General features: G+C 67.8%; 50 protein-coding genes and 1 pseudogene (1 of these 51 running past the window's edge). 24 read left to right on the forward strand and 27 right to left on the reverse strand.

The genetic code is table 11. The features are described 5' to 3' along the window. The 4 genes and pseudogenes from SRAH_RS12880 to SRAH_RS07755 form a co-directional block, all read left to right on the forward strand. Positions 1-195, forward strand: a pseudogene (locus tag SRAH_RS12880) (hypothetical protein); the annotation flags it as partial. Positions 196-262: 67 nt separating this feature from the next. Further along, a complete protein-coding gene (gene glcF, locus SRAH_RS07745) occupies positions 263-1552 on the forward strand; it encodes a glycolate oxidase subunit GlcF (protein ID WP_029462773.1) in 1290 nt (429 codons plus the stop codon). A gap of 14 nt (positions 1553-1566) precedes the next feature. After that, positions 1567-2733 carry an alanine racemase gene (gene alr / locus SRAH_RS07750; protein ID WP_029462774.1) on the forward strand — a complete coding sequence of 389 codons (1167 nt, stop codon included), beginning with the start codon at positions 1567-1569 and terminating at the stop codon, positions 2731-2733. Between the two features lie 119 nt (positions 2734-2852). Beyond that, positions 2853-3608 carry a sulfite exporter TauE/SafE family protein gene (locus SRAH_RS07755; protein WP_029462775.1) on the forward strand — a complete coding sequence of 252 codons (756 nt, stop codon included), beginning with the start codon at positions 2853-2855 and terminating at the stop codon, positions 3606-3608. A gap of 27 nt (positions 3609-3635) precedes the next feature. On the opposite strand, the gene SRAH_RS07760 is transcribed toward SRAH_RS07755, so the two are convergent. Next, positions 3636-5165, reverse strand: a complete 1530-nt coding sequence (locus tag SRAH_RS07760) for a methyl-accepting chemotaxis protein (protein ID WP_029462776.1) — start codon at positions 5163-5165, stop codon at positions 3636-3638. Between the two features lie 118 nt (positions 5166-5283). Then, positions 5284-6915, reverse strand: a complete 1632-nt coding sequence (locus tag SRAH_RS07765; RefSeq protein WP_029462777.1) for a GMC family oxidoreductase — start codon at positions 6913-6915, stop codon at positions 5284-5286. A 142-nt stretch (positions 6916-7057) separates the two neighbouring features. Between SRAH_RS07765 and SRAH_RS07770 the strand changes: the two genes are divergently transcribed. Next, a complete protein-coding gene (locus tag SRAH_RS07770) occupies positions 7058-7345 on the forward strand; it encodes a putative signal transducing protein (protein WP_052369134.1) in 288 nt (95 codons plus the stop codon). Positions 7346-7607: 262 nt separating this feature from the next. On the opposite strand, the gene SRAH_RS07775 is transcribed toward SRAH_RS07770, so the two are convergent. After that, a complete protein-coding gene (locus SRAH_RS07775) occupies positions 7608-7916 on the reverse strand; it encodes a flagellar basal body protein (protein WP_029462779.1) in 309 nt (102 codons plus the stop codon). Positions 7917-8092: 176 nt separating this feature from the next. Here SRAH_RS07775 and SRAH_RS07780 point away from each other — a divergent pair, with 176 nt between their 5' ends. Next, the gene (locus SRAH_RS07780) at positions 8093-8959 is read left to right on the forward strand and encodes an HDOD domain-containing protein (RefSeq protein ID WP_045476721.1); all 867 of its coding nucleotides are present in this window, start codon (positions 8093-8095) and stop codon (positions 8957-8959) included. A 14-nt stretch (positions 8960-8973) separates the two neighbouring features. Here the strand turns inward: SRAH_RS07780 and SRAH_RS07785 are convergent, their stop codons facing one another. The 3 genes from SRAH_RS07785 to SRAH_RS07795 form a co-directional block, all read right to left on the reverse strand. After that, positions 8974-9477: a flavin reductase family protein gene (locus tag SRAH_RS07785; RefSeq protein ID WP_029462781.1), complete on the reverse strand. Its 504-nt coding sequence runs from the start codon at positions 9475-9477 to the stop codon at positions 8974-8976. A 62-nt stretch (positions 9478-9539) separates the two neighbouring features. After that, positions 9540-10817 carry a D-amino acid dehydrogenase gene (locus SRAH_RS07790; RefSeq protein ID WP_045476728.1) on the reverse strand — a complete coding sequence of 426 codons (1278 nt, stop codon included), beginning with the start codon at positions 10815-10817 and terminating at the stop codon, positions 9540-9542. Positions 10818-10926: 109 nt separating this feature from the next. Beyond that, positions 10927-11886, reverse strand: a complete 960-nt coding sequence (locus SRAH_RS07795; protein ID WP_045476731.1) for a metallophosphoesterase — start codon at positions 11884-11886, stop codon at positions 10927-10929. Positions 11887-12074: 188 nt separating this feature from the next. Here SRAH_RS07795 and SRAH_RS07800 point away from each other — a divergent pair, with 188 nt between their 5' ends. Together SRAH_RS07800 and SRAH_RS07805 are read left to right on the forward strand one after the other, a co-directional pair. Next, positions 12075-12518: a hypothetical protein gene (locus SRAH_RS07800; protein ID WP_149028951.1), complete on the forward strand. Its 444-nt coding sequence runs from the start codon at positions 12075-12077 to the stop codon at positions 12516-12518. A 62-nt stretch (positions 12519-12580) separates the two neighbouring features. Then, positions 12581-13729, forward strand: a complete 1149-nt coding sequence (locus SRAH_RS07805; protein ID WP_076607007.1) for an AI-2E family transporter — start codon at positions 12581-12583, stop codon at positions 13727-13729. Here SRAH_RS07805 and SRAH_RS07810 read toward each other — a convergent pair. The 4 genes from SRAH_RS07810 to hemB all read right to left on the reverse strand — a co-directional run bounded on the left by SRAH_RS07810 (position 13726) and on the right by hemB (position 19168). Beyond that, positions 13726-15591, reverse strand: a complete 1866-nt coding sequence (locus SRAH_RS07810) for a phosphoenolpyruvate carboxykinase (GTP) (RefSeq protein WP_029462786.1) — start codon at positions 15589-15591, stop codon at positions 13726-13728. The two genes, SRAH_RS07805 and SRAH_RS07810, sit on opposite strands and share 4 nt — an antisense overlap. A 235-nt stretch (positions 15592-15826) precedes the next feature. Beyond that, entirely contained in the window at positions 15827-17734 is a 1908-nt protein-coding gene (gene recQ, locus SRAH_RS07815) for a DNA helicase RecQ (protein ID WP_232841015.1), read from the reverse strand. A 9-nt stretch (positions 17735-17743) separates the two neighbouring features. Next, positions 17744-18154, reverse strand: coding sequence for a rhodanese-like domain-containing protein (locus SRAH_RS12640; RefSeq protein ID WP_029462788.1), 411 nt, complete (start codon positions 18152-18154; stop codon positions 17744-17746). Between the two features lie 6 nt (positions 18155-18160). Next, a complete protein-coding gene (hemB, locus tag SRAH_RS07825; RefSeq protein WP_029462789.1) occupies positions 18161-19168 on the reverse strand; it encodes a porphobilinogen synthase in 1008 nt (335 codons plus the stop codon). Between the two features lie 86 nt (positions 19169-19254). Between hemB and SRAH_RS07830 the strand changes: the two genes are divergently transcribed. Then, complete coding sequence (locus SRAH_RS07830) at positions 19255-20427, forward strand: response regulator (protein WP_149028952.1); 1173 nt, start codon at positions 19255-19257, stop codon at positions 20425-20427. On the opposite strand, the gene SRAH_RS07835 is transcribed toward SRAH_RS07830, so the two are convergent. Then, positions 20424-22661 (reverse strand): malate synthase G, encoded by a 2238-nt coding sequence (locus SRAH_RS07835; RefSeq protein ID WP_029462791.1) that lies wholly within the window; start codon positions 22659-22661, stop codon positions 20424-20426. The genes SRAH_RS07830 and SRAH_RS07835 overlap by 4 nt on opposite strands. 178 nt (positions 22662-22839) lie before the next feature. Between SRAH_RS07835 and SRAH_RS07840 the strand changes: the two genes are divergently transcribed. Both SRAH_RS07840 and SRAH_RS07845 read left to right on the forward strand, forming a co-directional pair. Then, positions 22840-23820: a substrate binding domain-containing protein gene (locus SRAH_RS07840; protein ID WP_029462792.1), complete on the forward strand. Its 981-nt coding sequence runs from the start codon at positions 22840-22842 to the stop codon at positions 23818-23820. A 110-nt stretch (positions 23821-23930) separates the two neighbouring features. Continuing rightward, complete coding sequence (locus SRAH_RS07845) at positions 23931-25205, forward strand: FAD-dependent oxidoreductase (protein ID WP_029462793.1); 1275 nt, start codon at positions 23931-23933, stop codon at positions 25203-25205. A 29-nt stretch (positions 25206-25234) separates the two neighbouring features. Here the strand turns inward: SRAH_RS07845 and SRAH_RS07850 are convergent, their stop codons facing one another. After that, complete coding sequence (locus SRAH_RS07850) at positions 25235-25882, reverse strand: LysE/ArgO family amino acid transporter (RefSeq protein WP_439645545.1); 648 nt, start codon at positions 25880-25882, stop codon at positions 25235-25237. Between the two features lie 297 nt (positions 25883-26179). Between SRAH_RS07850 and argP the strand changes: the two genes are divergently transcribed. From argP to SRAH_RS07890, 8 genes are all read left to right on the forward strand, one after another. Then, positions 26180-27106 carry an HTH-type transcriptional regulator ArgP gene (argP, locus tag SRAH_RS07855; protein WP_029462795.1) on the forward strand — a complete coding sequence of 309 codons (927 nt, stop codon included), beginning with the start codon at positions 26180-26182 and terminating at the stop codon, positions 27104-27106. A gap of 59 nt (positions 27107-27165) precedes the next feature. Then, complete coding sequence (gene argS / locus SRAH_RS07860; protein WP_029462796.1) at positions 27166-28869, forward strand: arginine--tRNA ligase; 1704 nt, start codon at positions 27166-27168, stop codon at positions 28867-28869. Next, the gene (locus SRAH_RS07865; protein ID WP_232841016.1) at positions 28869-29525 is read left to right on the forward strand and encodes an SPOR domain-containing protein; all 657 of its coding nucleotides are present in this window, start codon (positions 28869-28871) and stop codon (positions 29523-29525) included. Before argS ends, SRAH_RS07865 begins: the two co-directional genes overlap by 1 nt. 115 nt (positions 29526-29640) lie before the next feature. After that, positions 29641-30294 carry a thiol:disulfide interchange protein DsbA/DsbL gene (locus tag SRAH_RS07870; RefSeq protein ID WP_029462798.1) on the forward strand — a complete coding sequence of 218 codons (654 nt, stop codon included), beginning with the start codon at positions 29641-29643 and terminating at the stop codon, positions 30292-30294. Positions 30295-30397: 103 nt separating this feature from the next. After that, on the forward strand, positions 30398-31048 hold the full coding sequence (lptA, locus tag SRAH_RS07875; protein ID WP_232841017.1) for a lipopolysaccharide transport periplasmic protein LptA: 651 nt from the start codon (positions 30398-30400) through the stop codon (positions 31046-31048). Further along, complete coding sequence (gene lptB / locus SRAH_RS07880) at positions 31045-31803, forward strand: LPS export ABC transporter ATP-binding protein (RefSeq protein WP_029462800.1); 759 nt, start codon at positions 31045-31047, stop codon at positions 31801-31803. Before lptA ends, lptB begins: the two co-directional genes overlap by 4 nt. Positions 31804-31815: 12 nt before the next feature. Further along, positions 31816-33408, forward strand: a complete 1593-nt coding sequence (gene rpoN, locus SRAH_RS07885; protein WP_029462801.1) for an RNA polymerase factor sigma-54 — start codon at positions 31816-31818, stop codon at positions 33406-33408. A 5-nt stretch (positions 33409-33413) separates the two neighbouring features. Beyond that, positions 33414-34730, forward strand: a complete 1317-nt coding sequence (locus SRAH_RS07890) for a THUMP domain-containing class I SAM-dependent RNA methyltransferase (protein ID WP_029462802.1) — start codon at positions 33414-33416, stop codon at positions 34728-34730. A gap of 224 nt (positions 34731-34954) precedes the next feature. Here the strand turns inward: SRAH_RS07890 and SRAH_RS07895 are convergent, their stop codons facing one another. Continuing rightward, a complete protein-coding gene (locus SRAH_RS07895; RefSeq protein ID WP_029462803.1) occupies positions 34955-35308 on the reverse strand; it encodes a TFIIB-type zinc ribbon-containing protein in 354 nt (117 codons plus the stop codon). 103 nt (positions 35309-35411) lie between these two features. Here SRAH_RS07895 and SRAH_RS07900 point away from each other — a divergent pair, with 103 nt between their 5' ends. After that, positions 35412-36299 (forward strand): LysR family transcriptional regulator, encoded by an 888-nt coding sequence (locus SRAH_RS07900; protein WP_029462804.1) that lies wholly within the window; start codon positions 35412-35414, stop codon positions 36297-36299. Positions 36300-36321: 22 nt separating this feature from the next. On the opposite strand, the gene SRAH_RS07905 is transcribed toward SRAH_RS07900, so the two are convergent. The 8 genes from SRAH_RS07905 to SRAH_RS07940 form a co-directional block, all read right to left on the reverse strand. Beyond that, complete coding sequence (locus SRAH_RS07905; protein ID WP_029462805.1) at positions 36322-37410, reverse strand: sulfate/molybdate ABC transporter ATP-binding protein; 1089 nt, start codon at positions 37408-37410, stop codon at positions 36322-36324. A gap of 36 nt (positions 37411-37446) precedes the next feature. Beyond that, positions 37447-38379 carry a sulfate ABC transporter permease subunit CysW gene (cysW, locus tag SRAH_RS07910; protein WP_029462806.1) on the reverse strand — a complete coding sequence of 311 codons (933 nt, stop codon included), beginning with the start codon at positions 38377-38379 and terminating at the stop codon, positions 37447-37449. Continuing rightward, a complete protein-coding gene (gene cysT / locus SRAH_RS07915) occupies positions 38376-39296 on the reverse strand; it encodes a sulfate ABC transporter permease subunit CysT (protein ID WP_029462807.1) in 921 nt (306 codons plus the stop codon). Before cysT ends, cysW begins: the two co-directional genes overlap by 4 nt. Beyond that, positions 39297-40307 (reverse strand): sulfate ABC transporter substrate-binding protein, encoded by a 1011-nt coding sequence (locus SRAH_RS07920; RefSeq protein ID WP_052369136.1) that lies wholly within the window; start codon positions 40305-40307, stop codon positions 39297-39299. Positions 40308-40428: 121 nt separating this feature from the next. After that, positions 40429-41463 (reverse strand): sulfate ABC transporter substrate-binding protein, encoded by a 1035-nt coding sequence (locus tag SRAH_RS07925; RefSeq protein ID WP_029462809.1) that lies wholly within the window; start codon positions 41461-41463, stop codon positions 40429-40431. A 117-nt stretch (positions 41464-41580) separates the two neighbouring features. After that, complete coding sequence (flhC, locus tag SRAH_RS07930) at positions 41581-42123, reverse strand: flagellar transcriptional regulator FlhC (protein WP_029462810.1); 543 nt, start codon at positions 42121-42123, stop codon at positions 41581-41583. A gap of 41 nt (positions 42124-42164) precedes the next feature. Continuing rightward, complete coding sequence (flhD, locus tag SRAH_RS07935; RefSeq protein WP_082210127.1) at positions 42165-42542, reverse strand: flagellar transcriptional regulator FlhD; 378 nt, start codon at positions 42540-42542, stop codon at positions 42165-42167. Between the two features lie 220 nt (positions 42543-42762). Continuing rightward, on the reverse strand, positions 42763-43347 hold the full coding sequence (locus SRAH_RS07940) for a cob(I)yrinic acid a,c-diamide adenosyltransferase (RefSeq protein WP_029462812.1): 585 nt from the start codon (positions 43345-43347) through the stop codon (positions 42763-42765). A gap of 143 nt (positions 43348-43490) precedes the next feature. On the opposite strand from SRAH_RS07940, the gene SRAH_RS13030 reads away from it, so the two are divergent. The 4 genes from SRAH_RS13030 to SRAH_RS07955 all read left to right on the forward strand — a co-directional run bounded on the left by SRAH_RS13030 (position 43491) and on the right by SRAH_RS07955 (position 49866). Then, on the forward strand, positions 43491-44240 hold the full coding sequence (locus SRAH_RS13030; protein ID WP_232841018.1) for a methyl-accepting chemotaxis protein: 750 nt from the start codon (positions 43491-43493) through the stop codon (positions 44238-44240). A gap of 27 nt (positions 44241-44267) precedes the next feature. Continuing rightward, on the forward strand, positions 44268-45068 hold the full coding sequence (locus SRAH_RS13035) for a methyl-accepting chemotaxis protein (protein WP_232841019.1): 801 nt from the start codon (positions 44268-44270) through the stop codon (positions 45066-45068). A gap of 128 nt (positions 45069-45196) precedes the next feature. Next, positions 45197-46633 (forward strand): FAD-binding oxidoreductase, encoded by a 1437-nt coding sequence (locus SRAH_RS07950; protein ID WP_029462813.1) that lies wholly within the window; start codon positions 45197-45199, stop codon positions 46631-46633. Beyond that, positions 46630-49866: a putative bifunctional diguanylate cyclase/phosphodiesterase gene (locus tag SRAH_RS07955; RefSeq protein ID WP_052369137.1), complete on the forward strand. Its 3237-nt coding sequence runs from the start codon at positions 46630-46632 to the stop codon at positions 49864-49866. The genes SRAH_RS07950 and SRAH_RS07955 overlap by 4 nt, the downstream gene beginning before the upstream one ends. Here SRAH_RS07955 and SRAH_RS07960 read toward each other — a convergent pair. The 6 genes from SRAH_RS07960 to SRAH_RS07985 form a co-directional block, all read right to left on the reverse strand. Beyond that, on the reverse strand, positions 49791-50690 hold the full coding sequence (locus SRAH_RS07960; protein ID WP_029462815.1) for a hypothetical protein: 900 nt from the start codon (positions 50688-50690) through the stop codon (positions 49791-49793). The two genes, SRAH_RS07955 and SRAH_RS07960, sit on opposite strands and share 76 nt — an antisense overlap. A 69-nt stretch (positions 50691-50759) precedes the next feature. Then, positions 50760-51749 (reverse strand): ParB/RepB/Spo0J family partition protein, encoded by a 990-nt coding sequence (locus SRAH_RS07965; protein ID WP_029462816.1) that lies wholly within the window; start codon positions 51747-51749, stop codon positions 50760-50762. Positions 51750-51881: 132 nt separating this feature from the next. Beyond that, a complete protein-coding gene (locus SRAH_RS07970) occupies positions 51882-52655 on the reverse strand; it encodes a ParA family protein (protein ID WP_029462817.1) in 774 nt (257 codons plus the stop codon). 213 nt (positions 52656-52868) lie between these two features. Beyond that, positions 52869-53525, reverse strand: coding sequence for a 16S rRNA (guanine(527)-N(7))-methyltransferase RsmG (gene rsmG / locus SRAH_RS07975; protein ID WP_029462818.1), 657 nt, complete (start codon positions 53523-53525; stop codon positions 52869-52871). Beyond that, complete coding sequence (mnmG, locus tag SRAH_RS07980) at positions 53522-55525, reverse strand: tRNA uridine-5-carboxymethylaminomethyl(34) synthesis enzyme MnmG (protein ID WP_029462819.1); 2004 nt, start codon at positions 55523-55525, stop codon at positions 53522-53524. Before mnmG ends, rsmG begins: the two co-directional genes overlap by 4 nt. 72 nt (positions 55526-55597) lie before the next feature. Further along, positions 55598-55763: the 3' portion of a type II toxin-antitoxin system HicB family antitoxin gene (locus SRAH_RS07985; RefSeq protein ID WP_029462820.1), read on the reverse strand. 47 nt of this gene lie beyond the right edge of the window; only the last 166 of its 213 coding nucleotides appear in the window; its start codon lies beyond the right edge, outside the window; the stop codon is at positions 55598-55600.

Raw genomic sequence — 55763 nt, forward strand, 5'->3', positions numbered from 1 at the left:
TCTGGCTCTGGCTCTGGCTCTGGCTCTGGCTCTGGCTCTGGCTCTGGCTCTGGCTCTGGCTCGGCTGCCGCTGCCCTGGCGGCCTTGCGCTTCACCCCCCCGGCCCCGGCGCTGCAAGCCATCCACCAGCGCCTCAAGGCCGAATTCGACCCGCACGGCCTGTTCAACCCCGGCCAGTGGGGCTGGGGCTTGTGAGCGCCTGGCGCTCCATGCCAGCCCTCCGAACCACTCCACCCCCACCTTTAACCCGCCCAGCCCCGCGATGCAAACCCAACTCGCCCCCCCCTACCTGGGCAGCCCCGATGGGCAGACGGCCCAAGACATTTTGCGCAAATGCGTGCATTGCGGTTTTTGCACCGCCACCTGCCCCACCTACCAGTTGCTGGGCGACGAGCTCGATGGCCCACGCGGACGCATCTACCTGATCAAACAGGTGCTCGAAGGGGTCACCCCGACCGAGCGCACCCAGCAGCACCTGGACCGCTGCCTGACCTGCCGCAACTGCGAAAGCACCTGCCCCAGCGGCGTGGAGTACGGCAAACTGCTCGACATCGGGCGCAAGGCCGTGGCGGCGCAGGTGCCGCGCTCCAGCCCCCAGCGCGCGCTGCGCTGGCTGCTCAAAGAGGGCTTAACGTCGCGCGCGTTTGCCCCCGCCATGCGCCTCGGGCAGGCCGTGCGCCCCTTGTTGCCGGCGGCGCTGCGCGCCAAGGTGCCGCAGCGCGTGGCGCCGGGTCCGTGGCCACAGCGCCCACATGCGCGCCGGGTGCTGCTGCCCGAAGGCTGCGTGCAACCGGCCATGCTGCCGCACATCAACCACGCCAGCGCGCGCGTGCTCGACGCCGCCGGGCTGCAGGTGCTGCGCCTGCCCCAAGGCGGCTGCTGCGGTGCGCTGCGGCTGCACCTGGACGACCACAGCGGTGCCTTGGCCCAGATGCGCGCCAACATCGACGCCTGGTGGCCGCACGTGCGCCCCGACAGCGCGCAGCCGGTGGAGGCCATCGTCAGCAACGCCTCGGGCTGCGGCGTGCTGCTCAAAGACTACGGGCACCAGTTGCGCCACGACCCGGCCTACGCCGCCAAGGCGCAGCGGGTGAGCGAACTGGCGCGCGACATCAGCGAACTGCTGCCCGATCTGCTGCCCGCCTTGCAGCGCAAACTGGCCCTGGCCGATGCAGCCCGCAGCCCCGCCGTGCCGCGCCCCAAGCTGGCCTACCACCCACCCTGCACCTTGCAACACGGGCAGCAACTGCGCGGCGGGGTGGAGCAGGGTTTGCGGGCGCTGGGTTTTGAGGTGCAGACAGCGCGCACCGAGGCGCACCTGTGCTGCGGCTCGGCCGGCACCTACTCGGTGCTGCAAGCGGGCTTGTCGAGCCAGTTGCGCGAGCGCAAGCTCGGGCACTTGGGCGAACTGGGGGCCGAGCAGATCGTTTCGGCCAACATCGGCTGCATCACGCACCTGCAAAGCGGCACCCAGACCCCGGTGCGGCACTGGATCGAGGTGCTCGACGAGGCGCTCACAGCCGCCGCCGAGGCGGAGGCCGCCGCCGTTTGAGGTAAGCTGGCGCCATGCCGCGCCCCATTCACGCCACCATCCACCTGCCTGCGCTGCAGCACAATCTGCAGCGCTGCCGCCAAGCGGGTGGTGCGGCGCGGGTGTGGGCGGTGCTCAAGGCCAATGCCTATGGGCACGGCATCGAGCGCGTCTATGCCGCGCTGCGCGGCGCCGATGGGCTGGCGCTGCTGGACCTGAGCGAGGCCGAGCGGCTGCGCGCCCTGGGCTGGCGCGGCCCCATTTTGCTGCTCGAAGGCGCTTTCGAGCCGCGCGACTTGGAACTGTGCTCGCGGCTGCAACTCTGGCACGTGCTGCACCGCAGCGAGCAGATCGACTGGCTGGCGGCGCACAAGACCGAAGCGCCGCAGCGCGTGTTCCTTAAGCTCAACTCGGGCATGAACCGGCTCGGCCTGCGCCCCGACGCCTTTCGCGCCGCTTGGACGCGCCTGAGCCGCCTGCCCCAAGTCGAAGAAGTCGGGCTGATGACGCACTTTAGCGACGCCGACGGCCTGCGCGGCGGCCAAGAAGGCGTGCGGCACCAGATCGACACCTTTGTGCGCACCACCCACGACCTGCCCGGCGAGCGCAGCCTGTGCAACAGCGCCGCCCTGCTGCGCAACGGGCTGGCGCTGCATCTGGGCAGCGGCCCCGAGGTGCAGCCGCTGGCGGCCGACTGGACCCGCCCCGGCATCGCGCTCTACGGCAGCGCGCCCGATTTTCCCCAGCACAGCGCCGCCGACTGGGGCCTGCAAGCCACCCAGACCCTAGCCAGCCAACTGATCGCGGTGCAAGACGTGCCTGCGGGCGAAACCGTGGGCTACGGCTCTACCTACAGCGCCACCCAAGCCATGCGCATTGGCATCGTGGCCTGCGGCTACGCCGACGGCTACCCGCGCCACGCCCCCGGCAACAACGCCCACGGCGGCCCGGTGTTGGTGCGCGGCGTGCGCACGCGCTTGGTCGGGCGCGTGAGCATGGACATGCTGGCCGTCGATCTGGGCCCGGTCGAAGCGCACTTGGGGCCTTGCCAGCCCGGCGACGAGGTCACGCTCTGGGGCCGCAGCCGCTGCGGCGCGCTGCTGCCCATCGACGAGGTGGCGCAGGCCGCCGGCACCTTGGGCTACGAGCTGATGTGCGCGCTGGCCGCCAGGGTGCCGGTGTCGGTCGAGCCGCTGCCCTGAGGCCCTGATGCCCTTCGCAGACCTTCGCAGCACCACAGCACCTCAACCCCCACACTCACCCCGCCAGCCCCGCACCCTCTGGTCAGCGGTGACGGCACCCACACTCTGTACTCACCTTCATGGATGCCTGGACCCTGACCCTCCTGCTGGCCAGCGCCGGCTTTGCCGCCGGGGCGCTCAACGCCATTGCCGGCGGCGGCAGCTTTCTGACCCTGCCGGCGCTGCTGGTGGCTGGCCTGCCGCCGATCGTGGCCAATGCCACCAGCGCCTTGGCCGTCAGCCCCGGCTACTTGGGCAGCACGCTGGGCTTTAGGGCCGAGCTGGCGCAACTGCCGCGCCGGCGGCTGCTGCGCGAAACGCTGCTGTCGGCGGCGGGCGGTGTGCTGGGGGCCTTGTTGCTGCTGCTCACCCCCTCCGAGGTGTTTCGTGGCCTGATTCCGTGGCTGCTGCTGTTTGCCACCGCCCTGTTCTTGCTCGGGCCCTGGCTGGCGCAGCGCCTGGTGCGGGCCGGCGCTCAGGGCGAACCCGGCTGGCGCAACCCCGGACTGCTGGCGGTGGCCACCTACGGCGGCTACTTCAACGGCGGGCTGGGCATCTTGCTCATGGCCCTCTACAGCGCCAGCGGCGAAAAGAACCTGCACACCGCCAACGCGCTCAAAAACCTCAACTCGCTGGTGCTCTCGCTGGTCTCGGTGCTGACCTTTGTGCTCGCCGGGGTGATCGCTTGGGGCCCGGCGCTGTTGATGATGGCCGCCGCCACGGCTGGCGGTTACGTCGGGGCACGCCATGCGCGGCGCCTGTCGATGCGCAGCGTGCGCGCGGTGGTGGTCTGCACCGGGCTGGTGATGAGCGCCTTGTTTTTCTGGCGCGGCTGAAGGGCCTCCGCTGTTGCCCCGTGGCCCTCAGAGCTTGAAGGTGCCCACCACCCGATCGAGCTCGGCCGCCTGCTCTTGCAGCGAACTGGCAGCAGCGGCGGCTTGCTCGACCAGCGCCGCGTTTTGCTGCGTCACGTCGCTGATGTCGGACACCGAGCGCTTGACCCCTTCGATGCTTTCTGCCTGCTGCGCCCCAGCGGCGGCCATGTCGCTGATCAGGTGCGTCACTGCTTGGATCGACTGCACCACCTCGGCCATGGTCTGGCCGGCGCGGTGCACCTGCGCGGTGCCGGCTGCGGTTTGCTGCACCGAGGCGTCGATCAGCGCCTTGATCTCGCGCGCCGCCTGCGAGGAGCGCTGCGCCAGCGCACGCACCTCGGCGGCCACCACCGCAAAGCCGCGCCCTTGCTCGCCCGCGCGCGCCGCCTCCACGGCGGCGTTGAGCGCCAGAATGTTGGTCTGAAAGGCAATGGCGTCGATCACTGCAATGATGTCGGCCACCTTGCGCGACGAGACCTCGATCGCCTCCATGGTCTGCACCACCTGCCGCACCGAATCGCCGCCCCGGCCGACCACCGCCGAAGCCGTTTGCGCCAGCGCATCGGCCGAGCGCGCGTGCGCCGCATTCTGACCCACCACTCCGGTGAGTTGCTCCAGCGCACCCACGATCTGCTCGGTCGAGTCGGCCTGCAAGGCGGTGCGCTGCGACAAATCGTTGTTGCCGCTGGCGATGTCGCCAGATGCCGCGAGGATCGACTCGGTGCCGTTGTGCACGCGCCCAACCAGCTTGCGCAGGCTCAGCGTCATGTCGCGCAAGCCCGCTTGCAGTTGGCCGATTTCGTTGCGCGAGTCCACCGCCACGTCTTGCGACAAATCGCCGCCCGCGATGTCGTGCGCTAGCCCCACCGCGCGGCGCAGCGGCCGCGTCACCATGCTGTTGATGAAGGGGTAGATCAAGAGCAGCACCGGAATGCTGGTCAGCAGCGCCAGCAGGATCGACTGCCAGCGCTGCATGGCCAGCTGCTGGTTCACCTCGGCCAGCGGCACGCGCATGCTCACGGTGCCCAGCACCGTGTTTTCGGGCACGGCGTGGCAGGTCATGCAGTTCTTGCCCAAGTAGTTGCTGGCGTTGAGCGTGGGCCGGATCACGCGCAAAAATTCGCCGCGCTCGTCTTGCAGCACCTCGGCGTATTCCTGCCCGGTCTCGATCACCCACTGCTCGGCGGCGTCGGGGCGCAGGTTGTTTTCGGTGCCGGGGCCAAAGGTTGCCGCCACCCCAGGCCCGCGCACCACCCGCACCTCTTCGATGCTGCCCAGCTGGTTGAGCTGGTCCAGAAACAACTGGCGCTGGTCGATGGTGCCGGTCATCATCATGCCGGTCAGGCCGGCCATGGTGGCGTCGTGCAGGCTGGAAGTAAACACCCGCGCCTGCTCGATCGCCGCCTGGCGCGCCGTGTGGCCCTGCCAGACGATCACCGCGGTCCAGACCAGCAGCAAGGCCACGGCGATGGTGAGCAACAGTTGGGCCCAGATGCGGGTACGGGGTGGGGCGGTCATCAAAGTCTCCGTTGATCGAGAATGGGCCGGCACACCCGATCCAAGACGCGCATGCTATGCCACATGTACGCGCACCTATTTGCGCCAAATCAAACAGATTTAATTTAGACTGCGCACTTTACGCACCTGCCTGCAGCCACGCCGCCGCGCGCTCGCCGATCATGATCGAGGGCGCATTGGTGTTGCCGCCGATGAGCGTGGGCATGATCGAGGCGTCGGCCACGCGCAGCCCCTGCAGGCCGTGTACACGCAGTTGCGCATCCACCACCGCGCCTTCATCCGCCCCCATGCGGCAGGTGCCGACCGGGTGGTAGATGGTGTCGGCGCGACTGCGGATTAGCTGCTCCCAAGCCACCTCCCCCTGCAGTTGCTCGTCATACAGCGGGGCACCGCGCCAAGGCTGCAAGGGGCTGCGCAACAAGATCTCACGCATTTGCTGTGCGCCCCGGCTCAGCAGATGCAGATCGCGCGCATCCGACAAAAAGGCCGGGTCGATCAGGGGTGCCGCCAGCGGATCGGCGCTGCGCAAGCCAACCCGACCCCGCGCATGCGGCCGCAGCACGCACACGTGGCAGCTAAAGCCGTAGCCCCAATGCAGCTTGCGTGCGTGGTCATCGACAATGCCGATGCAAAAATGCAGTTGCAGATCGGGGCGCGGCTGCTGCGCATCGGAGCGCCAAAAGGCCCCGCCTTCGGCGCTGGGTGAGCTCAGCAGCCCGCTGCCGTCGCGGCGCCACTGCCGCCAGCCCTGCCACTGCTGCCAGGCGGCACCGAAACCGATGCCAAACAGATCGGTGCGGCTGCTGCGGTACGAGAGCGTCAAGTCCAGATGGTCTTGCAGGTTCTGCCCCACCCCGGGCAGGCGGTGCACGAGCGGGATGCCGTGGCGCTGCAGTTCGTCTGGCGGCCCCACGCCCGAGAGCAACAGCAACTGCGGCGACTGCAAGGCCCCAGCGCACAACACCACTTCGCGCCGGGCGCGCAGGCTGATGTGGCGGCCGCGCTGGCGCGCCTGCACCCCCACGGCACGCCGCCCCTCGAACAGCACCCGGGTGGCGTGGGTGCGGGTGAGCAGCGTGAGGTTGGGGCGCTGCAGCACCGGGTGCACAAAGGCCGCCGCCGCCGAGCAGCGCTGGCCGCGCCGAGCCGGGTCGTGGAACTGCGTCACCTGGAACCGGTAAGCCCCCTCCTGCTCCTGCCCGTTGTAGTCGGGGTTGGGCGCGATGCCTTGCTGCGCGCAGGCCTCGATGAAAGCCTGCGTGACCGGGTGCGGGCTGACCTGATCGGCCACGTGCAGCGGCCCCCCAACCCCGCGCCATTCGTTGGGGCCGCGCTGGTTGTGCTCGCTGCGCATAAAAAAGGGCAGCACCTCGGCGTGCGACCAACCCGCCGCCCCGGCTGCGGCCCAGTCGTCGTAATCGCTGCGGTGGCCGCGCGCATAGAGCATGGCGTTGATGGCCGAGGAGCCGCCGAGCGCCTTGCCGCGCGGCTGGTAGCCGCAGCGCCCGAGCAGGCCCGGCTGCGGCACGGTCTCGAAAGCCCAGTTGTTGTACTTGAAGGGGCGCGCGGGCAGCATCGCCACCACCCCGGCGGGCAGGCGGATGGCCAGGTCGCGGCCGTCGCCGCCGGCCTCCAGCAGCGCCACCGTCACGGCCGGGTTTTCGCTCAGGCGTGCGGCCAGCACGCAGCCGGCCGAGCCGCCGCCCACAATCAGGTAGTCGAAGGTGTCGTGTTGGGGATCGGGTGTCATATTGACTGCACGGTGTACGATGATGAACCGGCTGCGGCGCAATTTAACGGCGGTCACAAGCCTTGGCGGCACCACCACCCGAGCACGCCACCGCTGCGCCATGCTACACCAATCCCATCCCCCACCACAGCCACGCCGCACCATGCCAGACAACAGCCCCTACGACCCCGAACTGGGCGACTGGCAGACCCTCACCAGCTTTGCCAACCCGACCGAGGCTTGGCTGTTGCAAGGCCGGCTGCAAGCCTGCGGCGTGCCAACCATGGTCGCCGACGACCAGATGGCACAGATCTATTCTTTGCTGGCGCAAGCCATTCCGGCGCGCGTGATGGTGCCGCAGCAGCGACTGACCGAAGCCCAAGCGATCTATCAGGCCTTTTTGCGGGGCGAATTTGCGCTGCGCGACGACGACCCCGCTCCGTTCGGGTAGCCCGTTCGGTTTGCAGGCCGCCGACGCTGCGCGGGTAAATCCCTATGCACAAAAGCGGCGCGCCTGCTTATGATCAATAGGATTGTTGGTGCAAGCGGCTTCTAGCCCTTGCATGCACAAGGTCAGAGGAGACAACCCTGAACGTCGAACAACAGCGTTAGCTCGGTCAAAGAACCGATTCCGAAACCAAGGGCCGCAAGGCCCAAACCTCGCCAGCCCCGTGCTGGCGTTTTTATTGGGCGCTTGCCTAGACGGCCTGCACTCAGGCCCGTGTATCGAGCAAAGAGCCCAGCGCTTGGTCCGTCTTGAGCGCCATGCGCACCGCCAGCAAGTTGGCCGCGAAGTCGGTGGCCGCGACGCGCTGCTGCACCACATCTTGAACCAGATCGGCGCCGGGTTGGGGCAAGCGCTCGACCTGCGCGACCACCCCGCTGGGCATTTGGGCCTGCTGGCGCACTTGGCTGCGCTGAAACCCCGGCGTTTGGGCATTGGCCACGTTGTGGGCCGCCACATCCAGGCGCAATTGCGCCGCCCGCATGCCTGATAGTCCGGTTAGCGCCAAGTTTTGCACGATGCGTAGGGGTGGGTTGGTGTGGCTGGTTTGCCGCAGTGTAAACCGCCCAAGCCAGCGCTGCAAGCCTGTTGCCCGAGTGGGGCCAAGTCTGGGCACAATACGCTTAGGCGGTGGAGCGAGTCGCCCCCTAGCCCCTCTGATCTACATTATTCACGCTTACCGTTGCTTCTGCCATGTCTCAGCCCCTACTTGACGAACTTGAGCGCGCCCGGCGCAGTGGCCCGGTGCGCGACATCCTGATTCCGCCGTGCCCCGAGCTGCTGCGACAGTTGCAGCAGGCCATGGCCGAGGCGGAGCCCGATTTGGTCGAGATCGACCGCATTGCCAGTTCCGACGTGGCCATGGCTGCGGCCTTGATGCGCCACGCCAACAGCCCCCTCTTTGCCCTAGAACACCCGGTGCAAACGGTTGGACGCGCCATGACGGTGCTGGGTTTGCAGGCCGCGGTGCAGTTGCTTAGCGGCTTTCTGGCGCGCCGGGCGCTGCCGGTGCATTCGCCCCTGTTGCGGCATTTCTGGGACACCTCGACCCGGCGCGCACTGGCCTGCGCACACATCAGCAGGCAACTCTACGACCTCGACGCCGGGCTGGCTTACAGCGCGGGCCTGTTTTGTCATGTGGGCATGCCGGTCATGCTCGGAGGCCTCAAGGGTTACGGCAGCACCATCGCCGAAGCGCTGGCGCGGCGCGACCGCAGCTTTTCCCAGACCGAAGAGGCCAACCACCGCACCGACCATGCGGTGGTGGGAGCAATCGTGGCCCGCACCTGGAAGCTGCCGACCGAGGTGGCGCTGGCGGTGCGGCTGCACCACGATTTCACCTGCCTAGGCGATACCCGCATTGGTGCCCCAGTGCGCCAACTGGTGGCGCTGTTGCTGGTGGCCGACTACCTGGTGCTGCAGCACGAGGGCGTTAATGCACCGGCCGACTGGGCCCGTTGCGGGGCCGCCTGTTTGGCCCATTTGCAAATCGATGCCGCTGAAGTGGAGCACTGGATCGACGAGTTGCACCCGGTCTTTGAGGCCGTCTCCCTGCACTGAACACCCGACCCGGCTCAGAGTGGGTGCTCGGTGTAAAAGCGCCCGCCGTGGTAGAGCAAGGGCCGGGCATCTGGCCGATGCTCGCAGCGCTCGACCGCACCGACGAAGATCAGGTGGTCGCCCTCGGCGTGCTGGCTGTGGTGTCGGCACTCGAAGCGCGCCACGCCGCCGGCCAGCAAGGGCACACCGGCGGGGCTGGGCTGGTGCTCCACCCCGGCCCAGCGGTCGATGCCGGGGGTGGCGAAACGCAGTGCCAGGTCGCGCTGCGAGGCCGCCAGCACGTGAATGGCAAAGTGCCGGGCATCCCGAAACACCGGCAGTGCGTTGGAGCGCAAAGCCAGACTCCAGAGCACCAACGCCGGCTCCAAGGACACCGAATTAAAGGAGTTCACCGTCAGCCCGACCGGGGAGCCATCGACCGCTCGGGTGGTGACGATGGTCACGCCGGTGGCAAAGCGGCCCAACGCAGCGCGCAGGTCCTGCGGGGAAGGGTGGGGTGCGTTGGTGCGTGGCGTCATAAACGGGCTAGATTGTCACCGAATCTGCCCCTGCGCCCATTTGCACTCAAGGCGCAAGGGATTTATGCCGGTCCGTACTCGGGGCTTTGCCCACTCATCTGACGGGCCAGCGCGCGCCCCGAGCCGGCCCCCAGCGTCCAGCCCAAGGTGCCGTGGCCCACATTGAGCCACAAGCCGCCGATGCGGCTGGGGCCGATCAGCGGCACGTTGCTGGGGGTGGTGGGGCGCAGGCCGCACCAAAAGTTGGGCGCACCGCCTTGTTCAGGCAAACGGGTGTCGGCCACACCCGGGAACACCGCCTCAATGCGCTGCAACAGGCGCGCGCAGCGTGCCCGTGCCAAGGGGGTATCGAGCGCGTGGTCCATGCCGGCCAGTTCGAGCGTGCCCGCGACCCGCAACTGGTCCCCCAGACGCGAGACGGCGATTTTGCATTCGTCGTCGATCAGACTGAGGGCCGGCGCGCGCTCGGGCCGCAGCAGGTTCAGGGTGGCGCTGTAGCCTTTGCACGGATAGACCGGCAAACGCAAGCCCAAGGGCCGAGCCAGCGCCACCGAGTCGCTGCCGCAAGCCAGCACAAAGGCATCGGCCTGCAGCACCCGGGTCACGCCCGTGCGCTGGTGCCGGATCACCGCCCGCTTGAGCACCCCGCCTTCGAGCGCCAACTGCTCGATCAGGTGCCCATACAGCAGGTGCGCCCCCGCGCCTTGGCAGCGCAGCGCCAGCGCCTGGGTGAAGGCGCGCGCATCGCCATGCTCGTCGGTGCGGGTGTAACAGCCGCCCAGCAGGCGCTCGGCAAAGGGCTGCAGGGCCGGCTCGAGCTGCAACAACTCGTCGCGCCCGAGCTGGCGCCGCTGGACCCCGAGCGCCTGCATCATGTCGGTGACGCGGGCCGCGCCGCGCAGGCTGGCGGCGTCGGTGCAATAAAGCGCGATGCCGCGCTGGCTGCGCTGGTACTCGATGCCGGTCTGCTGCACCATCTGCTCCAGGGTGGTCTGGCTGTAGCGCGCCAGCGCCACCAGTTGGCGCAGGTTGCGCTCGAAAGCGCTGTGCGTGCACTGGCGCAAAAAACGCAACAGCCACGACCACTGGGCCCGGTCCCACTGCGGCCGCAGCAGCAAAGGGGCTTGGCGCTGCAACATCCAGCCCAAGGCCTTCAGGGGGGTGTCGGGGTGGGCCCACGGCGCGCTGTAACCGACCGAAATTTGGGCCGCGTTGGCAAAGCTGGTTTCCAGCGCCGCATCGCTTTGGCGGTCCACCAGCGTGACCTCGTGCCCGGCTTGCAACAAATGCCACGCACTGCAGGTGCCGATGATGCCAGCCCCGAGAACGACGACGTGCATGCAAGCTCCTTTCGTGGGCCGCTTGGGGCCCGTTGTGTCGTTGATTTTGCCGCATTCCCCAGCTCCATCCCCACCACCGGCCCAAGTGCCTGTTGGCAGGGCGCTCCGATCAGGCTGCGGGCCGCGGGCATTCGATCAGTTGCTGCGCCAAAAATCCGGCTTGTTCGTTTTTGTCTGCGTAACCCAGTGGGTTGGCCACCACCCGGCAGCGCCCCACCGTGTAATCGTGGGCGCAGTGCAGGTGGCCGTGCAGCCACAGGTCGGCCAGCGGCAACAGCTCGTCGAGGGCGTTGCAAAAACCGGCGCTGCCCGGATTGAGCCCGTAGCGCGGGTCGTGGCTGCGCAGGCTGGGGGCAAAGTGCGTCACCACCACGGTCGGGCCGGGGTGCGCTTGCGCCAGCGCCTGGCGCAACCAGTGCTGGCACAGCAGGGCTTGCTCGCGCATGGCCGCGGCATCAAAAACCTGGCCGTGGCGCAGCGTTTGCATTTTGTGCAGATAGTGGTTGGCGGCCCGAAAGGCGCGCTCGCGCAGTTTGAGCCGCCGCGCCTGCGGGTCGGCTGGCAGGCCGCGCCCACTGTAGGGCCGCTCAGCCAAGGCGTCAAAGTCGCTCCACAAGGTGGTCCCGACAAAACGCACGCCTCGGTAAAGCCACTGCTCGCGCTCCAGCCAGACGATCCCCAGCCGCTCGCAGCAGGCGCGCAGGGCCTGGTGGGTGGCGTCGAAATCGAGCCCGTCGTACTCGTGGTTGCCCGGGCAAAACAGCACCGGCGTGGGCCAGCCCGCGTACTGCGGCAAGGGTGAAAACCGGCGCAAGCCCCAGTCGGGCTCGCTCATCAGGGGCGGCGCGGGGGGCGATGGCTGCGGCTGCGGCGCATGCGGCTGCACCCGGTCAGCAGCCGGGCTGGCTGTGGCAGCCGGGGTGGCGCCTGGGGCGGTTTTGGGCGCCGATGCGCGTTGGTAAGACCCTATGTCGCCCGCCAGCACCAGCACATCCGCACCCGGCGCGGGTCTGGCTTGCCAACCCGGCTGAACCTCAAGGTGCAAATCGCTCAGGAGTTGTATTTTCATGGAGCAAGGCGGGTCGTGCGACGAAGGCGAACCCAGTCAGCCTGCGCCCCTGCAAGGGGTCGAAATGGAGCTGCGAATGTAAGGGATTGAAAAAGGACTTGGCAAGCATCTAGGGTTTACCCTAAGATCGGGGCCTGATTATGCTGCATTGCAGCAAAAGGACTGTGATGACGACTTCATCCCCCTCTATGCCGGCCCGCTCAGCGCTGGGTGATGCCGCACCAACACCTGCAAGCCCGGCCAAGCCCGCGCCTGCGCGGGCCCGACCCGGCCTAGGCATTGCGCTCGCGGAGCGCCCACGCATCTGGGTGCGCCCACTGGCTGCGCTGCTGCTGTCGCTGGGCGTGGTCTTGCTGGCGCTGGCCAGCGAGCGGCTGCTGAGCGAGCGGGCCAACGATTATCTGCTGCTGGCCTGGCTGGCTCTGTGGCTGCTGCTGTTTGCTGGCTGCCTGTTGCTGGCCGGCACCACGCGCCGCATGGCCCAGCGCTGCGCCCATGCGCTGGACCACTGGGCCCGGCGACGCGCTCAGGCCCGGGCCGACGCCCGGTTTATGGCGCTGGCCAAACACGATGCCCGCTTGCAGACCGAATTGCGCGTGTCGCAGGATGGGCCATCGGTTGCGTCGGATTGAGGCCAGCGCCCACGCGCCCTGCCCCATAATGCCGTCACCCCCTTAGCCTAACCCACGCACCAATGAACGAAGCCCACCCTCCGCTCTGGCTGCGCCGCGCCCTGATTGCCGCGCTGCTGAGCGTGCTGCTGCTGGCCGGTCTGGTGGTGCTGCAGCCCTTCGTCACCGCCGTCGCCTGGGCGGCGATCTTGGTCTATGTCTCGTGGCCGCTGTACCTGCGCCTGCTGGCCCGCTTCCATGGCCGGCGCGGCTGGGCCGCGTTCGCGATGACGATGGGGCTGGCGGTGGTCCTGGTCGCAGTGCCGGCCTGGCTGCTGTTCATGCTGCAGCGCGAAGGGTATGGCGCGATGCGCGACGCGGTGGCCCTGTTGCGCGCCGGCGTCGAGCTGCCGGAACCGCTGGCGGCCATTCCATGGCTCGGCCCTTGGCTGCAGGAGCGGCTGGCGCTGCTCGGCGGCGACGGTGAGGCACTGGGCCGCCAGCTTGCCGCCATGGGCGAGCAGTGGGGGCAGTGGCTGGGCGCGCATGCGGTCGGCCTGCTTGGCGATCTGGGCCTGAATGCAATGCGCTTTGCGATCGCCTTGCTGACCGCCTTCTTCTTGTTCCGAGACGGTGCGGAGTTGATTGCGCAATCGCGTCAGGTGTTGCACAGCCTGCTCGGTGCGCGCGTGCAGGCCTACTTCAACGCGGTCGGTGACACCACCCGCGCCGTCGTCTACGGTCTGTTGTTGGCGGCCATCGTGCAGGGCTTCATGGCCGGGCTGGGCTACTGGGCGGTGGGCATCTCGGCGCCGGTTTTTTGGGGTGCGGCGACCGCAATGCTGGCGCTGATCCCGTTCGGCGCAACGCTGATCTGGGTGCCGATGGGGCTGTGGCTGCTGCTCACCGGCCACGTCGCCGCCGGCATCGGCCTGCTGCTCTGGGGCATGCTGGCGGTGAGCTGGATCGACAACTTGGTGCGCCCGCTGATCATCAGCGGCGTGTCCAAGGTGCCGTTCCTGATCGTGTTGTTTGGCGTGCTCGGCGGGCTGGGCGCGTTCGGCCTGATCGGGCTGTTCGTGGGCCCGGTCATCTTGGCGGTGCTGCTGGCCATCTGGCGGGAATGGGCCAACACGGAAGCCGCCGCCGCGCGGGCAGCGGAGGCAGCGGAGGCAGCGGAGGCAGCGGAGGCAGCTGACGCTGCGCCCACTGATTTGCGCAAAAGCCCTTAAGCGTCCGCGCCGGCCACCAGCCGCTGCTCCAGCTGCGCCTTGACCGCCAGCAACTCGGGCGGCAGGTGGTGCGCCAGTTGCTCGAAGTGTGCGCCGTGGCTGGCCAGTTCTTGCGCCCAGTCGGCGGCGTCGATGTGGCTCACGGCCTCGAACTGCTGCGCGCTAAAGGCCAGCCCGTCCCAGTTCAAATCGGCGTAGCGCGGGCTGGTGCCAAAGGCGTGATCCTGCCCCTCGGCTTGGCCTTCGAGGCGCTGCAGCATCCAGTGCAGCACGCGCATGTTGTCGCCAAAGCCGGGCCAGACGAACTTGCCGTCAGCGCCTTTGCGAAACCAGTTGACGCAAAAAATGGCTGGCAGGCGCGCCCCACTGGCCGCCAGCCGGGCCCCGAGATCGATCCAGTGCTGGAAGTAGTCGCTCATGTGGTAGCCGCAAAAGGGCAGCATGGCGAAGGGGTCGCGGCGCACCACGCCTTGCGCGCCAAAAGCGGCGGCGGTGGTCTCAGAGCCCATGGTGGCAGCCATGTACACGCCCTCGTTCCAGTTGCGCGCCTGCGTGACCAAGGGCACCGTGCTGCTGCGCCGGCCGCCGAAGATGAAGGCGTCGATCGGCACCCCGGCCGGGTCGTCCCAAGCCGGGTCGAGCGCCGGGTTGTTGGTGGCCGACACGGTAAAGCGTGCGTTTGCGTGCGCCGCCTTGGCACCGCTGTCTTGGGCCAGTTGCGGCGTCCAGTCGCGCCCCTGCCAGTCGATGGCGTGCGCCGGGGCTGGGCCCATGCCTTCCCACCAGACGTCGCCGTCGTCGGTGCGCGCCACGTTGGTGAAAATCACGTCGCGCTCGAGGCTGCGCATGCAGTTGGGGTTGGTCAGGGTGTTGGTGCCGGGGGCCACGCCAAAGTAGCCCGCTTCGGGGTTGATGGCGTACAGGCGGCCATCGGCGCCGGGCTTGATCCAGGCGATGTCGTCGCCCACGGTGCTCACGTGCCAGCCCTCGAAGGCCTTGGGCGGGATCAGCATGGCGAAGTTGGTTTTGCCGCAGGCGCTGGGGAACGCGGCCGCAACGTGGTACTTTTTGCCTTGGGGGTTGGTCACGCCCAAAATCAACATGTGCTCGGCCAGCCAGCCTTGCTCGCGCCCCATGGCCGAGGCGATGCGCAGCGCCAGGCATTTTTTGCCCAGCAGCGCGTTGCCGCCGTAGCCCGAGCCGTAGGACCAGATTTCGCGCGTCTCGGGGTAGTGCACGATGTATTTGGTTTGCGGGTTGCAAGGCCAAGCCACGTCGGCCTGCCCCGGCTGCAGCGGTGCGCCCACGGTGTGCATGCAGGGCACGAACTCGCCCTCGCGGCCCAGCACCTCATAAACCGCGCGGCCCATGCGCGTCATGTGGCGCATGTTGACCACCACGTAGGGGCTGTCGGAGAGCTCGACCCCGATGTGCGCAATCGGCGAGCCCAGCGGCCCCATGGAGAAAGCGATCACGTACAGGGTGCGCCCGCGCATGCAGCCTTCAAACAGCGGCTGCAAGGTGGCGCGCATCTGCGCCGGGGCCATCCAGTTGTTGGTCGGACCGGCGTCTTCGGCCTTTTCGGAGCAGATGTAGGTGCGGTCTTCGACCCGAGCCACGTCGGAAGGGTCGGTGCGGGCGAGGTAGGAATTGGGGCGCTTGGCTGGGTTCAGGCGCTCCAGGGTGCCGGCATCGACCATCTGCTGGCACAGGCGGTCGTATTCGGCTGGCGAGCCGTCGCACCAGACGATGCGCTCGGGTTGGCACAGGGCGGCCATGTCGGCCACCCAGGCCAGCAGGCGGGCGTGTTTGACCCAATCGGGTGCGTTCAGGGCCAGGCCCGACATCGCAGGTGCGTTCATGCAATCGACTCCAGAGACTAAAAAAACGGATGTGGAAAATCCCCGCTGAGGGACTTGCCGGATCCGTTTTGTGGCCTTGTGAGAAAGCGCCATGCGAGCCGCTTGGGTTTAACCTTGAATTTTATGAAAGGTGCGTGAAATTGGCTGGATTTTCTCATGCAAGACTTGCATAAACTGATGCCGCCTCTGCGCCTGTGTTTGACTTGGCCTCGGACCGGCCACCACTGGGTCGGTTTCAGAGCCGGCGTTCCAGCACGCGCAGCACTTCGGCGCCATAGGCCTGCAGTTTTTTCTGCCCCAAACCGGGGATGCCTTGCAGATCGGCCAAGGTGCGCGGCAGGCGCTGCGCCAGCGCCTCCAGCGTGGCGTCGTGAAAAATCACATAGGCGGGCAGGTTGTGCTCGCGCGCCACTTCGGCGCGCCAGGCTTTGAGGGCGGCCAGGGTTTCGCGCGCGGCCAGCGGCAGCGTGCTGGCGGCGCTGCTGCGCGTGCGCGCCGATGCGGCGGGCGCGGTGCGGGTGCTGGCCTGCAATTTCAGGTACACGCTCTGCTCGCCCTTGAGCACGGCGCGTGCGCCCTCGCCCAAGCGCAGGGTGTTGAAGTGCTCGCCATCGACCCACACCGCCGCACGCGCAATGAGCTGGCGCAGCAGGCTGCGCCATTCGCGCTCGCCCAGTTCGGCCCCGATGCCAAAGGTGCTCAGGCGCTGGTGCCCGTGCTGCTGCACCTTGTCGGTGGCCTTGCCGCGCAAAATATCGATCAGGTGCCCAGCCCCAAAGGCGCTGCCGCTGGCCTGCTGCACCCGAAAGATGCACGAGAGCAGCTTGCGCGCCGCCTCGCTGGCGTCCCAGGTTTGGGGCGGAGCCAGGCAGTTGTCGCAGTTGTGGCACGGGCTGGAGGCTTGCCCAAAGTAGCCCAGCAGGCGCACGCGGCGGCAATCGCTGGCCTCGGCCAGGGCCAGCAGGCCGTCGAGCTTGCCGCGCATGGCTTGCTTGAATTCGTCGGCGGCCGGGCTGGCGTCGATCAGGCTGCGTTGCTGGATCACGTCTTGCAGCCCGTAGGCCATCCAGGCATTGGCCGGCTGGCCGTCGCGGCCGGCGCGGCCGGTCTCTTGGTAGTAGCCCTCGATGTTTTTGGGCAAGTCGAGGTGCGCGACAAAACGCACGTCGGGCTTGTCTATGCCCATGCCAAAGGCGATGGTGGCGACCATGATCAGCCCCTCTTCTCGCAAGAAGCGGTCTTGGTGGCGCTGGCGCGTGGCGGCGTCGAGCCCGGCGTGGTAGGGCAGCGCCTGCAGGCCGTGCGCCGCCAGTTGCGCCGCCACGTCTTCGACCTTGCGCCGCGACTGGCAATAGACCACGCCCGCGTCGTGCTGCAACTGGCCATTGAGCTGGCTGCTGTGCTCGCGCTCGATAAAGCGCAGCAACTGCTGCAGGCTGTCTTTTTTCTCGACGATGGCGTAGCGGATATTGGGCCGGTCGAAGCTGCTCACAAAGGTGCGCGCCTGCTGCAACTGCAACTGCTCGACGATGTCGGCGCGGGTGAGGGCATCGGCGGTGGCGGTTAGGGCGATGCGCGGCACGCCGGGAAAACGCTCGTGCAGCGCCACCAGACTGCGGTAGTCGGGCCGGAAATCGTGCCCCCACTGGCTCACGCAGTGCGCCTCGTCGATGGCAAACAGGCTCAGGGTGCCGCGCTCGTACAGGGCTTGCAGTTGCGCCATGCAGCGCGCCGTGGCCAGCCGCTCGGGGGCGGCGTAGAGCAGGGTGAGCGCGCCGCTCATCATGCGCCGCTCGACCGCTGCGGCCTGCTCCGGGCTTAAGCTGGAATTGAGGTAGGCCGCCTCCACCCCGGCTTCGAGCAGGGCCCCCACCTGGTCGTGCATGAGCGCGATCAGCGGCGAGACCACCACCGTGAGCCCATGCCCGGCGCGCTGGCGCACGATGGCGGGCACCTGGTAGCAGAGCGATTTGCCACCGCCCGTGGGCATGAGCACCAGCGCGTCGCCGCCCGCGCTCAGGTGCGCCACGATCTCGGCCTGCGCGCCGCGAAAGGCGGGGTAGCCAAACACCTCTTGCAGCACCTGCAAGCAGGGGTCGGCGGTGGCCTGCGGCCCCAGAGGTGCCAGCGCCGCCTCAGTCACGGGCGGCGATCACATCTGCTCCCAAGGCAGGCCGTCAAACCGCCAGCCGTTGCGGGTGGAGCGGTGAAAGTTGGCATCCAACTCGCCCTCGAAGCCGTGCAGCACGTGCGCCACTTGGCCAAAGCCAGCCGCCTCCAGCGCCGCCCCGGCGTCGAGGGTGCGCTTGCCGCTGCGGCAAATCAGCAGCAGCGGGCGCTCTTTGCTGCCGGCTTCGCGCTCGACCTGCTGCACGAAACGCTGCGCATCGGGGCGCAGTTCGGGGTATTCGTACCACGGCACCTGCACCACACCGGGCGGTCGGCCCACGTAGAGCGACTCGACTTCCATGCGCACATCGACGAACAGCGGGCGTTGCTCAGCCGGGCGATCGTTGTGGCTTTGCAGCCAGTCCCAAGCCTGGCGGGGTAAAAAGTGTTGCATAGGGGCTTATTCTCGCCGCAGCAGCCGCGCCGCCTCGCGCGCAAAATAGGTTAGCACGCCGTCGGCCCCGGCGCGCTTGAAGGCCAGCAGGCTCTCAATCATCACGGCATCGTGCGCCAGCCAGCCGTTTTGCGCCGCCGCCTTGAGCATGGCGTATTCGCCGCTCACCTGGTAGGCAAAGGTGGGCACGCGGAACTCGTCTTTCACGCGGCGCACGATGTCGAGGTAGGGCAGACCCGGCTTGACCATCACCATATCGGCCCCTTCGGCCAAGTCGAGTGCCACCTCGCGCAGCGCCTCGTCGCTGTTGCCGGGGTCCATCTGATAGACCTTTTTGTCGGCGCGACCCAGGTTGGCGGCGCTGCCCACCGCATCGCGAAACGGCCCGTAAAAGGCGCTGGCGTACTTGGCGCTGTAGGCCATGATGCGCGTGTGCACCTGACCCTGCGCCTCCAGTGCCTGCCGGATGGCGCCGATGCGGCCATCCATCATGTCGCTCGGGGCCACGATATCGACCCCGGCCGCCGCCTGGCACAGCGCCTGCTGCACCAGCACCTGCACCGTGGCGTCGTTGACGATGTAGCCGCTGTCATCGAGCAGGCCGTCTTGGCCGTGGCTGGTGTAGGGGTCGAGCGCCACGTCGGTCATCAGCCCCAGTTCGGGAAAGCGCGCTTTCAGCGCCGCCACCGCGCGCGGCACCAGGCCCTCGGGGTTGCAGGCTTCGCGCCCGTCTGGGGTTTTGAGGGCTGGGTCGATCACCGGAAACAGCGCCAGCGCCGGAATGCCCAGCTCCACACACTCCTGCGCCACCACCAGCAGCCGGTCCAGGCTCAGGCGCTCCACGCCGGGCATGGAGGCCACCGGCTCGCAGCGCTGGCTGCCTTCGAGCAGGAACACCGGGTAGATCAGGTCGTGCGCCGTGAGCTGGTGTTCGCGCACCAGGTTGCGGCTAAAGGCATCGCGGCGCAGGCGACGCGGCCGCGACAGCGGAAAAGGGGCAGGGGGCTGGCTCATGCGCGTATTGTGGCAAACTCCGCCGCACAAATGCGCGGGCCTTGAGGGTCGCAAGCGCCTTGCATGTGTTTTTTCATTTTGAGCCCATGCCCCCTTCCAACCCGACCCCTGCCCCAAGCGCTCCTGGGACCCCTACCGCCGAGCCGCTGGCGCCCGATCAGGCTTGGCGCATGGCCGAGCATTGGCCCGAGCTCAGCGCCGCCCTCGCCACCCAGGCGCTGGAAGCCGCAGACCGGATGTTGCGCGGGCTCGAGATGCTGGTGCTGCGCGAGCGCCTGAGTGCCCCCGAAATGCAGGTGCTGGCCACTCCGGCCCTGCGCTTGCAGCGTTGCGCCAAGCAGGTGCAGCAGATCCTGCGCACGCAAAGCGGCCAGGTGCGGCTGTCGCACGAGAAAATCGATTTCGCTCTGGTGATCGAGGCGGTGCTGCACGACCGGCGCGATGAATGGATGGCCCGCGGCCTGACGCTGCGGCGCTTTCTGCAACCCATCGAGCTGCTGATCGACCCGACGCTGGGCTACAGCCTGTGTCTGGCGATGGTGGACTGGGCGCAACGCTTTGGCGAGCACCTCGAGCTGCGCCTGGAGCTCGACCCCCTCCAGCCCTGCGCGGTGTTGACGCTGCGCACGCATGAGGGCAGCCAAGCCGCAGACGCCGAGCGGCTGCTGCAAGACTCGATCGAATGGCTGCTGTTGCGCCAACTGGCCGACACCGATGGCGGCATCGAGCTGCAGAGCCGCGCGACCGAAGACGGGGTCGAACTGAGCGCGCGCTTGCGCCGCGTTTGCGTCGCACAAGAATCCAAACCAGCCGATGAACCGGCCACCCCGCTATCCAAGGCGCCAACGCCCCCCGCCCCAGCCCAGCCGGAGCCACCGGCCAAGACCGGTGCGGTGCTGGTGTGCTCCGCCGACCCGGCCGTGCGCCGCGACACGCTGGCGCTCTTGCAACCCATGGGCTTGGTGACCGATGCCGTCGCCAGCGCGGTTCAAGCCTTGGCTTTGTTGCGCGAGCGCCCGGTGTCGCTGCTGATTTTTGACGCAGAGCACCCGCCCGCCGACGCGCCGCAACTGCACCAGGTACTGGCGGGCAACTGGGCGGGTCTGCCGGTGTTGCGCCTGGTGCGGTTGCGCGCCACCGCCCACGACGAGCACGGCGGTGACACGGCGGTGATGTCAGAAAAAATGCAAGTCCCGATCGACGCGCTGCCGATCGCCCTAGCCCCCGCCGTGCGCTTTGCGCTCTCGCACCTGGTTTAGGCTTTAGCCGACTGGGCCTTGACCTTGAGCCGCCAGGCGTGCAGCAGCGGCTCGGTGTAGCCGCTGGGCTGCTCGCAGCCCTTGAACACCAAGTCGAGCGCGGCCTGGTAGGCGGCCCCGTCGGGGTGCGCCAGCAGGCTGCGGTAGGCCGGGTCGGCGGCGTTTTGGGCATCGACCTTGGCCGCCATGCGGGCGAAGGTGGCGCGCACCTGGGCCTCGCTCACCACCCCGTGCAGCAGCCAGTTGGCCACGTGCTGGCTGGAGATGCGCAGCGTGGCGCGGTCTTCCATCAGGCCGATGTCGTTGATGTCGGGCACCTTGGAGCAGCCCACGCCCTGGTCCACCCAGCGCACCACATAGCCCAAAATGCCTTGGATGTTGTTGTCGAGCTCGGCCTGCTTGTCGGCCTCGCTCCAGTTGGGCTGCGCCGCCACCGGCACCGTGAGCAAGCCCTGCAGCAGGGCGGCGCGCTCGGCGTCGGCGTCGATGCGCTCCAGCTCTTGCTGCACCTCGGCCACATTCACCTGGTGGTAGTGCAGCGCGTGCAAGGTGGCGGCGGTGGGGCTGGGCACCCAGGCGGTGTTGGCACCGGCCTTGGGATGGGCGATTTTTTGTTTCAGCATCTCGGCCATCAGGTCGGGCATGGCCCACATGCCCTTGCCGATCTGGGCCCGCCCGCGCAAGCCCATCCCCAGGCCCACCAGCACGTTGTTGCGCTCGTAAGCGGCGATCCAGGCGCTGGACTTCATCTCGCCCTTGCGCACCATGGGGCCAGCCTGCATGGCGGTGTGCATCTCGTCGCCGGTGCGGTCCAAAAAACCGGTGTTGATGAAGGCCACGCGGCTGGCGGCGGCGGCAATGCAGGCCTTGAGGTTGACGCTGGTGCGCCGTTCTTCGTCCATGATGCCCAGCTTGACTGTGCTCTCGGGCAGGCCCAGCAAGCGCTCGACGCGGCCAAACAGTTCGGCGGCAAACGCCACTTCCTGCGGCCCGTGCATCTTGGGCTTGACGATGTACACGCTGCCGCTGCGGCTGTTGCGGATCGGCTCGCCGCTGGGCAGGCGACCGTGGCCTTGCAGGTCGTGCAAGGCGATGGTGGTGGTCAGCACCGCATCTAGGATGCCCTCGGGGATTTCGCGCGCCACGCCTGCGGCATCGGTGTAGAGGATGGCCGGGTTGCACATCAGGTGCCCGACGTTGCGCACGAACAGCAGCGAGCGCCCGTGCAGGCGCAGCTCGCCGCCGTCGGGCCGGGTGTAGCAGCGGTCGGGGTTGAGGCCGCGCGTCAGGCTGATGCCGCCCTTGTCGAAGGTCTCGGTCAGGTTGCCGCGCAAAATGCCGAGCCAGTTGCGGTAGCCCAGGATTTTGTCTTCGGCATCGACGGCGGCGACCGAATCTTCCAAGTCCAGAATGGTCGAGAGCGCCGACTCCAGCACCACGTCGGAGATGCCGGCCGGGTCGGTGCGCCCGATCGTGGCCTGGCGGTCCAGCACGATTTCGATGTGGTTGCCGTGGTGCTGCAGCAGCAGCGCGCTCGGGGCCTCGGGTGCGCCCCGGTAACCCAGCAGCTGCTGCGGCTGGCGCAGGCCGGTCTGCTGGCCGTCGTCCAGTCTCACTTGCAGCGCCCCGGCGACGATGCGGTAGCCGCAAGCGTCTTGGTGCGACTCGATCGCCAGCGGGGCGGCTTGGTCTAGGAACTGGCGCGCAAAGGCGATCACGCGCGCGCCGCGCAGCGGGTTGTAGCCACGGCCGCGCTCGCAGCCCTCGGACTCGGGGATGGCGTCGGTGCCATAGAGCGCGTCGTAGAGCGAGCCCCAGCGCGCATTGGCGGCATTGAGCGCGTAGCGCGCGTTCAAAATCGGCACCACCAGCTGCGGCCCGGCCTGCAGCGCCAGTTCGGCATCCACATTGGCCGTGCTGGCGCGCACGCCGCTGGGCGCGGGCACCAGGTAGCCTATGCCTTCGAGGAACGCGCGGTAGGCCGGCATGTCGGTGATCGGGCCGGGGTGGGCGCGGTGCCAGCGGTCCAGCTCGGCCTGCAGGCGGTCGCGCTCGGCCAGCAGGGCGGCGTTTTTGGGCGCCAGATCGGTGACGATGGCCTCAAAACCGGCCCAAAAGGGGGCGCTGTCGATGCCGGTGCCGGGCAGCACCTCTTGGTTGACAAAGTCGTACAGGGCGCTGGCAACTTGCAGGCGGCCGGCGGCGGTGCGGGCGGTGGCGGGGGCGGTGGACATGCAAAGCTCCAAAGGATGCGGACAAAGGGTGTATGCGATGGGGCCTACTGTAGGGCATGGCGGGGCCCGCATTGGCGCGCTGGAGCCACCAGCAGACGTGACTTTTTTGTATGCAATAAGGCAAAATCAGCCTGCATAACCTCTGCTTAAGGGATCAATCTCACTGCCAGCCACCGCCATGGACAAATTCAAAGCCCTGCAGACTCTGGTCGCGGTCGCCACCCGTGGCAGCCTAGCGGCTGCCGCGCGCGCCGAGGGGGTGGCAGCGGCCGTGATCGGGCGCCGGCTCGACGCGCTGGAGCAACATCTGGGCGTGCGGCTGCTGCTGCGCAGCACCCGGCGTCTGGCGCTCACCACCGAAGGCGCGGCCCTGCTGGAGCAGGCACAGCGTCTGCTGGCCGAGCTGGCCGAGGCCGAAGCCAGCGTCAGCGCCGGCGGCGCGCGCGCCCAAGGCCATTTGCGCCTCACGGCCCCGGCCGGCTTTGGGCGCCGCCATGTGGCCCCCCTGTTGCCTGACTTTCGCCAACAGCACCCGCAGGTGTCGCTCTCGCTCAACCTGAGCGACCGCGTCATCGACTTGGCCGCCGAGGGCTACGACTGCGCCGTGCGCGTGGGCGATTTGCCCGACTCTGCCTTGGTGAGCGTGCGCCTGGCCGACAACCACCGCCTGTGCGTGGCCGCCCCCAGCTACGTGCAGCGCCACGGCCAGCCACAGCACCCGACCGACCTGCAGCGCTTCGACTGCCTGGCCCTCACCTCCGAAGCCTCGCAGACGCGCGGCTGGGCCTTTCGGGCCACGCATGGGCCCCCAGCGGGCTCGGGCACTGCGCCCAACCCCACACTGCTGCACGTGCGCCCGCGTGGTGCGCTCGACTGCACCGACGGCCAGGTGCTGTACGACTGGTGCCTGGCTGGCCACGGCATTGCCTGGCGCAGCGCCTGGGAGGTCCAAGCCGACGTGCAGGCCGGGCGCCTGCTGGAGCTGCTGCCCACCTATGCCGCCCCACCCAGTGGCATCTACGCCGTGTTCCCGCAGCGCAAGCACCTGCCGCTGCGCACCCGAGCGTGGATCGATTTCCTCAAGGCGCATTACGCCCAGCCGCTGTTTGGCTTGCGCGGTGGCTGGGGCGCAAGCGCTGCGACGCCGGAGCAAGGGTAAGTCCCGATGGTGAATTGAATTTGCAAAGCTAGCATTTAATACCCTTACACCTACAGGTATCAGGTGCAGGGCCTTCAATTTGTCCACCCACCACATGCCGGAGCCCCCTCATGAGCCCAACACCTTTGCCACATCCTTCACGGCGCCAGTTGCTGCACGGCGGAGCCGCCGTCGGCTTGGCCTTGCTCGCCACCGGCTGCGCCACCCCAATCGGTACGGCCAAGGCGCGCGTGGTGGTGGTCGGCGGCGGCTGGGGCGGCATAGGCGCGGCGCGCACGCTGGCCGAGAGTGGCCAAGTCGAGGTGACGATGCTGGAACCCCACCCCAGCTTCATGTCCAGCCCCATGAGCGCGCTCTACATCGCGGGCTTGAAGCCCCTGAGCTACCTCAACCACAGCTACCGCAACGTCGATCGCACCGGGGTGCGCCGGGTGCGCGAGCGCGCCACCGCAATCGACCGCAGCGCGCGCTTTGTGCAGACCGAAACCCAGCGCCTGCCCTACGACTACCTGGTGCTCTCGCCCGGGATTGAATACATGGAAGAAAGCCTGCCCGGCTATGCCGAAGGCCGCGACCGACTGCCGGTGGGCTTTCGGGCCTTCGAGCACGAAGCGGTGCGCCAGCAGGCCGACGCCTTCCTGAGCCAAGGCGGGATTTACGTCATGACAGTGCCCCGGCCACCGTACCGCTGCCCGCCTGCCGCCTACGAGCGCGCCTGCATGCTCGCCGAGCAGATGCAGCGCCGCCGCACCCGGGGCAAGATCGTCATCGTCGATGCCAACTCCGACCCAACCCCGGCCCCCACCGCGCGCTCCATCGTACACGCCATGGAGACGCTTTACCCGAACGAAATCGAGTACCGGCGCGACCTCGTGCCCTCGCGCATCGACGCCGCACGGCGCGTCCTGAGCACCCCTGAGGGCGACATCAACTACACCGTGGCCAACATCATTCCCCCCATGCGCGCCCCGGGCCTGATCCGTCAGGCCGGCTTGGGGGAGCGCTGGGCCAGCGTGCATCTGCCGAGCTTTCGCAGCACGGCCGACCCCTTGGTCTATGTCATCGGCGACGCCCAAGGCTCCATCCTGCCCAAGAGCGGACACGTGGCCCACGGGGCCGGCATGCAGGTGGCCAAGGAAATCCTGGGGCTGGTCGCCGGCCGTCCGGAGCCGGCTCCGGCACCCGGCACCACGGTGGCGCTGCCGGGCGGCATCTGCTGGGCCAAGGTGAATGAAAAGTCGGCCATCATGGTCAACGTCTCGGCCAGCATGCAAATCGGGCAGGCGGCGCGCCTGAGCTTCGAGGTCGATCCGCAGCACAACGCGCGCTCCAAACAGGGCTCGCTCGAATGGGCCCAGCTGATGTGGGGCACGATGCTCGGCTGAGGGCCAGCAGAGCCGCTGCGGCTGCACACTCAAAACAGGCTGTGCAGCAGCAGCCCCGCCATGCCCCACATCATCAACGCCACCACGCCGTCGAGGGCGCGCCACAGGCGCAGCGAATTGAGCCGCTGCCCAAGCCAAAACGCCGCCCCACCCAACAGCAAAAACCACAGCAGCGAGGCGGTGGCCGCGCCCAAGCCAAAGTCGGGGCCGGCGGCACCCCATGCCAGCGAGGCGCTGCCGATCAGCACCGCCGTGTCGAGCCAGGCATGCGGGTTCAGCCACGAAAAAGCCAGCGCGGCCAGCACGGCTTGACGGCGCGAAATCGGGGCCGACGCTGCCGAAGTTGCCCCCATACCCACCGGGCCTGCAGCAGCCGTGGGCGGCTGCCAAGCGCGCTGAAACGCAAGCCAACCGTAAATCAGCAAAAACACCACCCCGGCCCCCACCAGCGCGCCGTGCAGCTTGTCCGACAAACCGCCCAACTGCGCCAGCCCCAGCACCCCGAGGGCGATCAGCGCCAGGTCGGCCAGCACGCACACCGCCACCGTCAGCCCCACGTGCTGGCGCTGCAGGCCCATGCGCAGCACATGGGCGTTCTGCGGCCCGATCGCCATGATCAGCGACAGGCTCAGCAGCAGGCCGGCGGCAAAGGCCGGGGTGGACAGGGTCAGGGTCACGCAAACTCTCCAGCAAGGGCAGGCAAGGGCAGGGGGTTGCAGCCAATCAAGGCCTAGGCAGGCACGGCGGCCAAACACCCGAGGCGCGCAAGTGGCAGCGCCTGCGCTTGAGTGTGCCCCAAGCCACAGCCTGGTTTAGTAGATTTAAATTAAATTGATTCGATTAAATTTAACTTGATAAAATGTGCGGGTCGGGGCTGTTGGGCTGCCCTACCCATGCCCTACTGGTTCGTCTGCTCCCACTCCTGCACCCGCCGCCTCGTCCGCACGTCCCTACCCGCCACCGCCTGCCCACCCATGCTCGACCCGCGCCAACTGCAAGCCCTCAGCGCCGTGGTCGAGCAGCGCAGCTTTGCCGCCGCCGCCCACGGCCTGTCGCTCACGGTGGCGGCGGTGTCCTTGCGCATCAAGGCGCTGGAGGAGTCGCTCGGCCAGCGCCTGCTGGTGCGCGGCAAACGGGTGCGCCCCACCGCCGCCGGGCAAAGCCTGCTGGCGCACGCCAAGCGGGTGCAACTGATGGAGGCCGATTTGCTGGGGGCGCTTGCGGGATCGGCCCCGGGGCTGCAGCAGCGCGCGCACTGGCACAGCCTGTCGGTGGCGGTGAATGCCGATTCGGTGGCGAGCTGGTTCCTGCCCGGCGTCGCGCCCCTGTTGCTGCAGCAGCGCCTGCTGCTCGACGTCTGGATCGACGACCAGGACCACACCCACGACGCGCTGCACAGCGGCGAGGTGCTGGGCTGCGTCAGCACCTTGGCGCAAGCCATGCCCGGCTGCCGGGCCGAGCCGCTGGGCACCATGCGCTACCGCTGCGTGGCCACGCCCGAGGTGGCGCAGCGCAGCCACCATCCCGCCGGGGCGCTCTCGGTGCACCGCTTGCTGGAGTGGCCGGCCGTGATTTTCAACCGCAAAGACGCGCTGCAAGACCGCTTTCTGGCGCAGCACTTCGGCCTGCACCAGGCGCACTACCCGCGCCACTTCGCCCCGGCCATCGACGCCTTCGAGGCCGCGATCGAACTCGGGCTGGGCTGGGGCATGGTGCCCGAACTGCATCTGCAGCGCCGCCCAGCCAGCGCCACGCCGCTGGTGGACTTGCTGCCCGGGGCCACGGTCGAGGTGGCGCTGTACTGGCACCACTGGGCGCACGAGCCACTCAGCGCGCAGCGCCTGACCGAAGCCGTCAAAGCCGCGGCGGCGGCGGCGCTGGGACCTGTGCTGCCGGGCTGAAGTCGGCCAGACCCGGCACGCACGCTGCGGCTGGCCCCGACAAGCCCTAAAATCCCCCCATGCTCAGTGTCAAATCCGAACTGCTCGCTGCCTTGGCGCACGAGCTGGAACGCCTCGCCCCCGGTGCCGCCCACTTGGCGCGCTTCGAGTCGCCCAAGCTCGCCGCGCACGGCGACTGGGCCTGCACCGCCGCCATGCCGCTGGCCAAGCAGCTCAAAACCAACCCGCGCCAGCTGGCGCAGCAACTGGTGTCGGCACTGCAGGCGCAGCCGGCCTTTGGGCGCTGGGTGCAGGGGCTGGAGATCGCCGGCCCGGGCTTCATCAACCTGCGCCTGCAGCCCGCCGCCCAGCAGCAGGTGCTGCGCGAGGTGTTGCAGGCTGGGGCGCACTACGGTCAGCAGCCCAGCAACGGCCAGCGCGTGCTGGTCGAGTTCGTCTCGGCCAACCCGACCGGGCCGCTGCACGTCGGGCATGCGCGCCAGGCCGCCCTGGGCGATGCCATCTGCAACTTGCTGCACAGCCAAGGCTGGCAGGTGCACCGCGAGTTTTATTACAACGATGCCGGGGTGCAGATCGAAACGCTGGCGCGCAGCGTGCATTTGCGCGCCCAAGGCCGCAAACCGGGCGACCCCGACTGGCCCGAGGCCGCCTACAACGGCGAATACATCGCCGACATCGCCGCCGGCTTTCTGGCGCGCCAGACCGTGCGCGCCGACGACCGCAGCTACAGCGCCAGCGGCGACCCGACCGACCTCGACGGCATGCGCGAGTTTGCCGTGGCTTGGCTGCGCCACGAACAAGACCTGGACCTGCAGGCGCTGGCGGTGCGCTTCGACCAGTACTACCTCGAATCCAGCCTCTACAGCAGCGGCCGGGTGGCGCAGACGGTGCAGCGCTTGGTCGAATCCGGCCACACCTACGAGCAAGACGGCGCGCTGTGGCTGCGCAGCACCGCTTTTGGCGACGACAAAGACCGGGTCATGCGCAAGTCCGCCACCGTGGCGGCCGACGGCAGCCCGATCGAGGGCGGCTACACCTACTTCGTGCCCGATGTGGCCTACCACATCGCCAAATGGGAGCGCGGCTACACCAAGGTGGTCAACATCCAGGGCAGCGACCACCACGGCACCATTGCGCGCGTGCGCGCTGGGCTGCAAGCGGCTGGGGTCGGCATCCCGAGCGGCTACCCCGACTACGTGCTGCACACCATGGTGCGCGTGCTGCGCGGCGGGCAAGAGGTGAAAATCTCCAAGCGCGCCGGCAGCTACGTGACACTGCGCGACCTGATCGACTGGACCAGCCGCGACGCGGTGCGCTTTTTCCTGCTCTCGCGCAAGCCCGACACCGAATACACCTTCGACGTCGATCTGGCGGTGCAACAAAACAACGACAACCCGGTTTACTACGTGCAATACGCCCACGCCCGCATCTGCTCGGTGCTGGCGGCTTGGGGCGGTGCGCCCGAGCATTTGCAAACCGTGGACCTCAGCCCCCTGCAAGGCCCGCAAGCGCAGGCGCTGCTGCGCCTGTTGGCGCGCTACCCCGAGGTGCTGAGCCACGCCGCCGCCGATTTTGCCCCGCACGACGTGAGTTTTTACCTGCGCGAGCTGGCCGCCGCCTACCACAGCTACTACGACGCCGAGCGGATTTTGGTCGATGACCCGCTGCTCAAACACGCCCGCTTGGCACTGGTTGCAGCCACCGCCCAAGTGCTGCACAATGGACTGGCGCTGCTCGGAGTGAGCGCGCCCGAGAAGATGTGATGCCCGCCCATCCACAACCCGCAAGCCACACCCAGCCCCTGATGCACACCCATCCCCATACCCGCCATCGCGGCAGCACGCTGCTGGGTTTTGCCGCCGGCTTGCTGGTGGGCTTGGCGCTGGCGCTGGTGGTGGCGCTTTACGTCACCCGATCGGCCACACCCCTCGAAGACCGCAACGCCCAAGGGCCCGTGCCCTCGGCCGCCCAAGAGGCCGAACAGAACCGCAACTGGAACCCCAACGCCGGGCTCTCGACCCGCCCCGTCAGTCCGGCCGCTCTGCCCGAGGCTGCGGCACCAACCACGCCGGCAGGCCCAGCCCCCGGCGCCGCCACGCCCGCCGACCCGCTGGCCCAGTTGATCGAACAGCGCACCGCCGCTGCGGCCCCTCCTGCAGCCCCTGCTGCGGCTGCAGCCGCTGGCATCAGCTATTTCGTGCAAGCCGGTGCCTTTGGCAGCGCCGAGGAGGCGCAAGCCCAGCGCGCCCGGCTCGCCATGTTGGGCTTGGAGGCCAGTGTGAGCGAGCGCACGCAAGACGGCCGATCGTTGTTCCGGGTCCGGCTGGGGCCCTTTGCCACCCAAGCCGAGGCCGACGCCGTCGGTCAGCGCCTGCAGGCGCAAAATGTGGAAACCGCACTGGTGCGGGTGGCGCGCTAAGCCCGCCCGCACGCCAGTTGCAACGGCCGGTAAACACGCGGAACTTCAAGGCCCCACCTTCAGCCTCAGACTGGGCAGCCCCCAGGGCTTGCCCGATTCAGATCAAGGACGCACCATGCACAGACGCCAATTTTCTCAAGCCTTGGCCGGCCTAGGCGGCCTCGTTGCCACCGGCAGTGCGATGCCACTGGGGGCCCAAACCCCAGCCGCAGCCCAGGCTTTTCGCGAAGGCACGCACTACCGCCGCTTGCGCCAACCGGCCCCAGTCGATGCACCGGCCGGCCGCATCGAGGTGCTGGAGTTTTTTGCCTACACCTGCATCCACTGCTACAACTTTGTGCCCGTTTTCAAAGCCTGGAAGCGGACCGTGCCCGCCGACGTGGTGGTGCGCCATGTGCCGGTCGGCTTCACGCCCGAGTTCGAGCCGCTGCAGCGGCTGTTCTACACCCTGGAGGCCATGGGCCGCTTGGATAGCCACCACGAGCGCGTGTTCCAGGCCATCCACGGCACCCAGCGCCAACGCCTGCACAACGCCGAGACCATTGCCCAATGGGCCGCCAGCGCCGGGCTGGACCGGGCCCAGTTCACCCAAACCTACAACTCCTTTGCCGTGGTGGGCCGGGTGCGCCGCGCCACCCAGTTGCAAGACGCCTACCAAGTCGAGGGCACACCAGCGCTGGGCATAGCCGGGCGCTTCTACATCCCCGGCCAAGCCCAGCGCACGGTGCAGGTGGCCGACGCCCTGATCGCGCGGGTGCGGCGCGGCTGAGGCGGCACCGGACCTTGGGTGGTGTCAATTCGTGGAGGTTGCGCATGGCCTTGCGCGCCGGCTGTGGCTACAATGCCTGCATCGCTTGATTGATGCAATTTTCGTGCCCACCCACACCGCCCCCACCCCCCGCCCCAAGGCTGCCCCGCACTGGCGTGCGCTAGGGCTGGCCTTGCTTCTGGCGTGCTTGGGCGCACCCGCGCTGGCGCAGCCGAGTGATCGCGAACAACCCATGCTGATCGAGGCCGATGCCCTCCAGCACGACCAAGCTGGGCAAGTCAGCGTTTTCACTGGCAACGTGGTGATCACTCAGGGCACGCTGGTGCTGCGCGGCCAGCGCGCCGAGTTGCGCCAAGACGCCCAAGGCAATCAGTCGGGTGTGCTGCAAGGCGCACCCGGTCAGCGCGCCTTTTTCCGCCAGCAACGCCCGGGGTTGAACGAACTGCTCGAAGGCGAGGCCCTGCGCATCGAGTACGACGCTGCCACAGGCAACCTGCGCTTGGTCGACCAGGCCGTGCTGCGCCGACTGCGCGACGGCGCCTTGAGCGACCAAGCCAGCGGCAGCCTGATCGTGGTCAACCGCCTGACCGAGCGCTTCACCGTAGACGGCGGCCCGGCGGCGCGCACCCCCGAGAACCCGGCTGGCCGCGTGCGCGCGCTCATCACCCCGCGCCCGGCCGCTGCCCCGGCAGCGCCCGCCGCCCCCGCCGCCGCTCCGCTTCAAACCAGCCCGCAACTGGAGCCGCGCCGATGACTCAGGCCGCCGAGCGCAGCAGCCTGGAGGTGCGCGGGCTGCAAAAAAGCTACGGCCGCCGCCAAGTCGTCAAAGACGTGTCGCTGCGCCTGGCCAGCGCCGAGGTGGTGGGCCTGCTGGGCCCCAACGGGGCCGGCAAGACCACCTCGTTCTACCTCATCGTCGGGCTCATCCGCCCCGACGCCGGCACCATCTTGCTCGATGGGCAGCGCATCGACCGCCTGCCCATCCACCGCCGCGCCCAGATGGGGCTGGGCTACCTGCCCCAAGAAGCCTCGATCTTTCGCAAGCTCACGGTGGCCGAAAACGTGCGCGCGGTGCTGGAACTGCAGCGCGACGCCGACGGCCGGCCGCTGTCGCCGCAGCGCATCGAACAGCGCCTCGATGCCTTGCTGGACGAACTGCACGTGGGCCACTTGCGCGACTCGCCGGCGCCGGCGCTCTCGGGCGGCGAGCGGCGCCGGGTCGAGATCGCCCGCGCCCTGGCCACCGAGCCGCGCTTCATCCTGCTCGACGAGCCCTTTGCCGGCATCGACCCCATCGCCGTAATCGAGATCCAGCGCATCATCGGCTTTTTGAAGGAGCGCGGCATCGGCGTGCTCATCACCGACCACAACGTGCGCGAAACGCTGGGCATCTGCGACCACGCCTGCATCATCAACGAGGGCCGCGTGCTGGCCCAAGGCACGCCGGCCGAGATCGTGGCCAACCCGGAGGTGCGCCGCGTTTATCTGGGCGAGCACTTTCGCCTCTAAAACTGTGCGGCCATGAAACAAGGCCTATCGCTGCGCCTGAGCCAAAACCTGGCGCTTACGCCGCAGTTGCAGCAGTCGATCCGCCTGCTGCAATTGAGCACGCTGGAGCTGGAGCAAGAGATCGGGCAGATGCTCGACGACAACCCGTTTTTGGAGCCCGACCACGCCGACGAGCCGTTCGAGGCCGGCCCTGAGGCGCCGCCCTTGACCGCCTTGGACAGCCCCGAACGGGATGCGCCTGCCAGCCCCGATGCGGGTGCTGGCGCGCCCGATGAAGTGCCCGCCCTCGACACCGCTTTCGAGGCCGCCTGGACCGGCGCAGCGGCAGACTCCGGTGGCGACCCAGAGGCCGAGCGCCACGATGGGGGAGATTTCGCCGAGTCCAGCGAGCCGGGCGACTGGGGTGAGCCGGGCGCCGCCCGCGCCGGCGCCGCGCCCGAGGACGACAACGGTGCCGGGCCCGACTGGGCGCGCGCGCCCGAATCTCTGACGCAGCACCTGCACCAGCAAGCCTGCGCCCTGCGGGTCGAACCCCAGGTGGCACTGGCCTTGCACGCGCTCATCGAATCGCTCGACGACGACGGCTACCTCGCCGATGGGCTGGACGAGTTGGCCGCCGCCCTGTGCCGCATGGAGCGCGCCGGTGCCGAGCCGGCGCCCGACCCTGCGCAGCGGCAGGCCCACTGGCACAAGGCCCTGCAGCAGGCCTTGGCGCAACTGCAGCAGATGGAGCCCACCGGCGTGGGCGCGCGCGACTTGGCCGAGTGCTTGCAACTGCAGATTCTGGAGCTGCGCAACAGCCCCGAGAGCCGCACCGCGCTGGCCATCTGCCAGCAGCCGCTCGACTATCTGGCGCGGCGCGACAGCCGCCGCCTGGCCCAACTGTGCCGCTGCAACGAGGCGCTGGTGCGGGCCGCCTTTGGCCTGATCGCCCGCCTCGAACCCAAGCCCGGACGCCGCTTTGCGGTGCTGGAACCGCACCAGTTGCGCCCCGATGTGATCGTGACGGCGCAGGGGCGCGGCTTCAAGGTCGCGCTCAATCCCGAGGTGCTGCCGCGGCTGCGTGTGCACGACACCTACGCCCTGGCCTTGCGCCAAGGCCGGGGGGGCGGACAGTCCCACGTGGGGCTGCAGCAGCACCTGCAAGAGGCGCGCTGGTTCATCAAAAACATCCAGCAGCGCTTTGACACCATCTTGCGCGTCGCCAGCGCGATCGTGGAGCGCCAGCGCCCGTTTTTTCAGCACGGTGCCTTGGCCATGCGGCCGCTGGTGCTGCGCGAAATCGCCGACGAAGTGGGGCTGCACGAATCCACCATCAGCCGCGTCACCAGCTCCAAGTTCATGGCCACGCCCCAGGGCACCTTCGAATTCAAATATTTTTTTGGCTCGGCGCTGGCCACCGAGGCCGGCTCCAGCGCCTCCAGCACCGCGGTGCGGGCCCTGATCCAGCAACTGATTGCCGCCGAAAACCCCAGCCACCCCCTGAGCGACAACCAGCTCGCTGACCTGCTCAAAGCCCAAGGCATCGCCTGCGCGCGCCGCACCGTGGCCAAATACCGCGAGGCGCTGCGCATTGCCCCCACCCATTTGCGCAAAGCGCTCTGAACCCCATGCACAACCTGACCCTGTTCCTGCCCTGCCCCGCCGGGGTGGAAGACTACCTGCTGGCCGAGGTGCAACAGATTTGCCCGGCAGCCCAAAACGTGCGGCGCCAGCGCGGCGGGGTCGAGCTCACGGGCGACTGGGACGACATGCTGCGCCTGAACCTGCACAGCCGGCTGGCGCAGCGCGTGCTGGTGCGGCTGGCGCTGCAACCCTGCCCCAATGAAGACGCGCTCTACGAGGCTGCCTACGCCGTGCTATGGGAGCTGTGGTTCACGCCCGCGCAGACCTTCAAGGTCGAACTCACGGCCCAGCACAGCCCGTTCCAGAGCCTCAATTTTGCCGCCCTGCGCATCAAAGACGCGGTGTGCGACCGCATGCGCGAGCGCCTCGGGCAGCGCCCCAGCGTGGAGACGCTGCACCCCGAGGTGCGCCTGCACGCCCACCTCGGGCCAGATCAGGTCTGGCTCTACATCGACACCTCGGGCGAGCCCCTTTTCAAGCGCGGCTGGCGCACCGACACCGGCGATGCGCCGCTCAAAGAGACGCTGGCCGCGGCCATGATCGCCGCCAGCGGCTGGACCGGCTTCGATGCGCAAGGCCAGCCGCAGCCGCTCTACGACCCCTGCTGCGGCAGCGGCACGGTGGCGATCGAGGCGGCGCAGCGGGCGCTGCACATCGCACCGGGCAAATTGCGCCGCTTTGGCTTCGAGCGTCTGTTGCCACACCAGCCCGCACGCTGGCAGGCGCTGCGCCAGCAAGCCGTGGCCGCCGAACGGCCCGTGCCGGGTGGCCGGCCCTTGGTTTTTGGTTCGGATGTGGCGTTTCGGATGGTGGACTTTGCGCGCCGCAACGCCGAGCGCGCCGGCGTGGCGCAGGCCATCGAGTGGCGCGGCGGCGATGCCCTAGAGCGCCTGCCACCTTGCCCATCGCCGGGGGTGATGCTGCTCAACCCGCCCTATGGCGAGCGCATTGCGGCGGCCGGGGTGGCCGGACAGTCGGCGCAAACGCGGGCCCGACCGCAGCCGGCGCAGGGGCTCGTGCCCGGTGCCGGCCGCGAAAGCGCCCGCCACGCCGATGGCGAGGAAAACACGGCATTTTTCTCGCAACTGGCCAGCCACTGGAAAAAAAACTACGCCGGCTGGACCGCTTGGCTGCTGAGCCCAGACCCCCAACTGCCCTCACACATGCGCCTCAAAGCCACGCGCAGGGTGCCGCTGTGGAACGGCCCGATCGAATGCCGCCTGTTTCGTTTTGACCTGGTGGCCGGCAGCGCCCGCACACCCCGCGCTGGTGCCCAGCCCGCCGACCCCGCCCCCGAATAGCACACAACTATGTTGGCTATACGGGCTTTTTGACCGGCCCAGCCGATGTCTGTGCGGAACTTGGTTTATACTTTCCTCGGGTCGTTTAACACCGGCCCCCCGCTTTTCCTCCCTGAGCGGGCGCCTTTGTGTGTGACAGCAAAAAGGCTTCCAAACCTGGCTCCTCTAGAGCCAGGTTTTTTTTCGCCTGCTTTCTGCGGGCACCGGCTCGGTGCGTGGCGGCTTCAGTCAAAAATATCGCTCAGCCACGATTTTTTCTTTCTCTGCCCGGAGCCTGCGGCAAAACCGCCCAAGGGTCCGCCCGTCAGGCCACCGGCCAAGCCCCCCAGTTTGCTGCCCAGCCCGCCGCCCTGGGTGAAGCCACCGCTGCGCTTGCGAAAGTCGGAGTCTGCAAAATCCGGTTGACGCACCTGGGCGCCGCTGCGCCCGGCAGGGGCTTGGCCGAGGCTGCGCTCGATCAGCTTGTCGAGCTCGCCACGGTCCAGCCAGACGCCACGGCACTGGGGGCAGTAGTCGATCTCGACGCCTTGGCGGTCGCTCATCAGCAGCTCCACATCCACACAATTGGGGCATTTCATACGCGGCTCCTTGAGGCCAGTTGAGGGGAGTTTGCAGTCTAGGGCTTCTGGTGTCCTAGAAAAAGCAGAAAATCAGACAATCTCTTATCGCAACAAGCTGAACATGAGCCTGGCCTACAGCTACCGCCACCTGTACTACTTCTGGATCGTGGCCCAGGAAGGCGGCATGTCCAAGGCCGCCGCACGGCTCGACATGGCGGTGCAAACCGTCAGCGCCCAAGTGCGCGAGCTGGAAAAAGCGCTGGGCTGCCAGTTGCTCAAGCCGGCTGGGCGCGGCGTGGCCCTGACCGAGGCCGGTGTGCTGGCTGCGCGCCAGGCGCAGCAGATTTTTGAGCTCGGCGAGGCGCTGCCCACGCTGCTGCGCCAAGCGGCGCTGGCGCCCCGGGTGCGGCTGGCCGTGGGCCTGGCCGACGGGCTGCCCAAGCTGGAGGTGCTGCGCCTGCTGCGCCCGGTGCTGGATGTGCCCGATCTGCACCTGATCTGCCACGACGGCGAGATCGACGACCTGCTGGCCGACCTGGCCATGCACCGGCTCGATGTGGTGCTCACCGACCACCCGGTGAGCAGCCGCGCCCACCTGAAGGTGCACCACCACCGCCTGGCCAGCAGCGCCTACGGCTGGTTTGCTGCGCCGCCCTGGTTGCACGCCGCCCAGCGCGCCTTCCCGGCTGCGCTACAAGGGCTGCCGCTGCTGCTGCCCACGCGCCACGCCAGCGTGCGCGCGCAGCTCGACCAGTGGCTGGCGCGGCATGGCCTGACGCCGCGCATCGCGGGCGAGTTTGAAGACAGCGCCCTGCTCGAAACCTTTGGCGGCCAGGGCATGGGGGTATTCCCGGCGGCGCTGGCGCTGGCCGAAACCCTGCAACAGCGCCACGGCGCGGCCCTCGTCGGCGTGTGCGAGGGCGTGTCAGCCCCCTGCTACGCCCTCAGCCTAGAGCGCCGGGTGGCGCACCCGCTGCTGCGCCGCCTGCTTGAACAGGAGGGGGCTTGATCTGCTGCTTGCTGGCCCGCCCTTAGGCCGGCTGCGGCTGCAAAAACACGCGCGCCTTCTTGGGCGATAGCAGCACCCGATCGCCCTCTTTAAGACCCAGCGCGCGCAGCCGCTCGGCCGGTATCTGGGCCTCGATCAGCGGGTCGTGCCCATCGGGGGCTTCGGCGTCCAGCGGCTGCAGCTCGAGGCGCGCAATCGGCCCGACCACCACCAGACGCTGCAATTCGGCCGCAATCCCCACCGCGCCCGGGCGCCAGCGCTCCACCTCCAGGTCGTGCGGGCGCACATAAGCAAAGGCTTGCGCGTCCTGCGCCAGCGCGTGCTCGGGCGTGTCGATCGCCACCCCTTCGAGGTGCAACTGGCCCTCGTGGGCGCGGCCGTGAAACAGGTTCACATCGCCCAGAAAACCATAGACGAAGGGGCTGGCCGGGTGCTCCCACACCTGCTGCGGCGTGCCCACCTGCTCGATGCGGCCCTGGTTCATCAGCACCACGCGGTCGGCCACTTCCAGCGCTTCCTCTTGGTCGTGGGTGACGAAGATGCTGGTCACCTGCAGCTCGTCGTGCAGGCGGCGCAGCCAGCGCCGCAGCTCCTTGCGCACCTTGGCGTCGAGCGCGCCAAAGGGCTCGTCGAGCAGCAGCACGCGCGGCTGCACCGCCAGCGCGCGCGCCAGCGCAATGCGTTGGCGCTGCCCGCCCGAGAGCTGCGAAGGGTAGCGGTCCGCCAGCCAGTCGAGCTGCACCAGGCTCAGCAGCTCGTGCACGCGCTCTTTTATCTGTGCCTCGCTCGGGCGCTCGCGGCGCGGTTTCACGCGCAGCCCAAAGGCCACGTTCTCAAACACCGTCATGTGCCGAAACAGGGCGTAGTGCTGGAACACAAAGCCCACGTTGCGCTCGCGCACGTGCACGTCGGTGGTGTCTTGGCCGCTGAACAAAATGTGCCCATGCTCGGGCGTTTCCAACCCAGCGATGATGCGCAGCAGCGTGGTTTTGCCGCAGCCCGAGGGACCCAGCAGCGCCAGCAGCTCGCCCGATTCGATGTCGAGGTCGATGTTTTTCAGCGCGTGAAAGTTGCCAAAATGCTTGGAAACTTGGCGGATTTCGATGCTCATGGGGTGTCTTTCAAAATATCTTTTGCGTGCCGGGCTTCAAATCGGGCGCCCGGCCCATGACGGACTGGCGGCGCCAGCGGCTGCGCCGGGGCGCTCGGGCGCCATGGCGTCGAGGGCCTTCATTTCGCGCTCCATGCGCCACTCGGAAACCGACTTGATCACCAGCGTCACCAGCGCCAGCAGCGCCAGCAGCGAGGCCACGGCAAAGGCCGCCACCGACTGGAATTCGTTGTACAGCACCTCCACGTGCAGCGGCATGGTGTTGGTCTGGCCACGGATGTGGCCCGACACCACCGAGACCGCGCCAAACTCGCCCATGGCGCGTGCGTTGCACAAAATCACGCCGTAGATCAGGCCCCACTTGATATTGGGCAGGGTCACGCGCCAAAAGGTCTGCCAGCCGCTGGCCCCAAGCACCAGCGCCGCCTGCTCCTCGTCGGTGCCCTGCGCCTGCATGAGCGGAATCAGCTCGCGGGCGATGAAGGGGAAGGTGATGAACAGCGTGGCCAGCACAATGCCCGGCACGGCAAAGATGATCTGGATGCCGCGCTCGTCCAGCCACGGCCCAAACCAGCCCTGGGCCCCGAACACCAGCACGTAAATCAAGCCCGCCACCACCGGCGAGACCGAAAACGGCAGGTCGATCAGCGTGGTCAGGAAAGACTTGCCCCAGAACTCGAACTTGGCCACCGCCCACGCCGCCGCCACCCCAAACACCAGGCTCAGCGGCACCGTGATCGCGGCCACCAGCAGCGTGAGCCGAATGGCCGACATGGCGTAGGGGTCGCGCAGGGCCTCGATATACGCCCCCCAGCCCAGCCGCAGCGCCTCGGTGAACACCGCCAGCAGCGGCAGCACCAGGAACAGGAACATAAAGCCCAGCGCCAGCCCGATCAGCAGGCGCCGCACCCAGGGTGCCTCGCCTTGGCGCACGCCGACGCGCCCGGAGCGCCCCTCCGCGGCGCTCACAGGCCACCCCCGGAGCGGCTGCGCTGCCAGCCTTGCAAAGCGTTGATGGCCAGCAGCATGACGAAGGAAAACAGCAGCATCACCGAAGCCAGCGCCACCGCACCCTGGTAGTCAAAGGCTTCTAGGCGGCCGATGATCACCAGCGGCACGATCTCCGACACCATGGGGATGTTGCCGGCAATGAAGATCACCGAGCCAAACTCCCCCACACCGCGCGCAAAGGCCATGGCAAAGCCGGTCATGAGCGCTGGGATGATGGTCGGCAAAATCACGCGCCAAAATATCTGCCAGCGCGTCGCCCCCAGGCACTGCGCTGCTTCTTCGAGCTCGCGTTCGGCGTCTTGCAGCACCGGCTGCACCGTGCGCACCACAAAGGGCAGACCGACAAAGATGAGCGCAATCACCACCCCGGTCGGGTTGAAGGCGAGCTGGATGCCCAGCGGCTCAAAGAACTGCCCGATCCAGCCGTTGCCGGCCAAAATCGCAGCCAGCGCAATGCCCGCCACCGCTGTCGGCAAGGCAAAGGGCAGGTCCACCAGCGCATCGACAATCTTTTTGCCGGGGAAGGTGTAGCGCACCAGCACCCAGGCCAGCAGCAGCCCAAACACCAGGTTGAACAGCGCCGCCAGCAGCGCCGCCCCAAACGAGAGCCGGTAAGCCGCCAGCGCCCGCGGTGTGGTGGCCGCGTCCCAGAACTCGGCCCAGCTCATCTCAAAAGTTTTGAGTATCAGCGCCGCCAGCGGAATCAGCACGATCAGGCTGAGGTAGAACACCGTGTAACCCAGCGCCAGGTGAAAGCCGGGCAGCACGCGCTTGACCGCGCGCCGCTTGGTTTGCGTCTGCGCCTGCGGCGCGCCGGGTTTGCGCCCACCAGGCGCTGCCGCGCCCTCGAGCACCAGAGCGGATGCGGCAGCCATTTAGCGTCGCGCCTCGAAAATCTGGTCGAAGGTGCCGCCGTCGTTGAAATGCACCCGCTGCGCCTCGGCCCAGGAGCCAAAGTGTTGCTCCACGGTAAAGAGCCGGATCGGGCGCAGGGTTTGGGCGTGGCGGCGCAGCACCTCGGGGTTGCGCGGGCGGAAGTGGTGCCGCGCCGCAATCTCTTGCCCCTGCTCGCTGTAGAGGAAGTTCAGGTAGGCCGTGGCCAGCTCGCGCGAGCCGCGCTGGTTCACGGTGCGCTCCACCAGCGCCACCGGGTTTTCAGTGAGCAGGCTCACGCTCGGGTGCACCACATCCACACGCCCGACGCCAAACTCGCGCTCGACCGAAATCACTTCCGACTCAAAGGTCACCAGCACGTCGCCGATGTTGCGCTGCAAAAACACCCCGGTGGCATCGCGCCCGCCGCGCGCCAGCACCGGCACGTTGCGGTAGAGCTGGCGCACGAAGGCGGCGGCATCGGCGTCGCTGCCACCCTTGCTGCGCACATAGCCCCAAGCCGCCAGATAAGCCATGCGACCGTTGCCACCGGTCTTGGGGTTGACCACCACCACCTGCACGCCGGGGCGGATCAGGTCGCTCCAGTCGCGGATGTTTTTCGGGTTGCCTTGGCGCACCAGAAACAGCATGGTGGAGGTGGTGGGCACCGCCTGGTTGGCAAAGCGCTGGCGCCAGTCGGTGGCCACCACGCCGCGGCTGACCAAAAAGTCGATGTCGGTGACGGTGTTCATGGTTACCACATCGGCTGCCAGCCCGTCGGCCACTGCGCGTGCCTGGGCGCTGGAGCCGGCGTGCGACATGTCGATGCGCAGCTCGGGCGCGCCGCGCTGCTGCTGCTGCTGTGCGACAAAGGCGGCGTTGATCTCGCGGTAAAACTCGCGCGACACGTCGAACGACACATTGAGCAGGGTGCCCTGCGCCAGCGCCCAAGGGCTGAACAGCAGGGTAAAAAGGGCAAAAACGGCCAACAGGCCACGCTTACTGGGTTTCATGAGAGGGGCTCCAAGGGCTAGAGGCATACGGTGCGAAGCGCGAGTGTGCCCCGGCTTCTTCATATGACAAACTACTTTGTTTTTGTTTTTAAATAGCTTTTGATTGTTTGCTGCCCTGGCTTTAGCGCCGCTGCGTAAAAATCTGGTCAAACAGCGCCCCTTCGGCAAAGTGCTCGCGGGTGGCGTTGCTCCAGCCGCCAAAGGCTTCGTCGATGGTGAACAAGGTCAGCGCCGGGAACTGGCGCGCATACTTGGCCTGTGCCGCGGCCGAGCGCGGGCGGTAGAAGTGTTTGCCGACCAGGTCTTGCCCGGCTTCGCTGTAGAGGTGTTCCAAGTAGGCCTGGGCTGCGGCGCGGCTGCCTTTGCGCTCCACGTTGCGGTCCACCACCGTCACCGGGGGCTCGGCCAAGATGCTGATGCTGGGGTATACGAAATCCACCCGCTGCCCAAATTCTTTTTCCAGCAAATGGGCCTCGTTCTCCCAGGCCAGCAGCACGTCGCCCTGGTTGCGCTGCGCAAAGCTGGTGGCGGCACCGCGGGCGCCCACATCGAGCACTGGCACGTTGCGGTACAGGCGCGTGATGAAGTCGCGTGCGCCGGCCACGCTGCCGCTTTGGCGGCGCGCAAACTCCCATGCCGCCAAGTAGTTCCAGCGCGCCCCGCCCGAGCTTTTGGGGTTGGGCGTGACCACGCGCACATCCGGGCGCACCAGGTCGCCCCAGTCGCGGATGTTTTTCGGGTTGCCGCTGCGCACCACAAAGATGATGGTCGAGGTGTAGGGCGTGCTGTTGTGCGGCAGGCGGCGCTGCCAGTCGCGCGGCACCCAGTTGCCGTTGTGGTGCAAGGCGTCGATGTCAGCCGCCAGGGCCAGCGTGGCCACGTCGGCGGCCAGCCCGTCGATGATGGCGCGCGCTTGCCGCCCGGAGCCACCGTGCGCTTGCTGAAAAGACAGCGCTTGGCCAGTGCGCTCGCGCCAGTGCTGAGCAAACAAGGGGTTGAACTCGGCGTAGAGCTCGCGCGTGGGGTCGTAGGAAACGTTGAGCAGCGTCAGCGGCGCGGCGGGGGTGGCTGGTGTGGAAGCACTGGCAAGGCTCAAGGCGGCGGGGCCGATGGCGCTGGCACCCAGCAATTGCAGGAATTGGCGGCGATGCGTCATGAAAAAATCCTCGGTGATTGAAGCGTGGTGGCCTCATCATGCAAGGGTTTCCTCAAAACTCCAACGAATTATATTTCGTAACGTTATGCTTTCTGGCTATAAACACTTGGCCACGGCTCACTCCAGCCGCAGCCCGCCCGCCGCCCGGCCCTTGCCCGCCCGCGCTGGCGGCTTGCACAGCCCGCACACGAAGTAGCGCGCGTTTTCGTAGGTGTCGGTCACGAAATGCCCGCCACAGCAGGTGCAGCGGGTGCGCACCAGCATATTGGCGGCCATGAACTTGCTCAGGCGCCAAGCGCGGGTCACGCTCAGCAGCGGCTCGATGCCGCAGAGCTGCATCTGCTCGGCGTAGAGTTTGTAGGCCTTCATCACCACCTCGATCGGCTCCAGGGCCACGGTTTTATCCAGGTATTCGGCGATGTTGGCGTAGAGCGAGGCGTGGATATTGGGCTGCCAGCTCAGAAACCAATCGGTCGAAAACGGCAACTGCCCCTTGCTGGGCGATTTGCCCGCCACCTCTTTGTACAGGCGCAGCAGTTTTTCGTAAGACAGATCGGTCTCGCTCTCGAGCACCTGCAAACGCGCCCCGAGGTGGATCAGCGCCACGGCGCGTTCGATGTCTTTGCTCTCACTGACCAGGCTTTTGGTGGCGGTGCTCATGGGGTGTTCCTTGGGGGCTAGGAATGCGGGGCTTGCAGCGCTTAGGCGCTGGCCAGACGGCCGGCCATGAGGATGCTGGCGTGCAGCTGCTGCGTGGTGTCGTTGCTGCTGCGCTGCGGGCTGTGGCGGCTGGTGAGCAGGCCCCAGACCATGTTTTCGTCGGCACGCATGCGGCACAGCAGGGTGTTGCTGCTGGCGAGTTTGAACACCTGCGCCGGCGAAAGGGCGGCGATCAGCTCGGCCGATTCTTCGCTCACCCCGAGGCGATAGACCGCCTCACCCAAGTCGTGGCGGATGAGTTGCTGCGCCAGCATCAGGTAGGTGAGGTTGGCTTCGCGGATTTGCTCCAGCAAGGCGGCCGGAGCGCCGATGGGGGCCGAGACGGGGGTGGCAGCAGGGGCGATGGCGGTGGCGTTCATGTTCACTCTCCAGTTGGGGCCTCGGGACGCCTGCTGTTGCACAGCAGGAAAACGTCGAAGCGTTGAAATGGATTGTGAAAGCCGGCCTGTTTAACTTGAATCAGAAAGCGGCTGTTGCATGCGTCGGGGTTTGCGCCGGGCGCTGTAGGGCAATTTCTGACACGGCAGCAGACGCCCACCAGCCACAGCGGCGTGTGGCCCCGCTGGACAGCAGGCTGCGCTAGGCCTGCGGCTGCTCGGGCTCGGGATCGGTGCGCTGCAGCCGGGTGCTGCGCCAGTACACATCGTCGCCCCCAGCGGCGCGGTTGAGCACGCGTGCCAGCACAAACAGCAAATCGCTCAGGCGATTCAGGTACTGGCGCGGGGCCTCGTGCAGGGCTTCTTCGTTGCCCAGCGCCACCAGTTGGCGCTCGGCGCGGCGCGCCACGGTGCGGCACACGTGCGCCAGCGCGGCGGCGCGGCAGCCTGCGGGCAAGATGAACTCTTGCAGCGGCGGCAACTGCGCGTTGTAGTGCGCCAGCGCCTGGTCCAGCTCCAGCACCGCCGCGCCGGTCAGCAGCTCGTAGCCGGGGATGCTGAGCTCGCCGCCCAAGTTGAACAACTGGTGCTGGATGGCGTCGAGCAGCGCACGCACATCTTGCGGCAGCGGCTCGCACAGCAGCAGCCCAAGCTGGGAGTTGAGCTCATCGACCTCGCCCATGGCGTGGATGCGCAGGCTGCTCTTGCTCACGCGCTGGTTATTGCCCAGCCCGGTGGTGCCGGCGTCGCCGGTGCGGGTGGCGATTTGCGTCAGCCGATTACCCATGATCTTGCCTGTGGTTATTCAATTGGGCGCCAGCAGATTGATAATAAAATGTCAGGACAACTCACCTTTCATCTTTTTATCTGCGGGCGCAGGGTTTCTTGGGCTAATTTTGTCACAAGTGTTCGTCCTGCAGAGAAAGCCCCATGCGCAACAACCAGCCCGTCACCCAAACCGAAATCGTTCTGCGCGACGGTGCCTCCATCGTCTCCACCACCGACCTGCAAGGCCACATCACCTACTGCAACGCGTATTTTGTCGAGGTCAGCGGCTTTGCGCCCCACGAGCTGCTGGGCGCTCCGCACAACATCCTGCGCCACCCCGACATGCCCCCTGCGGCTTATGCCGATATGTGGGCAACCCTTAAGGGCGGCCTCCCGTGGACCGGACTGGTCAAGAACCGCACCAAAAAAGGCGATTACTACTGGGTGCAGGCCAACGTCACCCCGGTGTACGAGCGCGGGCAGCCAGCGGGCTACCTGTCGGTCCGCACCAAGCCCGCACGGGCCTTGGTGCAGCAAGCCGAGCAAGCCTACCAAGAGCTTCGGGCAGGCAACCCGCGCCGGCTGCGCGTGCAGCGCGGGCGCGTGCTCACGCCCACCCAGCAACTGCTGCAGCGCTTTGACTTGCAATTGCAGCTCAAAACCGCCACCGGGTTGGCCCTGGGGTGCATGCTGCTGTTGGGCCTGCAAGCGCTGGGCCTGCTCGGCGGCGCCGGGCTGGGTGCGGCGCTGGCGGCGGCTGGGGGCGCCAGCTTGGTTTGGGCCATGTGGCTGATGAACCAGCGCGTCTTGGCTCCACTGCGTGAAATCACCGCTCAGGCCCGGATTTTGGCTGGCGGAGACTTAACCCAGTCCATGCCCCCAGCGGGCGAAGACCCCGTGGGGCAGTTGTAAAACGCGCTGCGCCAAACCAACATCAATTTGCGCAGCATCATCGGCGATGTGCGCCACAACTTCGAGGCCATTCGCCTCGAAACACGCCAACTGGCCGCGGGCAATATGGACCTTTCCAACCGCACCGAAGCCCAAGCCTCGAGCCTCGAGCAAACCGCGGCCAGCATGGAGCAACTGAACGCCACCGTGGCGCAAAGCGCGGGCAATGCCGAACAGGCCAGTGCCTTGGCCAGCCGGGCCACGCAAGCAGCCCAAGAAAGCGGTCAGGTGGTGGCCAGCGCGGTGCAAACCATGCAAGGCATCAACCAGTCGTCGCGCAAGATCGGCGACATCATTGGAGTGATCGACGGCATTGCGTTCCAGACCAACATTTTGGCACTCAACGCCGCCGTCGAAGCGGCCCGCGCTGGCGAGTCGGGGCGTGGCTTTGCGGTCGTGGCCAGTGAAGTGCGGGCCTTGGCTCAGCGCAGCGCAGCCGCCGCCAAAGAGATCAAAACCCTGATTACCGAGTCACTGAACCAAGCCAATACCGGTTTGACGCTAACGACGCGCGCCGGCGCGTCGATGGAACACGTGATTGGCTCCATTGCCAAGGTCGCCGGCGTCATGACCGAAATCTCGGCCGCGGCACGCGAACAAGGCACTGGCATCGCGCAGGTGAACCAAGCCGTGGGGCACCTGGACACCGTGACCCAACAAAACGCGGCGCTGGTGGAACAAGCGGCTGCGGCCACCAGCAACCTGTCAGATCAAACGGTGCAAGTCAGCAACGCAATCGGCATTTTCAAGCTGCCCCAGCACGCCAGTGGCCCCTCGCAACCGCGCTAGATGCCAAGCACGGCCTGCAACTGCCGTGCATACCCATGCGTTTAACCATGGCAAAAAATTGGATCTTGCGCTGTGATACCATTTGTGGCAGTAAATTTTTAAATCAGGGTGTTTAGGAGCTTGCACCCATGAACCATACCCCCATTGGGCCAGCCACCGCCACACCCGCTGCGCCTAACCCACCCCCACCACTGCCGCCGGCCTTCTTGGCCGCGCTGCAGCAGCGCTTTGGGCCGGGCCAGTGCAGCACCGCGCTGGCGCAGCGCGAGCAGCACGGGCGCGATGAGTCGGCTTACATCGACGTGCCGCCGCCCGGTGCCGTAGTCTATGCCGAATCCACCACCGATGTGGCCGATGCCGTGCGCCTGTGCGCGCAGCACCGGGTGCCGCTGATTCCCTTTGGCGCGGGCTCCTCGCTCGAAGGGCAGTTGCTGGCGGTGCAAGGCGGCATCAGCCTCGACTTGATGCGCATGAACCGCGTGCTGGCGCTGCACCCCGAAGACCTGAGCGCCACCGTGCAGCCGGGCGTGACGCGGCTGCAGCTCAACGCGGTGCTGCGCGACCAGGGGCTGTTTTTCCCGATCGACCCCGGCGCCGACGCCAGCCTGGGCGGCATGGCCGCCACCCGCGCCAGCGGCACCAACGCGGTGCGCTACGGCACCCTGCGCGACAACGTGCTGGCGCTCGAAGTGGTCAACGCCCAGGGCGAGGTGTTGCGCACCGGCAGCCGCGCCAAAAAGTCCAGCGCCGGCTACGACCTCACGCGCCTGTATGTGGGCAGCGAGGGCACGCTGGGCGTGATCACCGAGCTCACGCTGCGCCTGTACCCGCTGCCGCAGGCGGTGGTGGCAGCCATTTGCGGCTTTCCCAGCATCGAGGCCGCGGTGCGCAGCACCATCGCCACCATCCAGCATGGGGTGCCGATCGCGCGCTGCGAGCTGCTCGACGCCGCCACGGTGCGCGCCGTGAACGCGCACGCCAAGCTTGGGCTGCGCGAGCAGCCGCTGCTGCTGATGGAGTTTCACGGCTCACCGGCGGCGGTGCGCGAGCAAACCGAGCAGGTGCAGGAAATCTGCCACGAGCACGGCGGGGCCGCCTTTGAGTGGGCCGACACGCCCGAGCAGCGCAGCCGGCTCTGGGCGGCGCGCCACCAGGCCTACTTTGCCGCGCTGCAAACCCGGCCCGGCTGCCGCGCCATCACCACCGACGCCTGCGTGCCCATCAGCCGCCTGGCCGACTGCCTACTGGCTTCGGTGGCCGACGCCGAGGCCTCGGGCCTGCCCTACTTCTTGGTGGGGCACGTGGGCGACGGCAACTTCCACTTTGGCTACCTGATCGACCCGCACAGCGTGGCCGAGCGCGCCGTGGCCGAAGGGCTGAATCAGCGCCTGGTGGCGCGCGCGCTGGCGCTCGACGGCACCTGCAGCGGCGAACACGGCGTGGGGCTGCACAAAATCGACTTTTTGCGCCAAGAGGCCGGAGCGGCCGCCATCGACACCATGCGCAGCCTCAAGCAAGCGCTCGACCCGCAGGGAATTTTCAACCCCGGCAAGATATTTTTGTGAGCCCGCACAGCCCTAGGCCCGAACCCCAGCCGGCACCTCTGCCCGATGCAATCGGCGCAGGCCTTGCTGCTGCTACGGCCCACACCCCTTCCCAGCCCGGCAGCACCGAAAGCCCCGCGCTGAGCAAGGGCAGCGCGCCCCAGGGGCTGCCGTGGCTGGTGGCGGGGCTGATCAGCGCGGTCATCCTGGCCGCCACCGTGCTGGCGGGCGGGTACGTGTGGCAGCAAGCCCAGGCGCGCGCCGAGGCGCAACTGCAAGCCACCGCCTTTGGCATGGCGCAGCGTCTGGCCGACTGGCACCGCGAGCGCCTGGCCGCCGCCACCCTGCTGCAGCACCGCGACACCTTGGATCAGATCTGGGCGCAAGACCAGGCCCAACCAGGCATCGAGCGCATGGAATTGATGAGCAAGCTGCTGCACGACTACGCCCACGCGCCCTCGATCGCCTCCATCGAGTTGTTCGACTCCAGCTTGCAGAGCCTATGGCATTCCGCCTCGCAGGCCTCACCCAGCCACCCGACTCTGAGCGCCGGCTTGCAGAACGTGCGTGCAAAGGGGCAGGCCCAGGTGGTGGGCCCGTGGCGCGACGCCCAAGGCCGGGTGCAACTGGCTTATGTGGGGCTGCTGGACCCGCCGGGCTTTGCCCCGGCGCTGGTGGCGCTGCATGCACAACGGCCCCCATATTTTCATGCTGCACTCACGCAGTGGCCGCTGGAGAAACACAGCGGCAGCGCACGCTTGTTTTCCATCCGCGACCAGCAGGTGCATTACTGGTCCGATCTGCCCGCGCTTGCCTCGACCCCGGGCCCGCACGACCCCGCGCAAACCTTCGCCCAGCGCCTGCTGCGCGGCGAAATCGCCACCGGCACCTTGGTGCACGGCCCTGATGACCACGGCCACCCGGCACTGGCCATGCTGCTGCCGGTTGAAGGCACCGACTGGATCGTGCAGGTGGAAGCCGACCACACCGAACTGATGGGCTGGGCCCATCGCGCCTTGCTCGGCCTGGGTCTGACCGGCACGCTGGCCCTGCTGCTGGCCTTGGGCGGCACCCGCTTGCTGCTGCAGCGGCGCCAGCTTGCCAGCGCCACGCAGGCGCTAGCGGCGCTGGAGCGCGCCCAAGTGCGCTTGAGAGAGAGCGAGGCCCGCTACCGGCTGTTGGCAGAGAACGCCAACGACGTGGTCTGGCTGTTTGACCTGGCCAGCGAGCGCCAGCTCTATGTCAGTCCGTCGATTGAGCGGTTGCTGGGCTACGACCCCCAAGAACGCACCCACCTGCCCCTCACAGCCATGTTTGAGCCCGCGGTGGTGGCCCACATTCGCGAGGTCCTGCGCCGCCACCTAGAGCGATTGGCGGCCGGGGACGCCAGCGCCCAAAACATCTGGATCGAACTCAGCCATCGGCACAAAGACGGCCAGGCCGTGCCGGTTGAGATTTCAGCCCGCATCGTGTTCGACGCACAGGGCCGACCCGCCCAGGTGCAAGGCGTTTCGCGCGACATCCGCGAGCGCCGCCGCGCCGAGCGGCAAATACGGCTGCTCTCGCAAGCCACGGCGCAAAGCCCGGCGGCGGTGCTCATCACCAACGCGCAGGGCCATATCGAGTACGTCAACCCCGCTTTTGAGCGCATCAGCGGCTACAGCGCCACCGAGGTACAGGGCCAAAACCCGCGCCTGTTGCAATCAAACCGCACTCCAAGCGACACCTACCGCCAGATGTGGCAGGCGCTGCTGACCGGCCAAGTCTGGCAGGGCGAACTCATCAACACCAACAAAGACGGCAGCCACAGCCACATGGCGGCCACCATCGCGCCCCTGCGCGACCCCCACGGCGGCCAGGTGGTGCAATACATTGCCGTGCAAATGGACGTGACGGCGCAGCGCGACGCCGAGGCACAGGTCGAACTGCTGGCTTGGTTCGATCCGCTCACGGGCTTGCCCAACCGGCAGCGTCTGCTGGCCGACATAGGCCGGGCCTTGCGCCACCGCAACGGCAACGGGGAGTTTGCGGGGCTGCTGATCCTCAACCTCGACCGCTTCAAGGCGCTCAACGACGCCCTTGGGCGCACCCAAGGCGATGCCGTGCTGCTGGCGGTGTCTGAGCGCTTGCGCCAGCAGGTTCAGGAGCCTGATGTGGCAGCCAAAGAACTGCTGGCGCACCTCAACGGCGACGAATTCGCACTGCTGATGGTGGATCTCGGGCACGACGCCAGCTTGGCGGCGGCGGCCCTGATGCGCCGCGCCAGCGACTTGCACCGCCTGTTCGAACAAACCGTGGTGGTGGGCGCCGATGCGCTGCGCTTGAGCCTTAGCATCGGAGTCACGCTGCTCGATGGCATTGCCGACGAGCGCGCCGCCGAGGCCCTGCGCCGGGCTGACACAGCGTTGCACCAAGCCAAAGACGCCGGCGGCAACCAGAGCGTGTTTTTTGACGCCCGCATGGGCCAATGGGTAGCCGAGCGCTTTGCGCTAGAGCAAGACCTGCGGCGCGGCATCGAGGCGGGCGAATTGCGACTGTATTTGCAGCCGCAAGTCGATGCGCTCGGGCGCATGGTCGGCGCCGAGGCGCTGGTGCGCTGGCAACACCCGCAGCGTGGCCTCATGGGGCCGGTGCAGTTCATCGGGTTGGCTGAAGAGTCCGGCCTGATCGAGCCCTTGGGCCAATGGGTGCTGGAGCAAGCCTGCGCTTGGATTGGTCGGTTGCGCGCACTTGGGCGACCGCTGCCGATTTCGGTCAACATCAGCCCGCACCAGTTTCACCAGACCGACTTCAGCCTGCGCTTGCAGCAGGTGTTGCAGCGCCACGCAGCGTCCGGTGACGACCTGATGCTGGAGTTCACCGAAAGCGTGGTGCTGCGCCAGGTGGAGCAGGTGATCGAGCGCATGGGCTTTCTGTCTGGCTTGGGGGTGCGCTTTTCCATCGACGATTTTGGCACCGGTTACTCCTCGCTCTCGTACCTGAAAACACTGCCCATTCACGAGCTCAAAATCGACCGCAGCTTTGTGCAAGACGCCCCGAACAACCCGGGCGATGCAGCGTTGGTGGCGGCCATGTTGTCGGTTGCCAGCCTGATGCAGTTGCGGGTGGTGGCCGAAGGGGTGGAAACCGACGAACAGGCTGCGATTTTCCGGCTTCACCCCGGGGCCCTGATGCAGGGCTATCTCTTTGGCCGCCCAGAGCCGGCCGAGGCGCTCATTGGGCGCTGGCTGGCCGAAGAAGGCCAAGGGGCCTGATAGAGCCAGAGCGTGCCGCCTTGGGGGCAGGACCACTCTAGGCTGGGCTGGCAACTGGGCAAAGGTTGGCCGAGGCTGCCCAGCCACGCGCCGGGGGGCAGCTCGCGAGCGGCTTTGTGCACGGCGGCTTCGAGGGCTGCATGGTGGGCTGCGTGCCCTGCGTTTGCTGCCGTCAAGGGGCTGGTGGGCTTGCTGGCCCCCGGCACTGCAGCGCTGGCTGGTGTGGGCAGCGCCAGCAGCAGCAGTTCGCAGGCCGACCAATCGCTGCGCCAAGGGTCGGCGCGCAGCAAGTGCGCTTGGGTGCCGCTCAGGTGCGCGCGGAGCCAGTCGGCCCAACCGGGGCACAGGCCGGTGTGGCGCGCATCCGGGAAGGCGCGCTCCAGCGCCCGCAGCAGCGGCCCCAGGGGCTGACTATTCGGCAGCCCCGGAAGCGGCCCCACGGCCACGATGCGCGCCATCGGCGGCAACTCCAGGCGTTCGCGCAAGTCGCCGAAATCGGGCTCGGCGGCGGGGTCGTGCAGGCGCCAGGCCGAAGGCGGATACAGCAGCAGCAGCACCGCCAGCGGCAGCAGCCACAGCGGCGCGGCCAAGGTGGCCCAGTCGGCCAGCCAGAGCCAAGACAGGGGGAAGCCCAGCCCGATGATGAGCCGCCGCCCCCGGCTCTGCCCCCAGCGCGCCGCAAGACAGCCTGCCAGGCTGATCAGCACCGCCGCCGTGCCAGGGCCTTGCCCGGCTTGGGTCAGCACCAGGTAAGCGCCCCAAGCGAGCAGCCACACCAGCAGCGGCGGCAGGGGCCAAGGGATGCGGTGCAGCCAGCTAAGCATGGGGGCGTGGGGCGGGGGGGCGACTTTTGGCTTGGCTTGTTGGGGCCTGGGGCAGCGATTGCTCTGCGCTCAGGCCGCGCGCAGGCGCTCGATCAGGCCATTGAGCTCGTCGATTGAGGCAAAGCCTATCACCAGCTCGCCCTGCTCGGGGTGGCTGCCGCCGCGCCCCTTGCGCGGGCTGCGGCTTTTTAGCCGCAGCTCGACCCGGGCGGTGAAGTGGTCCGACAGCTCCTGCTCCAGCCGCACCAGATCGCGCGGCTTTTCTGGGGCTGGCGCTGGTGGGGTGAGGCGAAACTCGGCTGAGAGCTTTTTCACCAGCCGCTCGGCCTCGCGCACCGAAAGCGCCTTGGCGCTGATCTGGTGCGCCGCCGTGATCTGCGCCGCCCCTTGCAAGCCCAGCAGAGCGCGTGCGTGCCCCATGTCGATGTCACCGGCCAGCAGCAGCCCCTGCACCGGCTCGGCCAGGTTGAGCAGGCGCAGCAGGTTGCTGGTGGCGCTGCGCGAGCGCCCCACGGCCTGCGCCGCCTGCTCGTGCGTGAGGCCAAATTCGTGCAGCAGCCGCTGCAGGCCCTGCGCTTCTTCCAGCGGATTCAGGTCTTCGCGCTGGATGTTTTCGATCAGCGCCATGGCGGCGGCCGCCTCGTCGGGCACGTCGCGCACCAGCACCGGAACCGTATCCAGACCGGCCAGCGCAGCCGCTCGAAAGCGCCGCTCGCCCGCGATGATTTCATACACCGGACGCGCGCCGCGCACGGCCTGCGCTTGCCCCTGCTGCGCCTGCCAGGCGGCTAGGCGGCGCTCGCCTTCGTCCTGCGCCAGCCGGCGCACCAAGATCGGCTGCATGATGCCTTGCGCCTTGATGCTCTCGGCCAGCTCGTACAGCGCGCCTTCGTCCATGCGCGTGCGCGGCTGGTAGGTGCCGGGCACGAGGTCGCTCAGCGCCAACTGGTGCGGCAGGTCGCGCTGCGCCGGGTCTTGGCCCTCGTGGCCCTCGTCGAGCCGCGGCCCCAGCAAGGCTTCGAGCCCACGGCCCAATCCCTTGGTTTTTTTGTTCAGCATGGCAGGGTCCTGCGGCCGCCCAGGGCCTTTGAGCGGCCCATGCAGAGGGTGGCAAACGATGGGTGGGGATTCATCTTGGAATGGTGTGAAAGGCAAGCGGGCCCGGGCGTGTGGCTTGGGGGCTGGATCGGCTCAGAGCTTGTCGATGCGCGCCACCATTTCGTGCGCAAATTCGACAAAGGCCTTGCTGCCGCGTGCGCTGGGGTCGAACACCACGCCGGGCTGGCCATAGCTGGGGGCTTCGGCCAGGCGCACGTTGCGCGGGATCACGCTGTCGAACACCTTGTCGCCAAAATGCGCCTTCAACTGCTCGCTCACCTGCTGCTGCAAGGTGATGCGCGGGTCGAACATGACGCGCAGCAGCCCGATCAGCTTGAGTTCGCGGTTCAGGTTGGCGTGCACCTGCTTGATGGTGTTGACCAAATCCGACAAGCCTTCGAGCGCAAAATACTCGCACTGCATCGGCACCACCACGCCGTGCGCCGCGCACAGGCCGTTGAGGGTGAGCAGGCTCAGGGCGGGTGGGCAGTCGATCAGCACAAAATCGTAGTCGGCTTCGACCGCTGCCAGCGCTATTTTCAGGCGCAGCTCGCGCTGCGGCAGCTCGACCAGCTCGATTTCAGCACCGGCCAGCTCGCGGTTGGCCCCCAGCACCTGGTAGCCGCAACCGGGCCCGGCCGGCACCACGGCCTGCGTCAGCGGGGTGGCTCCGAGCAGCACGTCGTAAACCGTGTGCTGCAGCGCGCGCTTGTCCACGCCCGAGCCCATGGTGGCGTTGCCTTGCGGATCGAGGTCGATCAGCAGCACGCGCTGCCCGACCTGCGCCAAGCCCGCAGCCAGGTTGACGGCGGTGGTGGTCTTGCCTACACCGCCTTTTTGGTTGGCGACACAGAAGGTTTTGGCCATGTAACGTGGGTGAAGCGTGCGGGTGAGACGCTGCGATCCGTTGCGCTGCGCAGTGGGTGGGATTGTGGACTTGCAATGGGGCAGAGTGTAAGCCTTGCGCGGCGCACCACAGCGCGGCCACGCACAGTGCTGGCGGGCGCGCAAGCCGCCCACCCCAAGCTGTGCGCAGGGCAGCAGGCGTGTACGGCCCTCGGCCTAACCAAGCCCAAAGGCTCAGGCCCGCAGCCGCATCCAGACCAGGCAGCGCTCGGCGTCCAACCCCGGAACGCTGATCGGTTCCACGTGAAACACCTCGACTTCGGGTGGCAGCGCCGCGATTTCCTCCTGCGGCCACTTGCCCTTGAGCGCCAGCCACAGCCCTTGCGGCGCCAGTGCCGAGCGGGACAAGCGGGTGAAATCGGCCAGCGAGGCAAAGGCACGCGAGAGCACCAGATCGTGCGGCTGCACCATCTGCTCCACACGCGCGTGCAAGCCCTGCAGGTTGGGCAGGCGCAGCGCCGCCGCCACCTGGCTGATGAACAGCGCCTTCTTGGCCACGGCATCGACGCAGCGCACCTGCAGCGCCGGGTTGGCAATCGCCAGCACCGCACCCGGCAAGCCGCCGCCCGAACCCACATCGAGCAGGCGCGGCGCCTGCGCCAGCCCAAGCGCGGCCAACTGGCGCTGCACCGGGGCGCAAACCGCTAGGCTGTCGAGCAGGTGGTGGGTGAGCACCTGCTGCGGCTGGCGCAGCGCGCTCAGGTTATAGACCCGGTTCCATTTGAGCAGCCAATCGGCGTAGTCGAGCAGGCACTGCTGCTGCGCCGGGCTCAAGTCCAGTTGCAATTCGGCCAGGCCCGTGCGCAAGCCATCCGCGAGCGGGTGGCTCATGGGGCAGGCTCCGGCAGGGCAAATTCCCGCCCGCGGCTGCGCTTGAGGTGGATCAGCAGCAGCGAAATCGCCGCCGGCGTGACGCCCGATATGCGCGCCGCCTGGCCCAGCGTCTCGGGCCGCTGCGCCGCCAGCTTTTGCCGCACCTCGATGCTCAGCGCCGCCACCTGGTGGTAATCCATGTCGGCCGGCAAACGCAGGTTCTCGTAGGCGGCGCTGCGCTCGACCTCGTCGCGCTGGCGCTCGATATAGCCCGCGTACTGGGCCGCAATTTCGATCTGCTCCACCACGGCTGCGTAGCCATCGCCCAAGGTTTCACGTGAAACCACGGGGCGGGCGTCGTCCGGCTCCACGCCAGCCGCCGGCCGCCAGCTCCCGCCTTCCAGGCTCAGCAGCGCCTCGTAGCCCACGCCGGGGCGGCGCAAGAGCTCAAACAGCGGGTACTCGCGCTCGATCGCCTTGCCCAGCACGCGCTCGGCCTCGGGCTGCGAGAGCGTGCGCGGGTTCACCCAAGTGGACTTGAGGCGCTCGGTCTCGCGTGCCAGCGCGTCGCGCTTGCGGCAAAACGCGCTCCAGCGCGCCTCATCCACCAGGCCAAGCCGGCGCCCGATTTCGGTCAGGCGCAGGTCGGCGTTGTCTTCGCGCAGTTGCAGCCGGTACTCGGCCCGGCTGGTGAACATGCGGTAGGGCTCGCTCACGCCCTGGGTGACCAAATCATCCACCAGCACGCCCAGATAAGCCTGGTCGCGCCCCGGCAGCCAGGCTGCTTGCCCGCGCACCTGCAAGGCGGCGTTGAGGCCCGCATACAGGCCCTGCGCCGCCGCTTCTTCGTAGCCGGTGGTGCCATTGATCTGCCCGGCAAAAAACAGGCCGCCGATCTGGCGCGTCTCGAAGCTGCTGCGCAGCGCGCGCGGGTCGAAGTAGTCGTACTCGATCGCATAGCCGGGGCGCAGGATGTGCGCCCGCTCCAGCCCAGGGATGCTGCGCACCAGCGCGAGCTGGATGTCGAAGGGCAGGCTGGTGGATATGCCGTTGGGGTAGAACTCGTGCGTGGTCAGGCCCTCGGGCTCCAGAAAAATCTGGTGGCTGTCTTTGCCGGCAAAGCGCTTGATCTTGTCTTCCACGCTCGGGCAGTAGCGCGGCCCCACGCCCTCGATCTGGCCGGTGTACATCGGGCTGCGGTCGAAGCCGGAGCGGATGATGTCGTGCGTGCGCTCGTTGGTGTGCGTGATCCAGCACGGCAACTGGGCCGGGTGCATGGCCGGATTGCCCATGAAGCTAAACACCGGCAGCGGCCGCTCGGCATTGGCCCCGCCCGGCATGCCGTCGCCGGGCTGCTCGGTGCAGCGGGAAAAGTCGATGCTGCGCCCGTCCAGCCGCGGCGGGGTGCCGGTCTTGAGCCGCCCCTGCGGCAGTTGCAGCTCTTTGAGCCGGGCCGACAGGCGCTGCGCCGGCGCATCGCCGGCGCGGCCACCTGGGTGGTTTTCTAGGCCGATGTGGATTTTGCCGTCCAGAAAGGTGCCGGCCGTGAGCACCACGGCGCGGGCGCGAAAGCGGATACCGGTCTGCGTCACCGCCCCGGCCACGCGCGCGCCGCTGGCGTCGGCGTCGAGCAGCAGGTCATCGACCGCCTGCTGGAACAGCGTTAGGTTGGGCTGGTTTTCCAGCCGTTGGCGGATCGCCGCCTTGTACAGCAGCCGGTCGGCCTGGGCCCGGGTGGCGCGCACCGCCGGCCCCTTGCTGGAGTTGAGGATGCGAAACTGGATTCCCGAAGCGTCGGTGGCCAGCGCCATGGCCCCGCCGAGCGCATCGACTTCGCGCACCAAATGCCCCTTGCCGATGCCGCCGATGCTGGGGTTGCAGCTCATCTGGCCCAGGGTCTCGATGTTGTGCGTCAGCAGCAGGGTGGCGCAGCCCATGCGCGCCGCCGCCAAGGCGGCCTCGGTCCCGGCGTGCCCACCGCCGACCACGATCACATCAAATTCTTCCGGGTACCACATGCCATGTCCGCCTTGCCTACACGCGCGGCCGCAAAGGGGCGGCGCAAGGGGCGATTTTAGGTCGTTGACCCGCTACGCAAGAACCTCGATGTATTCAACCTGGCTGGCACCCTCTGGAATGGTCAATCCGTCTTCGCGCAAGCCTTCGAGGTGAAAGACGATGGCTTCGCGCAGCTCGGCTTCGACTTCGGCGACGGTTGTGCCCGTGGCAACGCAACCCGGTAAATCGGGAACATAA

It is taken from the genome of Serpentinimonas barnesii, from assembly GCF_000696225.1.
GTDB classification, from domain to species: domain Bacteria; phylum Pseudomonadota; class Gammaproteobacteria; order Burkholderiales; family Burkholderiaceae_C; genus Serpentinimonas; species Serpentinimonas barnesii.

What these genes read in the sequence shown, in the direction of transcription:
- SRAH_RS07870 (WP_029462798.1), top strand. Translation starts at nt 29,641, where the DNA reads ATGCACAGACGCCAATTTTCTCAAGCCTTGGCCGGCCTAGGCGGCCTC.
- cysT (WP_029462807.1), bottom strand. Translation starts at nt 39,296, where the DNA reads ATGGCTGCCGCATCCGCTCTGGTGCTCGAGGGCGCGGCAGCGCCTGGT.
- SRAH_RS07805 (WP_076607007.1), top strand. Translation starts at nt 12,581, where the DNA reads ATGAACGAAGCCCACCCTCCGCTCTGGCTGCGCCGCGCCCTGATTGCC.
- SRAH_RS07900 (WP_029462804.1), top strand. Translation starts at nt 35,412, where the DNA reads ATGAGCCTGGCCTACAGCTACCGCCACCTGTACTACTTCTGGATCGTG.
- SRAH_RS07770 (WP_052369134.1), top strand. Translation starts at nt 7,058, where the DNA reads ATGCCAGACAACAGCCCCTACGACCCCGAACTGGGCGACTGGCAGACC.
- SRAH_RS07790 (WP_045476728.1), bottom strand. Translation starts at nt 10,817, where the DNA reads ATGCACGTCGTCGTTCTCGGGGCTGGCATCATCGGCACCTGCAGTGCG.
- SRAH_RS13030 (WP_232841018.1), top strand. Translation starts at nt 43,491, where the DNA reads ATGCGCAACAACCAGCCCGTCACCCAAACCGAAATCGTTCTGCGCGAC.
- rsmG (WP_029462818.1), bottom strand. Translation starts at nt 53,525, where the DNA reads ATGAGCCACCCGCTCGCGGATGGCTTGCGCACGGGCCTGGCCGAATTG.
- SRAH_RS07905 (WP_029462805.1), bottom strand. Translation starts at nt 37,410, where the DNA reads ATGAGCATCGAAATCCGCCAAGTTTCCAAGCATTTTGGCAACTTTCAC.
- flhC (WP_029462810.1), bottom strand. Translation starts at nt 42,123, where the DNA reads ATGAGCACCGCCACCAAAAGCCTGGTCAGTGAGAGCAAAGACATCGAA.
- SRAH_RS07890 (WP_029462802.1), top strand. Translation starts at nt 33,414, where the DNA reads ATGCACAACCTGACCCTGTTCCTGCCCTGCCCCGCCGGGGTGGAAGAC.
- SRAH_RS07960 (WP_029462815.1), bottom strand. Translation starts at nt 50,690, where the DNA reads ATGCTTAGCTGGCTGCACCGCATCCCTTGGCCCCTGCCGCCGCTGCTG.
- mnmG (WP_029462819.1), bottom strand. Translation starts at nt 55,525, where the DNA reads ATGTGGTACCCGGAAGAATTTGATGTGATCGTGGTCGGCGGTGGGCAC.
- SRAH_RS07895 (WP_029462803.1), bottom strand. Translation starts at nt 35,308, where the DNA reads ATGAAATGCCCCAATTGTGTGGATGTGGAGCTGCTGATGAGCGACCGC.
- SRAH_RS07810 (WP_029462786.1), bottom strand. Translation starts at nt 15,591, where the DNA reads ATGAACGCACCTGCGATGTCGGGCCTGGCCCTGAACGCACCCGATTGG.
- SRAH_RS07765 (WP_029462777.1), bottom strand. Translation starts at nt 6,915, where the DNA reads ATGACACCCGATCCCCAACACGACACCTTCGACTACCTGATTGTGGGC.
- lptB (WP_029462800.1), top strand. Translation starts at nt 31,045, where the DNA reads ATGACTCAGGCCGCCGAGCGCAGCAGCCTGGAGGTGCGCGGGCTGCAA.
- SRAH_RS07920 (WP_052369136.1), bottom strand. Translation starts at nt 40,307, where the DNA reads ATGAAACCCAGTAAGCGTGGCCTGTTGGCCGTTTTTGCCCTTTTTACC.
- SRAH_RS07925 (WP_029462809.1), bottom strand. Translation starts at nt 41,463, where the DNA reads ATGACGCATCGCCGCCAATTCCTGCAATTGCTGGGTGCCAGCGCCATC.
- SRAH_RS07965 (WP_029462816.1), bottom strand. Translation starts at nt 51,749, where the DNA reads ATGCTGAACAAAAAAACCAAGGGATTGGGCCGTGGGCTCGAAGCCTTG.
- SRAH_RS12640 (WP_029462788.1), bottom strand. Translation starts at nt 18,154, where the DNA reads ATGCAACACTTTTTACCCCGCCAGGCTTGGGACTGGCTGCAAAGCCAC.
- SRAH_RS07755 (WP_029462775.1), top strand. Translation starts at nt 2,853, where the DNA reads ATGGATGCCTGGACCCTGACCCTCCTGCTGGCCAGCGCCGGCTTTGCC.
- argS (WP_029462796.1), top strand. Translation starts at nt 27,166, where the DNA reads ATGCTCAGTGTCAAATCCGAACTGCTCGCTGCCTTGGCGCACGAGCTG.
- SRAH_RS07795 (WP_045476731.1), bottom strand. Translation starts at nt 11,886, where the DNA reads ATGAAAATACAACTCCTGAGCGATTTGCACCTTGAGGTTCAGCCGGGT.
- SRAH_RS07780 (WP_045476721.1), top strand. Translation starts at nt 8,093, where the DNA reads ATGTCTCAGCCCCTACTTGACGAACTTGAGCGCGCCCGGCGCAGTGGC.
- SRAH_RS07800 (WP_149028951.1), top strand. Translation starts at nt 12,075, where the DNA reads ATGCCGGCCCGCTCAGCGCTGGGTGATGCCGCACCAACACCTGCAAGC.
- hemB (WP_029462789.1), bottom strand. Translation starts at nt 19,168, where the DNA reads ATGAGCCAGCCCCCTGCCCCTTTTCCGCTGTCGCGGCCGCGTCGCCTG.
- SRAH_RS07950 (WP_029462813.1), top strand. Translation starts at nt 45,197, where the DNA reads ATGAACCATACCCCCATTGGGCCAGCCACCGCCACACCCGCTGCGCCT.
- SRAH_RS07830 (WP_149028952.1), top strand. Translation starts at nt 19,255, where the DNA reads ATGCCCCCTTCCAACCCGACCCCTGCCCCAAGCGCTCCTGGGACCCCT.
- flhD (WP_082210127.1), bottom strand. Translation starts at nt 42,542, where the DNA reads ATGAACGCCACCGCCATCGCCCCTGCTGCCACCCCCGTCTCGGCCCCC.
- SRAH_RS07845 (WP_029462793.1), top strand. Translation starts at nt 23,931, where the DNA reads ATGAGCCCAACACCTTTGCCACATCCTTCACGGCGCCAGTTGCTGCAC.
- argP (WP_029462795.1), top strand. Translation starts at nt 26,180, where the DNA reads ATGCTCGACCCGCGCCAACTGCAAGCCCTCAGCGCCGTGGTCGAGCAG.
- SRAH_RS07835 (WP_029462791.1), bottom strand. Translation starts at nt 22,661, where the DNA reads ATGTCCACCGCCCCCGCCACCGCCCGCACCGCCGCCGGCCGCCTGCAA.
- glcF (WP_029462773.1), top strand. Translation starts at nt 263, where the DNA reads ATGCAAACCCAACTCGCCCCCCCCTACCTGGGCAGCCCCGATGGGCAG.
- SRAH_RS07970 (WP_029462817.1), bottom strand. Translation starts at nt 52,655, where the DNA reads ATGGCCAAAACCTTCTGTGTCGCCAACCAAAAAGGCGGTGTAGGCAAG.
- SRAH_RS07865 (WP_232841016.1), top strand. Translation starts at nt 28,869, where the DNA reads ATGCCCGCCCATCCACAACCCGCAAGCCACACCCAGCCCCTGATGCAC.
- alr (WP_029462774.1), top strand. Translation starts at nt 1,567, where the DNA reads ATGCCGCGCCCCATTCACGCCACCATCCACCTGCCTGCGCTGCAGCAC.
- rpoN (WP_029462801.1), top strand. Translation starts at nt 31,816, where the DNA reads ATGAAACAAGGCCTATCGCTGCGCCTGAGCCAAAACCTGGCGCTTACG.
- SRAH_RS07785 (WP_029462781.1), bottom strand. Translation starts at nt 9,477, where the DNA reads ATGACGCCACGCACCAACGCACCCCACCCTTCCCCGCAGGACCTGCGC.
- SRAH_RS07760 (WP_029462776.1), bottom strand. Translation starts at nt 5,165, where the DNA reads ATGACCGCCCCACCCCGTACCCGCATCTGGGCCCAACTGTTGCTCACC.
- SRAH_RS07840 (WP_029462792.1), top strand. Translation starts at nt 22,840, where the DNA reads ATGGACAAATTCAAAGCCCTGCAGACTCTGGTCGCGGTCGCCACCCGT.
- SRAH_RS07940 (WP_029462812.1), bottom strand. Translation starts at nt 43,347, where the DNA reads ATGGGTAATCGGCTGACGCAAATCGCCACCCGCACCGGCGACGCCGGC.